A 57196-nucleotide genomic window follows, 5' to 3' on the forward strand; every position below is an offset into this window, starting at 1 on the left:
CACGTAGTCGCGGTTCAATTCGCCCATCACCGCGGCGCGGGTCAGACGAACATAGGACGGCAACGAAACCACGGCGATGGCAATGATGGTGTTAATCAGACCAGGGCCGAGGATGGCGACAATCGCCACAGCCAGCAGCAGCGACGGCAGGGCCAGCATGATGTCCATCAGGCGCATGATGGTCGGGCCGAGCAGTTTCGGGAAGAAGCCGGCGAACAGACCCAAAAGGATGCCCGGAATCAGCGACATCACCACCGACGACAAGCCGATCAGCAGGGACAGGCGCGAACCGTTGATCAGTCGCGACAGCAGGTCGCGACCCAGTTCATCGGTGCCGAGCAGGAACTGGATCTGCCCGCCTTCCAGCCAGGAGGGCGGGGTCAGCAGGAAGTCGCGGTATTGCTCGCTCGGGTTATGCGGGGCAACCCACGGCGCGAAAATTGCGCAGAAAATCACCAGCAGCATGAACATCAGGCCGGCGACGGCACCTTTGTTCTTGGAAAACGCTTGCCAGAATTCTTTGTAAGGGGACGGGTACAGCAGGCTTTGATCGACTGTTACCGCTTGATTTGTAGTTGAAGCTGGAGTGGTCATGGTCATGATGATCTCAGCGCTGGTGACGAATGCGTGGGTTGGCAAAGCCGTAGAGGATGTCCACTACGAAGTTGACCAGAATCACCAGGCAGGCGATTAACAGGATGCCGTTCTGCACCACGGGATAGTCCCGTGCGCCAATGGCTTCGATCAGCCATTTGCCGATGCCGGGCCAGGAGAAGATGGTTTCGGTCAGGACCGCACCGGCCAGCAATGTGCCGACTTGCAGGCCGACCACGGTCAGTACCGGAATCAGCGCGTTGCGCAGGCCGTGCACGAACACCACGCGCGAAGGCGACAGGCCTTTGGCGCGGGCGGTACGGATGTAGTCTTCGCGCAGCACTTCGAGCATCGAAGAACGGGTCATCCGCGCAATCACCGCCAGCGGGATGGTGCCGAGCACGATGGCCGGCAGGATCAGGTGATGCAGGGCGTCGAAGAACGCACCGACGTCATCGGCCAGCAGCGTGTCGATGAGCATGAAGCCGGTCCGCGGCTCGATGTCGTAGAGCAGGTCGATCCGCCCGGACACCGGGGTCCAGCCCAGGGATACCGAGAAGAACATGATCAGGATCAGGCCCCACCAGAAGATCGGCATCGAATATCCCGCCAGGGAGATGCCCATCACCCCATGGTCGAACAGGGATCCTCGCTTGAGTGCCGCGATCACCCCGGCCAACAGGCCCAGGATGCCGGCGAACAACAGGGCGGCCATGGACAGTTCCAGGGTCGCCGGGAAGAGGGAGGTGAACTCGGTCCATACGCTTTCACGGGTACGCAGGGATTCACCAAGGTCGCCGTGGGCCAACTTGCCGATGTAATCCAGGTATTGGGCATACAGGGGTTTGTTCAGACCTAGGCGTTCCATTGCCTGAGCGTGCATTTCGGGGTCGACCCGACGTTCGCCCATCATTACTTCCACGGGGTCGCCAGGAATCATGCGAATCAACGCGAAAGTCAGCAAGGTGATGCCGAAGAATGTGGGGATCAATAACCCCAATCGGCGGGCAATAAAACTAAACATCTTGTGGTGTACCTCATCAGCCGGTTAGGCGTGCCCGGCATTCCTGGGTCAGGAATGCCGGTAGTTTCTTATCTACTTCACCTGGGTGGTGGCGAAGTTATTAGTGGTGAGGGGGCTAATGTGGTAGCCCTCTACGTTGTTGCGCATTGCGGTGAACATTCTAGTGTGAGCGATGCTGATCCATGGCTGGTCCTGGTTAAAAATAACCTGAGCCTGTTCGTACAGTGCTGCACGCTCGGCCGGGTCGGTTTTTTCGCGGGCCTGGTCGATTAGGGTCTGGAACTTTTCATTGCACCAGCGCGCGTAGTTTTCGCCGTTCTTCGCGGCTTCGCAACTGAGCATAGGCGTCAGGAAGTTATCCGGGTCGCCGTTATCGCCCGCCCATCCGGCGGATACCATATCGTGCTCGCCGTTTTTCGCGCGTTTGAGCATTTCGCCCCATTCCATCACGCGGATATCGATCTTGATCCCCACCTTGGCCAGGTCGGCCTGCATCATCTGCGCGCCGAGCATTGGGTTCGGGTTGGTCGCACCCCCACCGTTGCGGGTGAACAGGGTGAATACCGTGCCTTCCGGTACGCCGGCTTCCTTGAGCAGGGCGCGGGCCTTGTCGAGGTCGCGGGCCGGGTTTTTCAAGGTGTGGTTGTAACCCAGCAGCGTGTCCGGGAACGGGTTCACCGCAGCGGTCGCATTGCCTTTGCCAAACAGCGCGTTGACGGCCGCTTCCTTGTCGAAGGCGATGTCGATGGCTTTGCGCACGCGCACGTCACTCAGGTATTTGTGCGTGGTGTTGATGGCGATATACGCGACGGTCATCGCGTTCAGCTCATCGACCTTCAGCTTGTCGTCTTTCTTGATGCTCGGAATGTCATCCGGTTTCGGGTACAGCGCGATCTGGCATTCGTTGGCCTTGAGCTTCTGCAGGCGCACGTTGTTGTCGGTGGCGATCGCCAGGATCAACGCGTCAGCCGGCGCCTTGCCACGGAAGTAGTCCGGGTTGGCCTTGAAACGGACCTGGGCGTCTTTGTTGTAACGCTGGAAGATGAACGGGCCGGTACCGACAGGCTTGTTGTTCAGGTCGCCGGTCTTGTTGGCCTTGAGCAGCTGATCGGCATACTCGGCGGAGTAGATCGAGGAGAAGGCCATGGCGATGTCAGCCAGGAACGGCGCTTCGCGGCGGGTCAGGGTGAATTTGACGGTGTTGTCGTCAACTTTCTCGACGCTTTTCAGCAGTTCCTTGAAGCCCATGCTTTCAAAGTACGGGAAGCCCACGCTCGACAGTTTGTGCCATGGGTGGTTCGGGTCTAGCTGACGCTGGAAGCTCCAGACCACATCGTCGGCGTTCATGTCGCGCGTCGGTTTGAAGTATTCGGTGGTGTGGAACTTGACGCCTTTGCGCAGGTGGAACGTGTAGGTCAGACCGTCTTCGCTGATGTCCCAGGAGTCGGCCAGTGCCGGAATCACTTCAGTGGTGCCGGGCTTGAAGTCCGCCAGACGATTGAAGATGGTTTCGGCCACCGCATCGGCTGTGACTGCAGTCGTGTACTGGACCATATCGAAGCCTTCCGGACTGGCTTCGGTGCAGACCACCAAGGGTTTGGCCGAGACGCCAACAGCGACACTGAGCAACGCGGCTGCAATGGCCGCACGTAGGGGAAGCATTTTCATCAAGAACCCTCTGCAATCGGTTAAAGGACAAAAGCCGAACGGCCGATTCGTCACTGAATCAGCCGTTCGGCAGGTGTATTACAGAATGTTGAACGGGATGGTGGTCACGAGACGGAACTCGTTGAGGCTGCCATCCGCCTGGTTATCGCTGGCGCGGTGAGCGGTGTAGGTCGCGCGGATAGCGGTGGCCTTGAGCGGGCCACTTTGTACGGCGTACGAAGTACCGATGCCGTACTCATAGTGGTTTTCGCCGTCCATCGCCTGCACGCCGTCGTAACCGCCGCCGGCATAGTGAGTACCGTCGATGCCCCAGCCACGAGCTTGGTAGATGTTGAACTTCAGACCTGGAATGCCGTATTCAGCCATGTTCAGACCGTAGGCGATCTGGAACGATTTTTCGTTCGGGCCGTTGAAGTCCGACAGCAGGGAGTTGGCCAGGTAGATGCCGTTGGTTTCGTGCAGGTAGTCGAAGTACTCGTTACCGTTCACTTCCTGGTAGGAGAAGGTCAGGCTGTGGGCCTGGTGAGTCAGGCCCAACGACAGGGAGTAGGTGTCGTTGTCGATTTCGCCCAGCAGCTTTTTGCCTTCGTCGACGGTTTTGTAGTAGTTCAGGCCGGTGGTCAGGCTCAGGACCGAGCTGTCACCCAGAACGTGGGTGGCGCCGAAGTAGTACTGGTTCCACAGGTCTTCGGCCTGGGTGCCCCACAGGCTGGTGGTCAGGCTGGCGAACGGCGTGTAAGTGATACCGGCGGTATTGACGTGATCGGCTTCAGCGGTACCGTCGCCGTATTCGGAACGGAACTTGCGCTGGCTCTGTTCGGTACGCGGTGAGTTACGGTCAAAGGTGGCGATGTCGAAAGTCAGGTTTTCCAACTCTTCGCTGTGCAGACTGACACCCTCGAAGCTCGAAGGCAGTGGACGGTTACCGATGACATCCACTTGCGGGCTGCTGAAGTTCTGGCGACCGGCAGTCAGTGTGGTGTTGGAGAAACGTGCCTTGACGTTGGCCAGGCCCAGTTTGCTCCACTGATCAACAGCGTCACCGCCACTTTCGGTCAGCGTACGGTTGTTGCCACGGCCGCCCCGACCTGGCTCGGGAGCACCACCGTTACCGGATGCGAGGTCTTTGCGATCGCGGTCCAGAGCAATGGCATTGTATGCCGCCACTTCGGTGCTGAAACCGACAGTGCCCTCGGTGAAGCCCGAGTTGTACTTGATGATCGTGCCTTGAACCCAGTTGATGCGACGGTCAGTCGTACGAGTCTCACCATTTTTACGATAGTTGAGCGTCGCGCCCCGCTTGAACGACTCATTCGCATACCAGTTACGCGTGGAACCGGTGATCGATTGGCCTTCAACAAAGCCGGTGGCTTCGCTTTGGGCGCTTTTCTCTTTCACGGTAACCGGGGTGAAAGCCTGGCTTTGGGTTTCTGCGTAAGCCGTGGCGGTTACGCTGCTGATGGCCAGGGCCAATAACGCGGTGCTGCTCAGTTTCATGGGTGAAGCTCCTTACTTTCTTTTTTTAATGCCGGTCTTTTTTGGTGATCCGGCTATTTGGTTTAGAACTCATACAAGGCTTCGCAAACGTTTGCTGTAGGCCTTATCGGCGAATTAAGGCAATACGCTTGCGTGAGGGCGCAATGCGCCCCCAGCGTTCTGGCTAATCGGTTATTGGTCGATACTGACGCCCGAGAACACGTTACGACCGAATGGACTCACCTTGAATCCTTCGATTTTGGCGCTCAACGGCTGGTTAACCGTCGAATGGGCGATAGGCGTGATCGGCACTTGCTGCTTGAGGTAGTGCTGCGCCTGTTTGTAGAGCACGGTGCGCTGGTCGCGGTCGGTGACGACCTTGGCCTGCTTGATGAACTTGTCATAAGCCGGATCGCACCACATGGAGTAGTTGTTGCCGCCAATGGCGTCGCAGCTGTAAAGCGTGCCGAGCCAGTTGTCCGGGTCCCCATTGTCCCCGGTCCAGCCAATCAGGCTGACGTCGTGTTCGCCATTCTTGGTGCGCTTGATGTACTCGCCCCATTCATAGCTGACGATCTTCACTTTGAGGCCGATTTTTGCCCAGTCAGCCTGGAGCATCTCGGCCATCAACTTGGCGTTCGGGTTGTAAGGGCGCTGCACGGGCATCGCCCACAAGGTGATTTCGGTGCCTTCTTTCACGCCGGCAGCCTTGAGCAATTCCTTGGCTTTTTCCGGGTTGTAGGCGACGTCTTTGATGGTGTCGTCGTAAGACCACTGGGTCGGCGGCATGGCGTTGACCGCCAGCTGACCGGCGCCTTGGTAAACGGCGTTGAGAATGCCTTGCTTGTTCACCGCCATGTCCAGCGCCTGACGCACTTCGAGCTGGTCGAACGGTTTGTGCCGAACGTTGTAGGCGATGTAGCCAAGGTTGAAACCCGGTTTCTCAATGAGCTTGAGTGCCGGATCGTTCTTCAACGCGGGTACGTCGGCGGGGCGCGGGCTCAAGGTGATCTGGCACTCATTGGCCTTGAGTTTCTGAACGCGCACCGAAGCGTCGGTGTTGATCGAGAAGATCAGGTTGTCGAGCTTGACCCGGCTCGGGTCCCAGTACTGCTTGTTACCGGTGTAACGGATGTTGGAGTCTTTCTGATAGCTCTTGAACGCGAACGGGCCAGTGCCGATCGGCTTCTGGTTGATGTCGCTCGGCTTGCCTTCTGCCAGCAACTTGTCGGCGTATTCGGCGGACAGGATGGCGGCGAAGCTCATGGCGATGTTCTGGATGAACGCGGCGTCGACGCTGTTGAGCGTCATGACCACGGTCAGCGGCCCGGTCTTTTCTACCTTGGCGATGTTCTTGTTCAGGCTCATCCCGTTGAAATACGGGAACTCGGTCGGATAAGCCTTACGGAAAGGTTGCTGCGGATCGAGCATGCGATTGAACGTGAACAGCACGTCATCGGCGTTGAAATCACGGGTCGGCGTGAAGTATTTGGTCGTGTGAAATTTCACCCCTTCGCGCAGGTGAAAGGTGTACTTGAGGCCGTCCTCGGAAATATCCCAGCTTGTTGCCAGGCCCGGTACGACGTTGGTCGCGCCTTTTTCAAACTCTGCCAATCGGTTGTACAACGGCTCGGCGGCATCGTTGTCGGTCGATGTCGTGTACTGCGCAGTGTCGAAGCCAGCGGGGCTGCCCTCGGAGCAGAACACCAGGCTGTTGTTGGCGGCCTGGCTGATGGAAGTGGCGGCCAACAGGCCGGTGCCCAGCAATGCGGATAAAACCAAGGTATGGCGCATGACGCTCCCTTTTCTTGTTCTCTAAGTGTGTTCAATGAGCCGCCGTCCCGTCCGCGGACGTGGAGGCATCACTGAGTTCAAACCATGACGTGCAGCAAAACCGAGAGCCCACGCATGCACTGGTCAGATCCCGACGGTATGAGCCGTGGGTCTGGCAGTAAATGCGTAGAGTCCGAAAGACTTGTGGGAAAAGGCAACGCATCCGACGCCCCGGCGGTCATCCGCGACGGAATTGGATGTAGGCGGTTTCCTACTTTCTCGGCAGATAAAGCAACGGCGACGTTAAACACGTCGCCGTTGCAAAACCTTATTTGCTGACGCTGACGCCGTAGAAGGAGTTCAAGCCAAACGGGCTGATCTTGAAGTCCTGCACGTTGTCGCGCATGGGTTGGAACACCGTCGAGTGAGCGATAGGTGTCATTGGAACAGCGTCTTTGAGGACGTGTTGCGCCTGTTGGTACAGTTCGGTGCGCTTGCCCTGGTCGGTTGTGCGCTTGGCTTCTTTGACGAGACCGTCGAACTTCTTGTCGCACCACTTGGAGAAGTTGTTGCCGCTCAGCGAGTCGCAGCCGAACAGGACGTTGAGCCAGTTGTCCGGATCACCATTGTCACCGCTCCAGCCAATGATCATCGCCTGGTTTTCACCACCCTTGGAGCGCTTGATGTACTCGCCCCATTCGTAGCTGGTGATCTTGACGTTCAGGCCGATCTTCTTCCAGTCGGACTGCAGCATCTCAGCCATCAGTTTGGCGTTCGGGTTGTACGGACGCTGTACCGGCATCGCCCACAGGACGATCTCGGTACCTTCCTTGACGCCGGCTTCCTTGAGCAGCTCCTTGGCTTTCTCAGGGTTGAACGGCGCATCCTTGATCGTGGTGTCGTAAGACCACTGGGTTGGCGGCATTGCGTTGACGGCCAGTTGGCCAGCGCCCTGGTACACCGACTTGATGATCTCTGGCTTGTTGACGGCCATGTCCAGTGCTTGACGGACTTTAAGGTTGGCCAGCGGGTTTGGCTCGTTGCTGCCCTTGACCTTGTCCATCACGTTGTAGGCGATGTAGCCCAAGTTGAAACCAGCCTGATCAGGCATCTTCAGGGTTTTGTCGGCCTTGAGCGCTGCCAGGTCGGCCGGGCGCGGGAACAGAGTGACTTGGCACTCGTTCTTTTTCAGCTTCTGAATACGCACCGACGGGTCGGTGGTGATTGCGAAGATCAGGTTGTCGATCTTGACGTCTTCAGGCTTCCAGTAGTCCTTGTTCCCGGTGTAGCGGATGTTGGAGTCTTTCTGGTAGCTCTTGAACACGAACGGGCCAGTGCCGACCGGCTTCTGGTTGATGTCGGCGGCTTTGCCTTCTTTCAGCAGCTGGGCCGCGTACTCGGCGGACTGCACCGACGCGAAGCTCATGGCCATGTTCTGGATGAACGCGGCATCAACTTCCTTGAGGGTGAACTTGACGGTGTGGTCGTCGACTTTATCGATCTTGGTGATGTTAGTGTCCATCGCCATGTCGGTGAAGTACGGGAATTCGGTTGGGTACGCCTTACGGAACGGATCATCCTTGTTAATCATGCGATTAAAGGTGAACAGCACGTCGTCGGCGTTGAACTCACGAGTTGGCTTGAAGTACGGCGTGGTGTGGAACTTGACGCCTTCACGCAGGTGGAAGGTGTAAGTCAGGCCATCGTCGGAGATGTCCCACTTGGTCGCCAGACCAGGAATCACGGCGGTGCCGCCGCGCTCGAACTGGGTCAAGCGGTTGAACATGGTTTCTGCAGAGGCGTCGAAGTCGGTTCCGGTGGTGTACTGACCAGGATCAAAACCGGCCGGGCTCCCTTCGGAGCAAAACACCAGGTTAGTCGCCGCTTGGGCGAAAGGTGCGGAGGCTAACAAGCCTGCGCCGACTAAAAACGGAATGACCGCGTGTTTAAGCATGTTGGCCTCATGATTTGTTGTCATTTTTGGAATTAGAGGACGACCTCGTGAGTCGTGCCTGCGGATACTTATGCAGGGGCCATACCCATTGCAAGATCCTGAGCGACCACAAGCGTTAAACGGTGGCACGAACGTACCTTAATGTCGCATATGTATAAATTCATGCGCATTTGACCGTTTGCGTAGGGTTTTTTCGGTGCATAGGGCGCACCTGCGCGGGGCGATTTGGACGTCATGCGCACCCGATTGGAGCGCGGTGTTACTTATTTATACCCCTCATTGAGGGGCGTACGGGCGTGAATGAGATTGAGTTCCGCTTTGGTGGGTAGGTGTTTGTTGTTTAAAGGGTTGTTGTGTCTGTGGGGGCAGATTGTTTCGTTACTGTTTGTCCTTGGACATCTGGGGGGATGCTTTGGATTCGGGATTGGGTGGGTGCCGCCCGTGCGTGGTGGTAGTACCCGAGGGTGCAACCGTTTGCTGGGTGCGGTAGCGCTTTTGGCTTTTTCAAAGTGTTGAACGTCTTGTAAATGAGCATTGTTGACGGATGCGCAGTGGTCCGGAAGGGAGCCTGAAGTCGACTCATTACTGTCAGGTGTACCCTGTCCCATTGTGGGAGCGGGCTTGCTCGCGAAGGCGGCCTGGTAGCCGACCTGTTTCTCTCAGGTGTACATATCCATTCCTGCGGTAACGGCGGCTGGCGGTTTCGCCCTTACGGCGAGGCACTTTTTTCAAACGCCAAAAAAGTACCCAAAAAGGCTCGCCCCAAACGTCCGGCCCCTCGCTAAGGCTCGGCGTACCTTCGCTCCGGTATCCATCCGGGGACACTGCCCTCCGGTCTGCTTCGCGACGACCTACATGCAGCGTGTTCGACTTCGTCGAACGGCGCTGCGCGCCACTCCCCGGATGAACACCTCCACTCAGCCTCCCGACGGGGCGGGTGAATCAAGATCAAAAGCTGCAGGCGAGCTAACGCTCGGCCTGTTGAGTGGTGAGAATCAAAAGCTGTACGCCGAATCCTTGTAGGAGCGAGGCTTGCCCGCGAAGGCGGCCTGACAGCCGACCAATCTCTTGCAGGTGTACACCGAACCCTGTGGGAGCTGGCTTGCCAGCGAAGGCGGCCTGACAGCGGACCAATCTCTTACTGTTACCTGCAATTGATCGTTCCCGCGCTCCCGCGTGGGAATGCCGCCCGGGACGCTCCGCGTTCCATTTTTGTGTTGAACGATGTGTAAAAAACACAGCGATTTCCCACGCATTTTTCAGGTTGCCGGGTAGGAAGCAGTGTCTCTAATCTCGTTCCTGTCGCTGCTAAATCAGCGGCCAGGAGTGGAAACCTGAATCAGTAGGGCGAAGGCCCTCACGACCATAACGGCAAGTGATGGCTCCAATTAAGATTAGGAGCTGCAAATGGACAACGATAATTCCGATTCGAATTTCAATAAAACCAACCCAAGCGCCGACGCCTTGCGCGATGAAGAACTACTCAAAGACAGCGAGGCCATAAAACGCGCCCTCGATTACTACCTCGATCCCCCCGATCAATACGCCCCCAAACCCCGCCATCCCAGCACCATGTTCATGATTGCCCCGGACATGGATACCGAAAGTCTCCTGGCCCAAGCCTGCGAGTCCTTAGCGTCCGCGAGTGTCATGACCAGTGATTTCGCGGCGAACCTGATCGGCCCGCAGCGCAATACGGTGTTGGCGATTCAGCAGATCATCATGCTGGCGGAGTTGGCGGTGAATCGGGCGTTGGATAACGTTGATCCGCAGAGCTAGAGCGGATTCAGTCTGGTTGACCGCGTTATCGTTCTTCGCGAGCAAGCCCGCTCCCACAGGTGATTTGTGCTGGCACCGGAATGTGTGAACGACCATGAATCCTGTAGGAGCGGGCTTGCTCGCGAAGGCGATGGATCAACCACCACAACAGTCAGACAGGTTCACAACGAGAAATAAAAAACGGCGATCACTTAAGTGACCGCCGTTCCTGTGTCCGGGTTATCGAATCAAGGCATCAACACTTCAATCGCGCCATCCGCCGTCATGCCGACCTGGCTCGTGCCCGCCTCAACCTCTGGCGTCACTGGCGCGCCGTCCATGCCGGCCGCTTTCATCATCATTGGCCCGCGCAGATAAGGTTGTGGATAACCGCTGCTGTTCAGGTTCAGGCTGACGATTTTGTAACCCTTGCCACCCAACGCGTCGGTCGCCAGTTGCGCGCGGGCCTTGAACGCGGTGACGGCTTCTTTAAGCAGTGCGTCTTCGCTGGCCTTGCGGGTTGGTGTGGCGATGGCGAAGTCCATGCCGCCCATTTTCAGGTCGGTCAGCAGTTCGCCAGTCAACTTCGACAGCGCGGCGAAGTCGGAGCTTTCCAGGCGCAGTTCGGCGCGTTCACGCCAGCCGGTGATTTTCTGGCCTTTGGTGTCGTAGATCGGGTAGCTGTTGCGGCTGCCTTGGCGCAGGGTGACTTCCTTGACCTGTTTGGCCTGGGCCAGCGCTGTGTTCATGGTGGTGCTGACGTCGGCCGCGAGTTTGGCCGGGTCGGCGTTTTGTTCTTCGGTGTAGAGCGTCACGATCATCAGGTCGCGGGCCACTTCCTGGCTGACTTCGGCGCGCAGGGCGATCTGGTTGTAATGAAGCTCGTCGGCGGCCAGGGCCGGGAGGCTGGCGACGGTGCCAACGCTTAAGGCAAGAAGGGCGGCGCTGCGGCGGAAACTGTGCATGAAAACTCCTTGGACGGTGCGCAGGGGTTAAGGTCCGAGCCTGCGTGAAACCATCAGACTCTAGCTTTAATGATCCGGTTCGCACAGTTACAACTTCTATACAGATGTCGGTGATCCAGTGGTGAGGGGATTTATCCCCGTTGGGTGGCGAAGCCGCCCCGAAAGCGGCACCTCGGTGCGTCAGATATACCGCGTGTGTCGTATTGACGACTGCTTCGCAGCCGAACGGGGATAAATCCCCTCGCCACAGGGGGACTGGGAGCTTTCCTGCCATGTGGCGGTTTGCCGCACTTTTGCCTGTCAGCCCCCGTGCTTGGTTATACTCCGTGCGATCCGCCTGGAGCGCTCATCAGGAGAGCTCATGCTCGCCCCCGTTCAAATCACTTCCGCCACTCGCCAGAATCTCTGGCGGCTGACATTCATCCGCACCTTGGTGCTCGCCGCTCAGGCCGGTTCCGTAGGCCTGGCCTACTGGTTCGACCTGTTGCCGTTGCCGTGGGTGCAACTGGCGATGACCCTCGGCTGCTCGACGCTGTTGTGCGCGTTCACGGCCGTTCGCCTGCGCACTTCGTGGCCGGTGACCGAGCTGGAATATGCCCTGCAACTGGCCTGCGATCTATTTATCCACAGCGCCTTGCTGTATTTCTCCGGCGGCTCGACCAACCCCTTCGTCTCCTATTACCTGGTGCCGCTGACCATCGCCGCCGTGACCTTGCCGTGGCGCTATTCGGTGATTCTGTCCGGTATTGCGCTGGCGCTTTATACCTTGTTGCTGGCGCAGTTCTATCCGCTGGAAACCTTCCCCATCGCCCGGGAAAACCTGCAGATCTACGGCATGTGGCTGAGTTTTGCCCTCGCCGCCGCCGTCATCACCTTCTTCGCCGCGCGCATGGCCGAAGAGCTGCGCCGTCAGGAAGAACTGCGCGCCATTCGTCGTGAAGAAGGCCTGCGCGACCAGCAATTGCTGGCCGTTGCGACCCAGGCCGCTGGCGCCGCCCATGAGCTGGGCACGCCGTTGGCGACCATGAGCGTGCTGCTCAAGGAAATGCGTCAGGACCATCCCGACCCGCTGTTGCAGGACGATTTGAGCGTGTTGCAGGATCAGGTCAAACTCTGCAAAGAGACCTTGCAGCAACTGGTACGCGCCGCTGAGGCCAATCGTCGTTTGGCAGTGGAGATGCAGGACGTCACCGACTGGCTAGACGAAGCATTGAACCGCTGGCACCTCATGCGCCCGGAAGCCAGTTACCGCTTCCAGCGCCTGGGCCAGGGCACCGTGCCGCGCATGGCGCCGCCGCCAGATCTGACGCAGGCGCTGCTGAATTTGCTGAACAACGCCGCCGATGCCTGTCCCGAAGGGTTGCAGGTGACGCTGGACTGGAATGCCGAAGACCTGACCATCAGCATTCGCGACCACGGCGCCGGTGTGCCGCTGGCCATTGCCGAACAGATCGGCAAACCGTTTTTTACCACCAAGGGCAAAGGTTTCGGCCTGGGCCTGTTTTTGAGCAAGGCCAGCGTGACACGCGCCGGCGGCTCAGTGAAACTCTACAGTCATGAGGAAGGCGGCACGCTCACCGAGCTGCGCCTGCCCCGTGTCGCCCGAGGAGACGAACATGAGTGACGAGATCCAAGTTGAAGGCGAAGAACTGCCGCATTTGCTGCTGGTAGACGACGATGCAACCTTTACCCGCGTGATGGCTCGCGCCATGGCCCGCCGTGGTTTTCGCGTCAGCACCGCCGGCTCTGCCGAAGAAGGGCTGGTCATCGCTCAGGCTGATATCCCGGACTACGCCGCACTGGACCTGAAAATGGACGGCGACTCGGGCCTGGTGTTGCTGCCCAAACTGCTCGAACTCGACCCGGAAATGCGCGTGGTGATCCTCACCGGTTATTCGAGCATCGCCACCGCCGTCGAGGCGATCAAACGCGGCGCCTGCAACTACCTGTGCAAACCGGCAGACGCCGACGACGTGTTGGCCGCGCTGCTCTCCGAGCACGCCGACCTCGACACCCTGGTACCGGAAAACCCGATGTCGGTGGACCGCCTGCAGTGGGAACACATCCAGCGCGTGCTCACCGAGCACGAAGGCAACATCTCCGCCACTGCCCGCGCCCTGGGCATGCACCGCCGGACCCTGCAGCGCAAACTGCAGAAGCGCCCGGTGCGCCGCTGAACGGTTGCTGAACGATTATCGCCAGCCCTCGCGATAACCCGAACCGATCATCTATGATCGGTTCGTGTGTGTTCTTTTCTTTATTGAGCCTTTTCCATGAATCAGAACGCTGAGTATTCCGCGGTCAACGATGCTGTGCGCGGGCAGTTTTTTCGAAAAGTCTGGGCGATGATCACGCCTTACTGGCGCAGCGAGGAGAAGGTCAAGGCCTGGACGTTGCTGATCGCGGTGATTGCGTTATCGTTGATCAGCGTGGGCATCTCGGTGTGGTTCAACACCTGGTACAAGGATTTTTACAACGCGCTGCAGCAAAAAGACGAAGCGGCGTTCTGGCGGCTGATTCTGTATTTCTGCGGGATTGCGGCGGTGGCGATTGTCGGTGCCGTGTACCGGCTCTACCTGACCCAGATGCTGACCATTCGCTGGCGTGCCTGGCTCACGGAAAAGCATTTCGCCCGCTGGCTCGGCAACAAGAATTACTACCAGCTGGAGCAGGGCGGTTACACCGATAACCCGGACCAGCGGATTTCCGAAGACCTCAACAATTTCACCTCCAATACCCTGGAGTTGGGCATCGGTTTGCTGCGCAATATTGTCAGCCTGGTGTCGTTCTCGATCATTCTGTGGGGCGTGTCGGGCAGTATCGAAGTGCTTGGTTTTACCATACCCGGCTACATGTTCTGGTGTGTGCTGGTGTATGCCGTGATCGGCAGCTGGCTGACGCATTTGATCGGTCGCCGCTTGATCGGCCTCAACAACAAACAACAACGCTTCGAAGCCGACCTGCGTTTCTCCATGGTGCGGATTCGCGAAAATGCCGAGAGCATTGCGCTGTACAACGGCGAGCCCAATGAAAACCGTCGCTTGAGCAACCGCTTCGGGATGGTCTGGCACAATTTCTGGGACATCATGAAGGTGTCCAAGCGTCTGACGTTCTTTACCGCCGGTTACCAACAGGCAGCCATTATCTTTCCGTTCATCGTCGCTTCGCCGCGTTACTTGTCCGGCAAGATCGAACTCGGCGAGCTGATGCAAATCAGTTCGGCGTTCGGCAATGTGCAGGAGAGTTTCAGCTGGTTTATCAGTGCGTACCAGAACCTCGCGTCGTGGCGCGCCACTTGCGATCGTCTGCTGAGTTTCCGTCAGGCCATGACCGACAACGAAGAGCGTGCGCCGGCGATCGATGTGCAGAATTCGGGCTCGGCACTGAAGGTGCACAACCTGGGCCTCGATCTGGCTGACGGTCGTCATTTGCTGACCAACGCCGACATGACCTTGGAGGAGGGCGAGCGCGTAATGATCAGCGGCCGTTCCGGCAGTGGCAAGTCCACGTTGTTTCGGGCGATGGGGCATCTGTGGCCGACGGGCCACGGCAGCATTCGTCTGCCGACGGCGCGCTATCTGTTCCTGCCGCAGAAACCGTATCTGCCGATTGGCACGTTGCGCGAGGCCTTGAGTTATCCACAGGCCGGCGAGACGTATCCGCACGAGCGTTATGTGCAGGTGCTGGAAACTTGCCGCTTGCCGCACCTCGTTGCGCGGCTCGACGAAGCCAATCACTGGCAGCGCATGCTGTCGCCGGGTGAACAACAACGGCTGGCCTTCGCCCGTGCGCTGCTTTATGCACCGCAGTGGCTCTATATGGATGAAGCAACGTCGGCGATGGATGAAGAGGATGAGGCGTCGCTGTATCAGGCGTTGATCGATGAGATTCCGGGGCTGAGCATTGTCAGCGTCGGGCATCGCAGCAGTCTGAAGCGTTTCCACCCACGGCATGTGCGCATTGAAAATGGCCATCTGGTGGACCAGACCGTGATCGCATAAACACCTCCGCCCCATCTGTGGGGCGGATTCTGTGGTGAGGGGATTTATCCCCGTTGGATGGCGCAGCCATCCCAAGCCAGCAGCCTTGGTACATCCGGTACATCGAGTGCAGAGGTTTTGCGACGGCTGCGCCGCCGAACGGGGATAAATCCCCTCGCCACAGGTCGCGCCTGCCGGGGCGGGGTGATCGTACAACCGCGTTGAGCTATGATGCGGTTTCAGCCGCAATTTTCGAGACAGACGTTCACCATGGAAAACCCGATCGACGCACCACGCCTCCCTCGCAAGCGCCGCAGCCTCGCACAGGAATTGGTGACGGTGCTGTCCGAGCAGATCCGCGACGGTCACCTCAAGCGCGGCGACAAATTGCCCACCGAGTCGGCGATCATGGATGCCCATGGCGTCAGCCGCACCGTGGTGCGCGAGGCGATTTCCCGTTTGCAGGCGGCTGGCCAGGTGGAAACCCGCCACGGCATCGGCACCTTCGTGCTCGACACTCCAAGTCCAAGCGGCTTTCGCATCGACCCGGCGACCGTGGTCACCCTGCGTGACGTATTGGCAATTCTGGAATTGCGCATCAGCCTCGAAGTGGAATCCGCCGGCCTCGCCGCCCAACGCCGCAGCCCGGAACAGCTGGCCTTGATGCGCGCAGCACTGGACGCCTTGAATGAAAGTGCCGCCCACGCCAGCGATGCCGTAGCGTCGGATTTCCAGTTTCACCTGCAAATCGCCCTGTCGACAGGCAACCGCTACTTCACCGACATCATGACCCACCTGGGCACCAGCATCATTCCGCGCACACGGCTGAACTCCGCGCGCCTGGCCCATGACGACCAGCAGCACTACATGAGTCGTCTGAGCCGTGAGCACGAAGAGATTTACGACGCGATCGCGCGCCAGGATTCGGATGCCGCGCGGGCGGCGATGCGTTTGCATCTGACCAATAGCCGCGAGCGGCTGCGCCATGCGCATGAAGAGGCTGAGGCGCAGCGGGGGTAGGTTTCCAGGCTGGAGGATGGTTGCCTGACAGATAGCCATCGCTAGCAGGCTAGCTCCCACAGGGGATCTCCAGTGAACCCACTATGGGTGTTCACCTTTGATTAAATGTGGGAGCTAGCCTGCTAGCGATTGGGCCGGCAGCTTTAATGCTAAATTATCAGCCAGAGCGCAGAATCGAACGATCCACCCGCACGGCCAATTCAGCCACCCCGGGCTTGGCATCAAACGTCACATCCCCACGCTCATCTACCATCGCCCGAGCAATCGGCACGCCCTTGGACAACAACTCCAACGGCGCCCCCTCCAGCGATTGCCCCGAAGCCAGTTCCAGTTTCAATTTGATAGTCATCATCGATCTCCTTATCAAGCGACATTGCCAGTGGGTTTGTAGTCCTTGAGCAGCAGGTAAGTGCTCCATCCCCACCAGTCATCGACGGTGGCGGTGTCGTTCAGGTTGTTGACGTCCTTGCGCCGCAGCACTTTGTTGCCTTCAACCCGGAACAGCGGTGAAAAGTTGTTCGCCAGGTTCAGCACGGCTTGCAGATCCGGCGTCTTTTGCAAGGCGCCGAAGTTGCCGGGCGCCGAGGCGGTGCCGCTGAGATACGCCGCAAACACTTCGTCCGCCGACACTTGTACCGCCTGATTCACCTGGACGCGATTGGTGCTGGATAGGGCGTCGAAGTAACGTTTGTCGCCATACGCGCGCCATTGATCGCCATTGCCATTGCGCACATTGAGGCCGAACTTGCTGTCTTCGTCGTGCATGAAGCGGGTAATCAGCGAGCCCAGATCACTTGGCGTCACCACCGCGGCGAGTTGTTTACGCGGCACGCGCAAATGGCCGGCGGAAAACAGGTCGGTCAGGTAGTGATCGGCAAACGCATTCATCGCGTAGGCCAGCTCCAGCTGCGTTTCATCACCGCTTGCGTGAGCCTTCACTGCTTGTTGCAGCGCTGCGGCATGCCCGGCGATGTACGCCAGCAGCGCCCACTCGGCAAAGTGATCGGCATTGTTGGCGGCCAGTTTCAGATAGCGACCCAGTGGAAACAGCGCCGAGACGAAACTGCCGCCGCCGGTGATTCTGTTCCACTCTTCGGACAACGTATCTCCGAGGGCGTCATACGCCTCATGAGGCTGTTTGCCGTCCTTGATCGCCTGTTTAACGGCGGTGATTTCCTTCTGCATGACGCCGAGGATCAACTTGGCTTCGGCATTGGATGCCGACAGCACCGCCAGCAAATTGAACGCGTTGGTAAAGCGCTGGACGCGGTCGGCAGGCGTGGCGCCTTCGCTGACCGGTTGATCGGGGATGCCATAGAAATCACCGCCCAGGGCGACGATCTGACCGTAAGTCAGCGCCAATCCATTCGGTAAATGCAGTTCTACCTGCGAGGCCGGGACAGCCGGCGCGTCCTTGATGAAACGCAGCAGGGTGCTGTCGCCAATGGCAGTGTGTTCGCCGCCCTCGAACTTCAGCTGAGGCTTGCCTTTCAAGGCTTTGCCGGTCGGGATGTTAGGTGTTTTAGGTGCGTCGTTATGTTCGCCTAGCTGCAGAATCAGCGAACTGTTGGCGGTGACGGCGATGCCGTCTTCGGTAAAAAGATCATCCAGATTCGCGATGATCTGTTCGGGTTTTTCCTGCGGTTGAGTGTGTAGACCTGACATTTCTGGCTCCTTGATATGTCGTCGGTATGAATCCAAATAAACTGTATGTATATACAGTTGTTCAGAGCATAGAAGAGAAATTTCCCACGTCAAGAAAATCCCTTTCCGACACAAATTCCAGGCCTAGCGATGAAATGCAGTTGACGGTTATTATTTAAGTTGTACGATGACCTACAACTCGGCCACAGGCTGAATGCTTTTCTCACACAAACGTCGCTACCCAGGGTGTTCGAATAATGAATCCACAAGAACTGAAGTCCATCCTCTCTTCCGGCCTGCTGTCTTTCCCGGTCACCGATTTCAATGCCCAGGGCGATTTCCATCGCGCTGGTTACATCAAGCGTCTCGAATGGTTGGCCCCATACGGCGCCACGGCGTTGTTCGCCGCGGGCGGCACCGGTGAGTTCTTCTCTCTGGCGGCCAGCGAATATTCGGAAATCATCAAGACCGCCGTCGACACTTGCGAAACCAGCGTGCCGATTCTGGCCGGCGTGGGTGGTTCGACCCGTCAAGCCATCGAGTACGCACAGGAAGCCGAGCGTCTGGGCGCCAAGGGCCTGTTGCTGCTGCCGCACTACCTGACCGAAGCCAGCCAGGACGGCGTTGCCGCCCACGTTGAAGCCGTGTGCAAATCGGTGAAAATTGGCGTGGTGGTTTACAACCGCAACGTCTGCCGCCTGACCGCTCTGTTGCTGGAACGTCTGGCTGAGCGCTGCCCGAACCTGATTGGCTACAAGGATGGCCTGGGCGATATCGAGTTGATGGTGTCGATCCGTCGCCGCCTCGGTGATCGTTTCAGCTACTTGGGTGGTTTGCCGACCGCCGAAGTTTACGCCGCTGCTTATAAGGCGCTGGGCGTGCCGGTCTACTCGTCGGCGGTGTTCAACTTCATCCCGAAAACCGCGATGGATTTCTACCACGCCATTGCCCGCGAAGATCACGCCACCGTCGGCAAGATCATCGACGACTTCTTCCTGCCGTACCTGGACATCCGTAACCGCAAAGCCGGTTACGCGGTGAGCATCGTCAAGGCCGGGGCAAAAATTGCCGGCTATGACGCAGGTCCTGTGCGTGCGCCGCTGACCGATCTGACCGGCGAAGAGTACGAGATGCTCGCCGCGCTGATCGACAAGCAAGGTGCGCAGTAACACCCGACATAACCAAGGCCGCTGAGCAATCAGCGGCTTTTTGCGTGAGGAGATCTCCTAGTGGCAGATACAAAGCGTTTCGATAACTACATCAACGGTGAATGGGTCGCGGGCAGTGATTACTGCGCCAACATCAACCCGTCAGAACTGACCGATACCATCGGCGACTACGCCAAGGCTGACCTCGCTCAAGTCCAGGCCGCCATCGACGCCGCGCGCGCCGCGTTCCCGGCCTGGTCCACTTCGGGCATTCAGGCTCGTCACGATTCGCTGGATAAAGTCGGCAGCGAAATCCTCGCCCGCCGCGAAGAACTCGGCAACTTGCTGGCCCGGGAAGAGGGCAAGACCCTGCCCGAAGCCATCGGCGAAGTGACCCGCGCCGGCAACATCTTCAAGTTCTTCGCCGGTGAATGCCTGCGCCTCTCCGGCGACTACTTGCCGTCGGTGCGCCCGGGTGTGAACGTCGAAGTCACCCGCGAAGCATTGGGCGTCGTTGGCCTGATCACGCCGTGGAACTTCCCGATCGCGATCCCTTCGTGGAAAATCGCCCCGGCCCTGGCCTATGGCAACTGCGTGGTGCTGAAACCGGCCGATCTGGTGCCGGGTTGCGCCTGGGCGCTGGCCGAAATCATCTCCCGCGCAGGCTTCCCGGCCGGCGTGTTCAACCTGGTGATGGGCAGCGGTCGTGTGGTGGGCGATGCGTTGGTGCAGAGCCCGAAAGTCGACGGCATCAGCTTCACCGGTTCGGTCGGTGTCGGTCGTCAGATCGCGGTCAGCTGCGTCTCGCGCCAGGCCAAGGTTCAGCTGGAAATGGGCGGCAAGAACCCGCAGATCATTCTCGACGACGCCGACCTGAAACAAGCGGTCGAGCTCTCGGTACAAAGCGCGTTCTACTCCACCGGCCAGCGTTGCACGGCGTCGAGCCGCTTCATCGTCACCGCCGGGATTCACGACAAATTCGTTGAAGCCATGGCTGAGCGCATGAAGTCGATCAAGGTCGGCCACGCGTTGAAAACCGGCACCGACATCGGTCCGGTCGTCTCGCAAGCCCAGCTTGAACAGGATTTGAAGTACATCGACATCGGCCAGTCCGAAGGTGCACGTCTGGTCAGCGGCGGCGGCTTGGTGACGTGCGACACCGAAGGCTACTACCTCGCGCCAACGCTGTTTGCCGACAGTGAAGCGGCGATGCGCATCAGCCGTGAAGAGATCTTTGGTCCGGTGGCCAACATCGTTCGCGTTGCCGATTACGACGCTGCGCTAGCCATGGCCAACGACACCGAATTCGGTCTGTCGGCGGGCATCGCCACCACGTCGCTGAAGTACGCCAACCACTTCAAGCGCCACTCCCAGGCCGGGATGGTGATGGTCAACCTGCCGACGGCGGGCGTGGATTACCACGTTCCATTCGGTGGGCGTAAAGGTTCATCCTATGGTTCCCGCGAGCAAGGTCGCTACGCGCAAGAGTTCTACACGGTCGTGAAGACCAGCTACATCGGTTCCTGATACACGCAATACCTGTGGGAGCTGGCCTGCCAGCGATGGCATCACCTTGGTGTGACTGACATACCGAGGTGCCCGCATCGCTGGCAGGCCAGCTCCCACAAAAACTACATCGTTATTACCCGCATAAAAATAATCAGTGGGAGTACATCTACATGCAAGCGACCAAGCCGACTCACGTCCGCTATTTGATTCTGCTCATGCTTTTCCTGGTGACCACGATCAACTACGCCGACCGGGCCACTATCGCCATCGCGGGCTCCAGCCTGCAAAAAGACCTCGGCATCGACGCGGTTACCCTCGGCTATATCTTCTCTGCATTCGGTTGGGCCTACGTGGCCGGGCAAATTCCCGGTGGCTGGCTGCTGGACCGTTTCGGTTCGAAAAAAATCTACGCATTGAGCATCTTCACCTGGTCGCTGTTCACCGTGCTGCAGGGCTATGTCGGCGAGTTCGGCATGTCCACGGCAGTGGTTGCGCTGTTCATGCTGCGCTTCCTGGTAGGCCTGGCCGAAGCGCCATCCTTCCCTGGTAACGCACGCATCGTGGCGGCCTGGTTCCCGACGGCTGAACGCGGTACGGCCTCGGCGATCTTCAACTCGGCGCAATACTTCGCCACCGTGTTGTTTGCACCGCTGATGGGCTGGATCGTCTACAGCTTCGGCTGGCAGCACGTGTTCATCGTCATGGGCGTGATCGGCATCATCTTCTCGGGGATCTGGCTGAAGGTGATCTACAGCCCGCGCCAGCACCCGATGATCAACGACGCCGAGTTCAAACACATCGCCGACAACGGCGGCATGGTCGACATGGACCAGGACAAAGGCAAAGGCAAAAAAGGTGACGGTCCGAAGTGGGACTACATCCGCCAGCTGCTGACCAACCGCATGATGCTCGGCGTGTATCTGGGCCAGTACTGCATCAACGGCATCACTTACTTCTTCCTCACCTGGTTCCCGGTGTACCTGGTGCAGGAGCGCGGCATGACCATCCTCAAGGCCGGTTTCATTGCCTCGTTGCCGGCGATCTGCGGGTTTATCGGTGGTGTACTCGGCGGGGTGATTTCCGATTACCTGCTGCGCAAAGGGCACTCCCTGACCTTCGCCCGCAAGGCGCCGATCATTGCCGGCCTGCTGGTCTCCAGCAGCATCGTGGCCTGCAATTATGTTGATGTTGAGTGGATGGTTGTCGGCTTCATGGCCCTGGCATTCTTCGGCAAAGGTGTGGGTGCGCTGGGTTGGGCCGTGGTGTCCGACACCTCGCCAAAACAGATCGCCGGTCTCAGCGGCGGCTTGTTCAACACCTTCGGCAACATCGCTTCGATCACCACCCCGATCGTCATCGGTTACATCATCAGCTCCACCGGTTCGTTCAAATGGGCGCTGGTGTTTGTCGGTTGCAACGCACTGGTCGCAGTGTTCAGCTATCTGGTGATCGTTGGCCCGATCAAGCGTGTGGTGCTTAAAGAGCCGCCAGTCAGCGGCCCTGAAACCAACAACAAATTGTCTCAAGCGCATTCCTGAGGAGCGGCGTCATGCAGTTGATTGAACATTCCGACTCGCCGCGCTACATCCGCCTGCACGAGCGGGACAACGTGGTGATCGTGGTCAATGACCAAGGCGTACCGGCCGGCACCGAGTTTCCCGATAGCCTGGTGACGGTGGACTTCGTGCCGCAGAGCCACAAAGTCACCCTGGAAGACATTCCCGAGGGCGGCCAGGTGATTCGTTACGGCCAGACCATCGGCTACGCGTTGCAGCCGATTCCGCGCGGCAGTTGGGTCAAGGAAGATCAACTGCGCATGCCTACCGCGCCACCGCTGGACAGCCTGCCGCTGTCCACCGAAGTGCCGGCGGCGCAGGCACCGCTGGAAGGCTTCACGTTCGAGGGTTATCGCAACGCCGACGGCACCGTCGGCACGCGCAACATTCTGGGGATTACCACGACCGTTCAGTGTGTCACTGGCGTGCTGGACCATGCGGTCAAGCGCATCAAGGACGAGTTGTTGCCGCTTTATCCGAATGTCGATGACGTGGTGGCTCTGACCCATAGCTACGGCTGCGGCGTGGCCATTACCGCCACCGACGCGTACATCCCGATCCGCACCGTGCGCAACCTGGCGCGCAACCCGAACCTGGGAGGTGAAGCCTTGGTCATCAGCCTGGGCTGCGAGAAATTGCAGGCCGGGCAGGTGATGCACGAGAACGACAGCTCGGTGGATCTGAGCGATCCGTGGCTGTACCGCTTGCAGGATTCCAGTCACGGTTTCACCGAGATGATCGAGCAGATCATGGCGCTGGCCGAGACCCGTTTGAAGAAGCTCGACCAGCGTCGCCGGGAAACCGTGCCGGCGTCCGAGCTGATTCTGGGCATGCAGTGCGGCGGCAGCGATGCGTTTTCTGGCATCACTGCCAACCCGGCGCTGGGCTACGCTTCGGACCTGTTGCTGCGGGCTGGCGCGACGGTGATGTTTTCCGAAGTCACCGAAGTGCGCGATGCGATTTATCTGCTGACTTCTCGCGCGGAGACTGAGGAAGTTGCTCAGGAACTGGTGCGGGAAATGGACTGGTACGACCGTTACCTGGCCAAGGGCGAAGCGGACCGCAGCGCCAACACGACGCCGGGCAACAAGAAGGGCGGGTTGTCGAACATTGTCGAGAAGTCGTTGGGCTCAATCGTCAAATCCGGCAGCAGCGCGATCAACGGGGTGCTTGGCCCTGGTGAGCGGTTCAAGCGCAAAGGGCTGATTTTCTGCGCGACCCCGGCCAGTGATTTTGTCTGCGGGACGTTGCAGTTGGCGGCGGGGATGAACCTGCATGTGTTCACCACCGGGCGTGGTACGCCATATGGTTTGGCGATGGCGCCCGTGGTGAAGGTGTCGACCCGGACCGAACTGGCGCAGCGCTGGCCGGACCTGATCGACATCGATGCCGGGCGGATTGCCACCGGGCGCGCTTCGATAGAAGACCTCGGCTGGGAGTTGTTCCACTACTACCTTGACGTGGCCAGCGGCAAGAAACAGACGTGGGCGGAGCAGCATAAGCTGCATAACGACATCACCCTGTTTAACCCGGCGCCGATCACCTGATCCTGTGGCGAGGGAGCTTGCTCCCGCTGGGGCGCGAAGCGTCCCCCAAAATGGGCCTGCTGCGCAGTCCAGCGGGAGCAAGCTCCCTCGCCACAGGTTACTCATCGCCTGCTCGACCAGACGCCAACGTCGTGGGTGGCTTATCATTAGCCCCCTAACGACGCTCACCCAAGGTTCCCCCCGGCATGCTGGCTATCTTCCTCGAAACCCTGAACATCACCGCGCCGGTGTTTGCCATGCTGTTTCTGGGGGTGGTGCTCAAGCGCATCGGATGGATCAACGACAACTTCATTCATACCGCGTCGGCCCTGGTGTTCAACGTCACCATGCCGGCGTTGCTGTTCCTGGGCATCCTGCATGCCGACTTGCACGCCGCGCTGCAACCGGCGCTGCTGATCTACTTCTCGCTCGCCACCCTGGCGTCTTTCGCCATCGCCTGGGGCTGGGCGATCTTGAAGTGCCCGCGGGAAGACCGGGGGATTTATACCCAGGGCGCGTTTCGCGGCAACAACGGTGTCATCGGCCTTGCGTTGGCGGCGAGCATGTACGGCGATTACGGGATTTCCCTCGGGGCGATTCTCGCGGCGCTGGTGATCCTGTTTTACAACACACTCTCGACCATCGTGCTGGCGGTATACAGCCCGGTGATCAAATCCGATCCGTGGAGCATCTGCAAAAGCGTGATGGTCAACCCACTGATCATCAGCGTGTTTGCGGCAGCGCCGTTTGCTTATTTCCAGATTGGCTTACCGGGCTGGCTGGAAACCTCCGGCCAATACCTGGCGCAAACCACTCTGCCGTTGGCACTGATCTGCATCGGCGGCACGCTGTCGCTGGCGGCATTGCGCAAAAGCGGCAACATGGCGCTCAGCTCAAGCCTGGTGAAGATGATTGGCTTGCCGGTGCTGGCGACGTTGGGGGCGTGGCTTTGGGGGTTTCGCGGGGCGGAGTTGGGAATTCTGTTTCTGTACTTTGGCAGCCCGACCGCAGCGGCCAGTTTTGTCATGGCCCGTCAGGCCGATGGCAATCACGAACTGGCGGCGGCGATCATCGTCATCACCACGTTGATGGCGGCGGTGACCACCAACATCGGGATCTTTTTGTTGCAGTGGGGTGGGTGGATCTAGCTTCGGGATTTGTGGTGTTCTTCAGGGCCTCATCGCGGGCAAGCCCGCTCCCACAGGGTTCCGTTTTGTTGCACACATTGCATGTACACCAACGTCCACTGTGGGAGCGGGCTTGCCCGCGATAGCGATCTCACTGTCACTGCAAAAGCCAGGTTATTACTCCGGCTTCTGATAGGTATCGATCACTTCCTGCGCCGCGCGAAACGCATCGATCGCTGCCGGCACACCGGCATACACCGCGCAATGCAGCAGCGCCTCACGAATCTCTTCCACCGTGCAGCCGTTGTTCAGCGCCCCGCGCACGTGACCTTTCAATTCCTGCGGGCACTTCAACGCCGTCAGCGCGGCGAGGGTGATCAGGCTGCGGGTCTTCAGCGGCAGACCCTCGCGATTCCACACGCTGCCCCACGCGTGTTCATTGACGAAATCCTGCAGCGGCTGGGTGAACTCGGTGGCATTGCCCAGTGCGCGGTCGACGAACGCATCGCCCATCACTTGGCGGCGGACTTCAACGCCAGGTTTCTTATTGTCGGTCACGGCATTTCCCTCTTGTGGTGTTGGCGACGCCAGGCGCGCAGCGACGTGAACAGCAGATAGGCCACCAGCGCCGGCAGGACGTAAAACAGCATCAGGTGTTCAAGCTTGCCAGCCAGTGGCATGCCGGTGGTAAACGACACCACGTGCAGACCGTAAGCCAGATACAAACCCAAAAACAGCAGACCTTCGGCGCGGGTCACCCGGTAGCCGGTGTAGAACAGCGGCAGGCACAGCACCGCGACACCGAGCATCACCGGCAAGTCGAAATCCAGGGCATTGGGCGAAACCGAGAGTGGCGAGGGCGCGACGAGCGCGGTCAGGCCGAGCACGCCCAGGAGGTTGAACAGGTTGCTGCCAATCACGTTGCCCACGGCAATGTCCCGTTGACCGCGCAACGCGGCGATCAATGAGGTGGCCAGCTCCGGCAGGGACGTGCTGATGGCGACGATGGTCAGGCCGATGACCCGCTCCGACAGCCCCAGATCGGTCGCAACCGCTACGGCGGCGCCAAGCAACAAGTGGCCGGCGTAGACCAGCATCGCCAGTCCTGCGACGGTCATCAGCACGCTGCTGAACCACGGTGCCCGGGGTGTTCCGTCATGGGAGGGCGGACGGGCGGAATGGCGCGACTGGTGCAGCAGCAAGCCCAGATACAGCGCCAGGGCGGCCAGCAGAATCATGCCGTCTACGCGGGTCAGCTCTTCATTCCACGCCAGTAAAAACACCAGCAGGCTGGCGCCGATCATCAGCGGAATATCCAGGCGCACCAGTTGCCGCGATACCCGTAGCGGAATGATCAGTGCCGAAAGCCCAAGGGTGACGAGGATGTTGAAGATGCTGCTGCCGATCACGCTGCCGACGGCGATGTCAGCGTTTTGCGCCAGGGTGGCTTGCAGGCTCACCGCCATTTGCGGCGCGCTGCTGCCCAGGGCGACGATGGTCAGGCCGATGATCAGCGGGCGCACCTGCAAGCGCGCGGCAAGCCGGACGGCGCCGCGCACCATCAGCTCGGCGCCAGCGATCAGCAACAGCAGGCCACCGAGCAATTCAATCACGCTGATCAGGGGTAAATCGGCAAGTCCGAAAATGGTCGGGGCTCCGTCTGTTAATCGTCGAGGGCTTGCACGCGAACCCGTGCGGTGCCGCTACGGAGCATACCCAGTTGTTCGGCGGCCTCGTGTGAAAGATCAATCAGGCGCCCACGGGTATGCGGCCCACGGTCGTTGATACGCACCACGCAGGACTTGTCGTTATTCAGATTGGTGACCTTCACCCGCGTGCCGAACGGCAACTGGCGATGGGCGGCGGTCAGGGAGTTCTTGTTGAAACGTTCGCCACTGGCGGTGCGTTTACCTTGGTGTTTGGCGCCGTAATACGAAGCTACGCCGGTCTTGTCGTAGCCATGTGGATCGACGATGTCGTTGCTGGCGCAACCGGCCAGCAGAGAGAGCAGGGCGCAGGCACTGAGCAGACGCTTCATTCAAAGGCTTCCAAAAACAAAAGTGGGAGCGAGCTTGCTCGCGAATGCATTCTGACAATCAACTTTGTGTTGAGTGCCGGACCACTATCGCGAGCAAGCTCGCTCCCACAGGGAATAGAGCCAGTGTTTAGAGCTGGCTCCATTCCGGTCAGCCTTCGAGCTTGCTTTTCAGCAGTTCGTTGACCTGTTGCGGGTTGGCCTTGCCTTTGGAGGCTTTCATGGCCTGGCCGACGAAGAAGCCGAACATCTTGCCGCGTTTGGCTTCGTCTGCCGCGCGGTATTGCTCGACCTGCTCGGCATTGGCCGCGAGCATTTCGTCCAGCACCGCCGAGATCGCGCCGCTGTCGGTCACTTGCTTGAGGCCGCGCTTGTCGATGATCTCGTCCGCGCTGCCTTCGCCGTTGGCCATCGCTTCAAACACCACCTTGGCAATTTTGCCGGAGATGGTGTTGTCCTTGATGCGCAGCAGCATGCCGCCCAGTTGCTCGGCCGAGACCGGCGACTGGTCGATTTCCACGCCTTGCTTGTTCAGCAGGCTGCCCAGTTCCACCATCACCCAGTTGGCCGCCAGCTTGGCGTCGCCGCTGATGCTTACGACTTTTTCGAAGTAATCGGCTTGCTCGCGGCTGGTGGCCAGGACGCTGGCGTCATACACCGACAGGCCGAATTGTTCCTGGAAACGCTCGCGTTTCTGCGGTGGCAATTCCGGCAGCGTGGCGCGCACCTCGTCCAGGAACGAGTTCTCGATGACCACCGGCAGCAGGTCCGGATCAGGGAAGTAACGGTAGTCGTTGGCTTCCTCTTTGCTGCGCATCGGACGGGTTTCGTCCTTGTTCGGATCGTACAGGCGAGTCTGCTGGATCACTTTGCCGCCGTCTTCGATCAGCTCGATCTGACGACGCACTTCGCTGTTGATCGCCTTCTCGATGAAGCGGAACGAGTTGACGTTCTTGATCTCGCAGCGCGTACCGAACTCAACCTGGCCTTTCGGGCGGATCGACACGTTGCAGTCGCAACGCAGCGAACCTTCGGCCATGTTGCCGTCGCAAATGCCCAGGTAACGCACCAGCGCGTGGATGGTCTTGACGTAGGCGACGGCTTCCTTGGCGCTGCGCATGTCCGGCTCGGAAACGATTTCCAGCAGCGGCGTGCCGGCACGGTTCAAGTCGATGCCGGTGGCACCGTTGAACTCTTCGTGCAGGCTTTTGCCGGCGTCTTCTTCCAGGTGCGCACGGGTGACGCCGACACGTTTGATCGTGCCGTCTTCCATGGCGATGTCCAGGTGGCCCTTGCCGACGATCGGCAATTCCATCTGGCTGATCTGGTAGCCCTTCGGCAGGTCCGGGTAGAAATAGTTTTTACGGGCGAACACGTTGTGCTGGCCGATTTCGGCATCGATGGCCAGGCCGAACATCACCGCCATGCGCACCGCTTCCTGGTTCAGCACCGGCAGTACGCCGGGCATGCCGAGGTCAACCAGGCTGGCCTGGGTGTTCGGCTCGGAACCGAAAGTGGTGGAACTACCGGAAAAGATTTTCGACCGGGTGGTGAGCTGGGTATGAATCTCCAGCCCGATCACGACTTCCCATTGCATGTGTTTCTCCTCAGAAGCCGGTTGGGGTGCGGGTGTGCCAGTCAGTGTTCAGCTGATACTGATGGGCAACGTTCAACAGGCGACCTTCCTGGAAATACGGGGCGAGCAGTTGCACGCCGACCGGCAGGCCATCGACAAAACCGGCGGGCATGGACAAGCCCGGCAAGCCCGCGAGGTTGGCGGTGATGGTGTAGACGTCTTCCAGGTACGCAGCGACCGGGTCGCTGTTCTTGGCGCCGAGTTTCCAGGCCGGGTTCGGCGTGGTTGGGCCGAGGATGATGTCGACTTCATTAAAGGCTGCCATGAAGTCGTTCTTGATCAAGCGACGGATCTTCTGCGCCTTCAGGTAGTAGGCGTCGTAGTAACCGGCCGACAGCGCATAGGCGCCGACCATGATCCGGCGTTGCACTTCCGGGCCGAAACCTTCGCCGCGGGAACGCTTGTACAGGTCTTCCAGGTTTTTCGGGTCTTCGCAGCGGTGGCCGAAACGCACGCCGTCGAAACGCGACAGGTTGGAAGAGGCTTCTGCCGGGGCGATCACGTAGTACGCCGGGATCGCGTGCTGCATGTTCGGCAGGCTGATTTCCTTGATCACGGCGCCAAGCTTTTCCAGCTCCTTGACGCTGTTGTGGATCAGCTCGGCAATGCGCGGGTCGAGACCGGCGCTGAAATATTCCTTTGGCACGCCGATGCGCAGACCCTTCAGCGAACCGTTGAGGCTGGCGCTGTAATCAGGCACTGGCTCGTCGATGCTGGTGGAGTCTTGCGGGTCGAAACCGGCCATGCCTTGCAGCAGGATTGCGCAGTCTTCGGCAGTGCGAGCCAGAGGGCCGCCCTGATCGAGGCTGGACGCGTAAGCGATCATGCCCCAGCGCGAAACGCGACCGTACGTCGGTTTCAGGCCGGTGAGGTTGGTCAGTGCAGCGGGCTGACGGATCGAGCCGCCGGTGTCGGTGCCGGTGGCCGCAGGCAACAGACGAGCGGCAACGGCTGCGGCCGAACCGCCGGACGAACCACCCGGAACGTGTTCCAGATTCCACGGGTTTTTCACCGGGCCGTAGTAGCTCGACTCGTTGGCCGAACCCATGGCGAACTCGTCCATGTTGGTTTTGCCCAGGGTCACGGCGCCGGCAGCGGCCAGCTTGGCGACCACGGTGGCGTCGTACGGTGCTTTAAAGTTGTCGAGCATCTTCGAACCGCAGCTGGTGCGGATGCCTTGGGTGCAGAACAGGTCTTTGTGGGCGATCGGCGCGCCGAGCAGGGCGCCGCTCTCACCGTTGGCGCGGCGTGCGTCGGCGGCTTTCGCCTGCTGGAGCGCCAGGTCTTCGGTGAGGCTGATGAAGCTGTTGAGCTGAGGATCGAGCTGGGCGATACGCGCCAGCAGGGTTTTGGTCAGCTCTTCGGAAGAAAACTTTTTATCGGCGAGTCCGCGGGCGATCTCGGCCAGAGTCAATTGATGCATTGCAGGCTCTTTCCCTTTAGTCGATGACTTTCGGAACCAGGTACAGGCCGTTTTCGACCGCTGGTGCGATGGACTGGTAGGCCTCGCGATGATTGGTCTCGGTCACGACGTCTGCACGCAGGCGCTGGCTGGCTTCCAGTGGGTGGGCGAGCGGCTCGATACCGTCGGTATTGACCGCCTGCATTTCGTCGACCAGCCCGAGAATGCTGTTCAGGGCTGAAGTAATGTGTGGAAGATCGGCATCATTGAGGCCAAGGCAGGCCAGATGAGCGATTTTTTCCACGTCGGAGCGTTCAAGCGCCATGGGAATCTCCAGTGGAAAACAGAACGGACGGCGTCCGTGTGTTAGATTGTCGGAACACTACCGCATTTCTACGGTCATAAGGCCGCGATTGTGGGGGTTGGTGCACAGAAAAGCGGCCAATTTAACATATTGGCGCCTTGCCCAAAATCCCTGTCGTTGTTAGAGTTTGCCGCACTTTTTTACCCACGCGTTGCCTAGGGTCCCTTTCCCATGTTCAAGAAACTGCGTGGCATGTTTTCCAGCGATCTTTCCATTGACCTGGGCACTGCCAACACCCTTATTTACGTGCGCGAGCGCGGTATCGTCCTGAATGAGCCATCGGTTGTGGCTATTCGGACACACGGTAACCAGAAAAGTGTCGTTGCTGTCGGCACCGAGGCGAAGCGCATGCTCGGCCGTACGCCGGGCAACATTGCTGCCATTCGTCCGATGAAGGATGGCGTAATCGCCGACTTCAGCGTCTGCGAAAAGATGCTGCAATACTTTATCAACAAGGTTCACGAAAACAGCTTCCTGCAGCCAAGCCCTCGTGTGCTGATCTGCGTTCCGTGCAAATCCACCCAGGTTGAGCGTCGCGCCATCCGTGAGTCGGCCCTGGGTGCCGGTGCTCGCGAAGTGTTCCTGATCGAAGAGCCAATGGCTGCTGCGATCGGTGCCGGCCTGCCGGTTGAAGAAGCACGCGGTTCGATGGTCGTCGATATCGGTGGCGGTACCACTGAAATCGCCCTGATCTCCCTCAATGGTGTGGTTTACGCCGAATCCGTACGGGTTGGCGGCGACCGCTTCGACGAAGCGATCATCACCTACGTGCGTCGCAACTACGGCAGCCTGATCGGCGAATCCACCGCCGAGCGCATCAAGCAGGAAATCGGTACGGCCTACCCGGGCGGCGAAGTACGTGAAGTCGACGTTCGTGGCCGTAACCTGGCCGAAGGTGTTCCACGTGCCTTCACCCTGAACTCCAATGAAGTGCTGGAAGCTCTGCAAGAGTCCCTGGCCACCATCGTTCAGGCTGTGAAAAGTGCGCTGGAGCAATCGCCTCCGGAACTGGCTTCCGATATCGCCGAGCGTGGCCTGGTGCTGACCGGTGGTGGCGCCTTGCTGCGTGACCTCGACAAGTTGCTGGCCCAGGAAACAGGTCTGCCGGTGATCGTTGCCGAAGACCCGCTGACCTGCGTTGCTCGCGGCGGTGGCCGTGCACTGGAAATGATGGATAAACACACCATGGACCTGCTGTCGAGCGAGTGATCTCGCCGGTTGCATCTATGCTGTTGAGCGCGCAGGCGGCCCTTTGCAGTGCCGCCTGTTGGCGTTTATCTTCTGTCAGTCTGCATCCAGGCCGGTCTGCCGTATGAATAAACAAAACATTTGCCTGGGAGGAGCGGCTTATTAAACCGCTTTTCACCAAAGGGCCTTCACTGGGCGTGCGCTTGTTGGTGCTGGTCGTGCTATCGGTCGCGCTGATGGTGGTCGATGCCCGCTTCACACTGCTCAAGCCAGTGCGTAGCCAGATGTCGCTGGTGCTGATGCAGTCTTACTGGATCACCGACCTGCCGCAGCGGTTATGGCAGGGTGTGGCCAGTCAATTCGGCAGTCGTACCGAGCTTGTCGCCGAAAACGAAAAACTCAAGACCGAAAACCTGCTGTTGCAGGGCCGCATGCAAAAGCTTGCCGCCCTCACCGAGCAGAACGTTCGGCTGCGCGAGCTGCTCAATTCCTCTGCGCTGGTCAACGAGAAGGTCGAAGTGGCCGAGCTGATCGGCATGGACCCCAACCCCTTCACCCACCGCATCATCATCAATAAAGGTGAGCGCGACGGTGTGGTCCTCGGTCAGCCGGTGCTCGATGCCCGCGGCCTGATGGGCCAGGTGGTCGAGTTAATGCCGTACACCTCCCGCGTGCTGTTGCTGACCGACACCACCCACAGCATTCCGGTGCAGGTGAACCGTAACGGGCTGCGGGCGATTGCCAGCGGCACCGGCAACCCGGAACGCCTGGAACTGCGTCATGTTGCCGACACAGCTGACATTAAAGAAGGTGATCTGCTGGTCAGTTCCGGCCTCGGTCAGCGCTTCCCGGCCGGTTACCCGGTGGCGACAGTCAAGGAAGTGATCCACGATTCCGGTCAGCCGTTTGCCATCGTTCGTGCCGTGCCGACCGCCGCGTTGAACCGCAGCCGTTACTTGCTGTTGGTGTTCACCGACGGCCGCACCGCCGAAGAGCGCGCCAACGATGCTGCCCAGGCGCAGGAAGCGCTGGACCAGCACGGTGGTGGGCCGATCATTCCGGCGACCGTACCAAAACCAGTGCCTGCGAACGTGGTGGTACCCGCCGCAGCCGCTGCGCCTGTTGCCGCTCCGGCGACACCGGCACCGGCACCGGCGGCAACCCCGGTCAAACCTGCGCATCCCGCAGCTGCCAAGCCGCCCGCATCGCAACCTGCCGCAACCAAACCGCCAGCCACTCAACCGGCTGCGGTGAAGCCTGCCGCCAAACCGCCTGTCTCTGCGCCGGCTTCCACTGGGGGACGAGAATAATGGTCGGTGCTACCGCATCCCGAAATGGCTGGATGATCTGGCTGACGTTTGCCATTGGCCTGCTGCTCAGCGTTTCGCCGCTGCCGCAATTCATGGAAATCCTCCGCCCGCTCTGGCTGGCCTTGCTGCTGGCGTTCTGGGCGCTGTATTTGCCGCAGAAAGTCGGCATGGTCACGGCCTGGTGCCTGGGTCTGGCCGAAGACGTGCTGTACGGCACGTTGCTGGGTCAGAACGCGTTGATCCTGTGCCTGATCACCTTTCTGGTGCTGTCGCTGCAACAGCGCCTGCGCATGTTCCCAATGTGGCAACAGAGCCTGGTGATCCTGGTGATCTTCGGCCTCGCGCAGCTTGTTCAACTATGGCTGAGTGCCCTGACCGGCAACCGTCAGCCAACCCTGGCACTGGTGCTGCCGGCCTTGGTCAGCGCATTGCTCTGGCCATGGATCAGCTACGGTTTGCGCGGGTTGCGTCGTCGCTACAAAATTAATTAATTAATTAATTCGGTCAGGCATTGGCCCGCACCTCGACAGGGAGATGTCTTGATGAAGCTTTACCTCGCCTCAGGCTCGCCGCGTCGGCGTGAACTGCTCACGCAGATCGGCGTGCCGTTCTCCGCCATCAGCGCGGACATCGATGAAACCCCTTTAAAAGATGAATCCCCGTCGGCCTATGTCGAGCGCCTGGCGCGCGGCAAAGCCGAGGCCGGGCGCGGCGCGGTCGTGTCCGACCAGGATTTTTGCGTGCTGGGCGCTGACACCGCTGTCGTGCTCAACGGGAAAATTCTCGGCAAACCGGTGGACGAAGCTGACGCGTGCGCCATGCTTATGATGTTGGCCGGTCAGGAACACGAAGTATTGACCGCCATTGCGGTGCTCGACGGTGAGCGTTGTGAGTCGCGGGTGGTGCGCAGTCTGGTGCGTTTTCGCAACATCGATCGCGATGAAGCGGCGGCCTACTGGGCCAGTGGCGAACCCCGGGACAAGGCTGGTGGCTATGGCATTCAAGGACTGGGCGCGGTGTTTGTCGCCCAGCTGATTGGAAGCTACTCGGCGGTGGTCGGACTGCCGCTGTGCGAAACCGCTGAGCTGCTCGGCCATTTCGGCATACCCTGTTGGCAAACCCTTAACGCGCGCTGAGCGTCGTACTGACAAGATGCGGCCATTATCGTGAACATGCCTGAACGAGACCCTGCCATGAGTGAAGAGATCCTGATCAACATCACGCCGATGGAATCGCGCGTGGCGGTGGTCGAAAACGGTGTCCTGCAAGAGGTCCACGTCGAGCGCACGCAAAAGCGCGGGATCGTCGGCAACATCTATAAAGGCAAGGTCGTGCGGGTATTGCCGGGCATGCAGGCGGCCTTCGTCGACATCGGCCTGGACCGCGCCGCGTTCATTCACGCCTCGGAAATTTCCTTGCGGGAAGGCCCGGCGGTGGAGAGCATCAGCGCGCTGGTTCACGAAGGCCAGAGCCTGGTCGTCCAGGTGACCAAGGACCCGATCGGCTCCAAAGGCGCACGCCTGACCACCCAGCTGTCGATCCCGTCGCGCTATCTGGTGTACATGCCGCGCACAGCCCACGTCGGCATTTCGCTGAAAATCGAAGACGAAGCCGAGCGCGAACGTCTCAAGCAGGTCGTCACCGATTGCGTGGCCAAAGAAGGCATAAAAGAGGCGGGCGGTTTTATCCTGCGTACAGCCGCCGAAGGGGCCGGCGCCGATGAAATTCTCATGGATATCCGCTACCTGCGCCGTCTTTGGGACCAGATCAACGAACAGATCAAAACCATCGGTGCACCGAGCGTCATCTACGAAGACCTCGGCCTGGCGTTGCGCACCTTGCGCGACCTGGTGAGCCCGAAGATCGAGAAGATCCGCATCGATTCCCGGGAAACCTTCCAGAAAACCACGCAGTTCGTCGCCGAACTGATGCCGGAAATTGCCGATCGTCTTGAGCATTACCCGGGCGAGCGGCCGATTTTTGACTTGTACGGCGTCGAAGACGAGATCCAGAAAGCCCTCGAGCGCAAAGTGCCGCTCAAGTCCGGCGGTTATCTGGTGGTCGATCCGGCGGAAGCCATGAGCACCATCGACGTCAATACTGGTGCATTCGTCGGCCATCGCAACCTCGAAGAAACCATCTTCAAGACCAACCTCGAAGCCGCGACCGCCATCGCCCGCCAGCTGCGCCTGCGCAACCTCGGCGGGATCATCATCATCGACTTCATCGACATGGAAGACGAAGAGCACCAGCGCCAGGTGCTGCGTACCCTCGAGAAACAGCTGGAACGCGATCACGCCAAGACCAACATCATCGGCATCACCGAGTTGGGCCTGGTGCAGATGACCCGCAAGCGCACCCGCGAAAGTCTCGAACAGGTGCTGTGCGAACCGTGCAGCAGCTGTCAGGGTCGCGGCAAGCTGAAGACCCCGGAAACGGTCTGCTACGAAATTTTCCGCGAAATCCTCCGCGAGGCGCGAGCCTATCAAGCGGAAGGCTATCGTGTATTGGCGAATCAGAAAGTCGTCGACCGTTTGCTCGATGAGGAGTCGGGTAATGTCGCCGAACTGGAAGGATTTATCGGACGCACCATTCGGTTCCAGGTGGAAACCATGTATTCCCAGGAACAATACGACGTGGTGCTGCTCTGAATCGCTGTGTTTCACCCTTACTAGAACGGCTGGCCTCAGCTTTTTGCAGTATTTTCGCTATGGGAGCCAACTGACATGGAACGTCTGACACGCATTTTGGCCGCACTGACCCGCTGGGGTCTTGGCCTGTGCGCGTTGGTTCTGGTGTTGATGGCGTTGTACGTCAGCCTCGGCCGGGAGCTGACGCCCCTGGTGGCCGAATACCGTGCCGACGTCGAAACCAAAGCCAGCGCCGCCTTGGGCATGCCGTTGCAAATCGGCAAGCTGGAAGGTAACTGGAGCGGTTTCGCGCCGATTTTGCTGGCGCATGACGTGACGGTGGGCGAGGGCGCCAACGCCCTGCACCTGGATCAGGTGCGAGCCGTACCGGACCTTTGGGAAAGCCTGCTGGCTCGCGACGTTCGCATCGCCCATCTGGAACTCAATGGCCTGAAGATCAGCCTCAAGGAAGGCGCGGACGGTCACTGGGCACTGGAAGGGTTGCCGGTACAACAGGACCAGCCGCTGGATCCGGAGCAACTGCTCAATCGTATGCAAATGGTCCAGCAACTGTCGGTGATCGACAGCCAGGTGACCTTGCAGCCTCTGGACCACCCGCCGCTGACCCTGACCTACGTCGGCCTGAATCTGAAAACCGGCGTCTCCCGCCAGCGCCTCGATGCCCGTCTGACCCTGCCCGACGGTCAGCCGGTGGCCATGAGTGTGCGCACCCGTCTGCGCGCCAGCCAGTGGAAGGACGGCGAGGCCGAGGCCTACCTGAGCCTGCCGCAGAGCGACTGGTCGAAATGGCTGCCCGAGCGCGTGACCCGGCAGTGGAATTTCTCCGAGCTCAAGGCCGGTGGCGAGCTCTGGGTGAACTGGGGCAAGGGTGCGCTGCAAAGCGGCGCCATTCGCCTGAACGCGCCGCAACTCAAGGGCGCCTACGCTGAGCGCAAGCCGATCCAGATCAACAATCTGGCGCTCAACGGTTATTTCCAGCGCAGCAGCGAAGGCATGCTGGTGACCCTGGATTCCCTGGCGATGAACTTTGGCGAGACCCGTTGGGAATCGCACCTGCAACTTCGACAGACCGCCGCCACCGACAAGTCGGAAGAACTCTGGCACCTGCAAGCCGACCGCCTCGACCTCACCCCGCTGACCCCATTGATAAACGCCCTGGGGCCGCTGCCCGAAGGCGTTGCCACGGCGGTCGAGCGACTCAAGGTGACCGGTGGGCTGCGCAACGTGCTGATCGATCTGCGCCCCAATGCCACCGATGACAGCAAGTTCAGCTTTGCCGCCAACCTCGATCAGGTTGGCTTCGACGCCTATCACGGCGCGCCAGCAGCACGAAATGTCAGCGGCAGCATCAGCGGTGACCTCGGCCAGGGGGAACTGCGGATGGACAGCAAGGATTTTGTCCTGCACCTGGACCCGATTTTCGCCAAGCCATGGCAATACATTCAGGCCAACGCCCGGCTGACCTGGAAGCTCGACAAAGAAAGTTTCACCCTGATCGCGCCGTACCTGAAGGTGCTGGGCGAAGAGGGCAAGATTGCCGGTGACTTCCTGATCCGCCTGCATTTCGACCACACCCAGGAAGACTACATGGACCTGCGGGTTGGCCTGGTCGATGGCGACGGTCGCTACACCGCCAAGTACCTGCCGACCATGCTCAGCCCTGCGCTGGACGAATGGCTGCGCACGGCGATTCTCAAAGGCGCGGTAGACCAGGGTTTCTTCCAGTATCAAGGTTCGCTGAACCATGGCGCCGCCGAGACGGCACGCAGCATCAGCCTGTTCTTCAAGGTGCACGATGCCGAACTGGCCTTCCAGCCGGGTTGGCCGCATGTCAGCAAGGTCAGCGGTGATGTGTTCGTTGAAGACAGCGGCGTGCGGATCCTGGCCAGCAAGGGTCAGTTGCTCGACACGCAGGTTCGCGACATTTACGTGAATATTCCCCATGCGCCGGAGGGCCAAAGTGTTCACCTGTTCCTCGACGGTGGGTTCTCCGGCGGGTTGGGCGATGGCCTGAAGATACTTCAGGAAGCGCCGATCGGCACCGCTGAAACCTTTGCCGGATGGGAAGGCGAGGGTGATCTGCAAGGCAAGCTGAAGCTGGACATTCCGCTGGTCAAAGGCGAGCAGCCGAAGATTCTCGTCGACTTCAAGACCGCCAAGGCGCGTTTGAAGCTGGCCGAGCCTTCCCTGGAACTGACGCAGCTCAAGGGTGATTTCCGCTTCGACAGCACCAAGGGCTTGAGCGGACAGAACATCACCGCGCGGGCCTTCGACAAACCGGTCACTGCGCAGATTTTTGCCGATGGCAGCGCGGGTAATCTCAAGACCCGTGTCACCGCTTCCGGTCAGGTCGAGGTCAAGAAGCTCACTGACTGGCTGAGCGTCACCCAGCCATTGCCGGTGTCCGGTTTGATCCCGTATCAGTTGCAACTGAGCCTGGATGGCGCCGACAGCCAGTTGATGGTCAATTCCAGCCTCAAAGGCGTGGCGATCGATTTGCCAGCACCGTTCGGCATGACCGCCGATGTCGGCCGTGACACCACGTTCCGCATGACTTTACAGGGAGCGGAACGCCGCTATTGGGTCAACTATGGTGAGCTGGCAGACTTCACGTTTGCGGCGCCGAGCGGCAATTTTGCCGACGGTCGTGGCGAATTGTTCCTGGGCGGTGGCAGTGCCGTGCTGCCCGGCGCCAAAGGGCTGCGAGTGCGCGGCGTGCTATCGGAGCTGGATGTCGGCCCGTGGAAGGATCTGTTGGACAAGTACGCCGGCCAGGATCCGGGCGGCAATGCCAAGCAGTTGCTCAGCAGTGCGGACTTCAAGGTTGGCAAGCTCAGCGGTATCGGCACGACGCTCGATCAGGCGTCGGTGCAGTTGAACCGCAAGGCCGCGGCGTGGGCCTTGCAACTCGACAGTCAGCAGGTCAAGGGCAGCGCGAGCATCCCTGATGCGAAAGGCGCGCCGATTGCGATCAATCTGCAAACCGTGCGATTGCCGGCACCAGACCCGACAGTGCTGGCCGACGAAAACTCGCCGGATCCACTGGCCTCGGTGGACCCGACCAAGATTCCGGCGCTGGATATCACTATCAATCAGCTGTTTCAGGGCCAGGACCTCGTTGGCGCCTGGTACCTGAAAGTCCGTCCGACCGCCAGGGGCATTGCGCTCAATACGCTGGATCTGGGCCTCAAGGGCATTTTGTTGCAGGGCACTGGCGGCTGGGAGGGCATCCCCGGCAGCTCCAGCAGTTGGTACAAAGGGCGGATCAGCGGCAAGAATCTCGCTGACGTGCTCAAAGGCTGGGGCTTTGCGCCGAGCGTCACCAGCGAAGAGTTTCACATGGATGTCGACGGTCGCTGGCCGGGTTCACCGGCGTGGCTGGCCACCAAACGTTTCTCCGGCACCCTCGATGCTTCTTTGAATAAAGGCCAGTTCGTTGAGGTCGAGGGCAGCGCCCAGGCCCTGCGAGTCTTCGGCCTGCTCAACTTCAACTCCATTGGTCGCCGTCTGCGCCTGGACTTCTCCGACCTGTTTGGCAAAGGCTTGAGTTATGACCGGGTCAAAGGTCTGCTGGTTGCGACCAACGGGGTTTATGTGACGAAGGAGCCGATCCTGCTGACCGGCCCGTCGAGCAACATTGAACTGAACGGGACCCTGAACCTGGTAGGTGACCAGATTGACGCCAAGCTGCTGGTGACCTTGCCGGTGACCAACAACCTGCCAATTGCCGCATTGATCGTCGGCGCCCCGGCCATCGGCGGTGCGCTGTTCCTGATCGACAAGCTGATCGGTGACCGCGTGGCACGTTTCGCCAGCGTCAAATACACGGTCAAAGGCCCTTGGAAAGAGCCGAAAATCACCTTCGACAAGCCTTTTTGAGTTCTTTTTTGAAAAGGCACTCCCCCAGCCTATGGAGTAGCATGGCGGCCTGTCCTTATAAAAAGCGACCCAGGAGCGCGCCATGACTTTTGCGGTGATTCAAATGGTCAGCCAGAGCGATGTGCTGGCCAACCTGGCCCAGGCCCGGCGTCTGCTCGAGCAGGCGGCGGCCGGTGGCGCGAAGCTGGCAGTGCTCCCGGAAAACTTCGCCGCCATGGGCCGTCGCGACATTGCCGACATCGGCCGCGCCGAGGCGTTGGGTGAAGGTCCGATCCTGCCATGGTTGAAACAGACCGCCCGCGACCTCAAGTTATGGATAGTGGCCGGCACGTTGCCGTTGCCACCAGTGGACTATCCGACGTCCAAAGCCCATGCCTGCTCGTTGCTGGTCAATGATCAGGGCGAGACGGTGGCGCGCTACGACAAGCTGCACCTGTTCGACGTGGACGTGGCGGACAATCGCGGACGTTATCGCGAATCCGATGACTATGCTTATGGCAGTGGGGTTGTGGTGGCGGACACGCCCGTCGGCCGGGTCGGCCTGACGGTGTGTTACGACCTGCGCTTCCCGGAGTTGTATAGCGAACTGCGCGCTGCGGGCGCGCAATTGATTACCGCGCCGTCGGCATTTACCGCGGTGACCGGCGCGGCGCATTGGGATGTGCTGATTCGTGCGCGGGCCATCGAGACGCAGTGTTATGTGCTCGCGGCCGCCCAAGGCGGAACGCACCCGGGGCCGCGGGAAACCTGGGGGCATGCGGCGATCGTCGACCCTTGGGGACGCGTGCTGGCCCAGCAGGATCAAGGCGAGGCCGTGCTGCTGGCCGAACGCGATAGCAGCGAACAGGCGTCCATCAGGGCGCGGATGCCGGTGTCCAGTCACCGGCGCTTTTTCTCGCAGGGCGCGCAGCGACCTGCCCGGAACGACGAATTTAAGGCGTAAACATATGAGCGAGTTGTTGTCCTCCGTCAGTGAACACCTCCTGGCGCCCGGTGGCGTAACGATCGAGAGCCTGCAAGGTGTGCTCGGCGATCTGGCCGGCCCGGGCATCGATGCCGCTGACCTGTATTTCCAGGGGCAGATTTCCGAGTCCTGGGCGCTGGAAGACGGGATCGTCAAGGAAGGCAGCTTCAACCTCGACCAAGGTGTGGGCGTGCGTGCGCAATCGGGTGAAAAAACCGGTTTCGCCTACAGCAATGCCATCACCCTTGAAGCCCTCGGCGCAGCGGCCCGTGCGGCGCGGTCGATCTCCCGCGCCGGGCAGAACGGCTCGGTGCAGGCCTTCACTACCGCGGACGTCGCCCAGTTATACGGGCCGGATAACCCGCTGGAAGTGATGACCCGTGCGGAAAAAGTCGAACTGCTCAAGCGCATCGACGTCGCGACTCGCGCCCTTGACCCGCGTATCCAGCAAGTCACCGTGAGCATGGCCGGTGTCTGGGAACGGATTCTTGTCGCTTCGACCGATGGCAGCCTGGCCGCTGATGTGCGGCCATTGGTGCGCTTCAACGTCAGCGTGATCGTCGAGCAAAACGGTCGCCGCGAGCGCGGTGGTCATGGCGGTGGCGGTCGTACCGATTACCGTTACTTCCTCGCCGAAGACCGCGCCATGAGCTACGCACGTGAAGCACTGCGTCAGGCGTTGGTGAACCTGGAAGCTATTCCCGCGCCGGCCGGTACGTTGCCGGTGGTGTTGGGTTCGGGCTGGTCCGGCGTGCTGTTGCACGAAGCGGTCGGCCATGGTCTGGAAGGTGACTTCAACCGCAAGGGCAGCTCCGCTTACAGCGGACGCATGGGCGAGATGGTTGCGTCCAAGCTGTGCACCATTGTCGATGACGGTACGTTGGCCGGGCGTCGCGGTTCCCTGAGCGTCGACGACGAAGGTACTCCGACCGAATGCACCACGCTGATCGAAAACGGCGTACTCAAAGGCTACATGCAGGACAAGCTCAACGCGCGCCTGATGGGCGTGGCCCGCACCGGCAACGGTCGTCGTGAATCCTACGCGCACTTGCCGATGCCACGGATGACCAACACCTACATGCTGGCGGGTGAAAGCGACCCGGCGGAAATCATCGCCTCGGTGAAGCGCGGCATCTATTGCGCCAACCTCGGCGGCGGGCAGGTGGACATCACCAGCGGCAAATTCGTGTTCTCCACCAGCGAGGCATACTTGATCGAAGACGGCAAAATCACCGCCCCGGTCAAAGGCGCGACGTTGATCGGCAACGGCCCGGAAGCCATGAGCAAGGTGTCGATGGTCGGTAACGACCTGGCGCTGGACAGCGGAGTGGGGACGTGTGGCAAGGATGGGCAGTCGGTGCCGGTGGGTGTCGGCCAGCCAACGCTGAAAATCGATGCGATCACTGTGGGTGGCACAGGATCGTAAAAGGATGGAGCTTCGGGTGAGCCGCTTTGGCGACTCACCCGACTCGGGACTTAACGCAGACCGCGTTGAGTCTCGTCCAGCTCACGGATGTACTTGAAGATTTTACGGCTCGATGCCGGTGGCTTGTTAGTCGCCAGTTCGTGCTGGGCCTGACGGATCAGGGAGCGCAACTGCTGACGATCAGCCTCCGGGTAGTCGAGCACGAACTTCTCCAGGACCGCATCGTCGCCCGCGATCAAGCGATCGCGCCAGCGTTCCAGGCCATGGAAACGTTCGTTGTACTGCCGGGTGGAGGCATCGAGTTGATCGAGCAACGTCAGAATGGCGTCAGTGTCCTGATCGCGCATCAGTTTGCCGATGAACATGAGGTGCCGTTTACGCGCGATATTCGCGGTGTGCTTGGGCGCATCGGCCAGTGCCCGGCGCATAGCGTCGGTCAACGGCAGTTTTGCCAGCAAGTCAGGCTTGAGCGTTGTAAGGCGCTCGCCGAGGTCAACCAGAGCATGAAGCTCGCGTTTAACCTGGGATTTGCTTTTTTCTCCCGTATCGAGGGAGTCGTCGTAAGAATCAACCATGGTGGCCGTCCGCAAAGAAACGCCGCCATGATAACCAGTCGGGGGCCGCTTGTCCGGCCCGGTCGCTCGAAGGCCCCAGCCGAAAGCAGAATTTGAGTGGAGAACAGCATGAGTGCAGTTGAAAGCGTCGGCCCACAAGCGTTGCCGGCACTGCAAGAACAAGTCGAGCAGATCATCGCTGAAGCCAAGCGTCAGGGTGCCAGTGCCTGTGAAGTGGCCGTGTCCCTGGAGCAGGGCCTGTCCACCTCGGTGCGCCAGCGTGAAGTCGAAACCGTCGAGTTCAACCGCGACCAGGGCTTTGGCATCACTTTGTATGTCGGTCAGCGCAAAGGCTCGGCCAGCACCTCGGCCAGTGGTCCTGAGGCGATTCGTGAAACCGTCGCCGCCGCACTGGCCATCGCCAAGCACACTTCCGAAGACGAAGCTTCAGGCCTGGCAGATGCCGCGCTGATGGCCAGGGATCTGCAGGATTTCGACCTGTTCCATGAATGGGACATTACCCCGGAGCAAGCCATCGAGCAGGCGCTGACCTGTGAAGCCGCGGCATTTGCTGCCGACAGCCGGATCAAGAACGCCGACGGCACTACCCTCAGTACCCATCAAGGCTGCCGCGTCTATGGCAACAGTCACGGTTTCATCGGCGGTTATGCGTCGACCCGTCACAGCCTCAGCTGCGTGATGATCGCCGAGGCTGATGGCCAGATGCAGCGCGATTACTGGTACGACGTAAACCGTCAGGGCAACTTGCTGGCCGACCCGGTAAGCATCGGCCAACGCGCCGCGCAACGTGCCGCGAGTCGATTGGGCGCGCGTCCGGTGCCGACCTGCGAAGTGCCGGTGCTGTTTTCTGCGGAGCTGGCCGGTGGTTTGTTCGGCAGCTTCCTTTCGGCGATTTCCGGCGGCAGTCTGTATCGCAAGTCGTCGTTCCTTGAAGGCACCTTGGGTCAGAAGCTGTTCCCGGAATGGCTGACCATCGATGAGCGTCCGCACTTGATGCGTGCCATGGGCAGTTCGGCGTTCGACGGTGATGGCCTGGCGACCTACGCCAAACCGTTCGTCGAAAAGGGCGAGTTGGTGTCCTACATCCTCGGCACCTATTCCGGCCGCAAGCTGGGTATGCCGAGCACCGCCAACGCAGGGGGCGTGCACAACCTGTTCGTCACCCATGGTGATGAAGATCAGGCGGCCTTGCTGCGCCGCATGGGGCGCGGTTTGCTGGTCACCGAGCTGATGGGCCAGGGCCTGAACATGGTCACCGGCGATTACTCCCGTGGTGCGGCGGGTTACTGGGTCGAGAACGGCGAAATCCAGTTCGCGGTCCAGGAGGTCACCATCGCCGGTAACATGCGCGACATGTTCAAGCAGATCGTTGCCGTGGGTAATGACCTGGAGCTGCGCAGCAACATTCGCACCGGTTCGGTGTTGATCGAGCGGATGACCGTCGCAGGCAGCTAACGCTGGCCGCTACACAAAAAGGCGCGCCACCCCATTGGGTGGCGCGCCTTTTTTTATGCCTTTGCACTGGCCCCTGTGGGAGCGGGCTTGCTCGCGAAGGCGGTGTATCAGTCAACAAAGATGCTGAATATGGTGGCCCCTTCGCGAGCAAGCCCGCTCCCACATGGAGTTTGTCGTGTGCTTTCGGGGTTGTGTTGGTTCTCATTATTATCTAATAATAAATCTCATTACCGAATGGGCCCGGATCATGAGTTTTGCCTTGCACGAGCAGCCTTACCTCGAAAGCTGGCGCTGGATGAGTCGCCAGATCCGTTGCGCGATGGACCCCGACGAACCGCGCCTGATCGAACATTACCTGGCTGAAGGCCGGTATCTGGCGTGTTGCACGGCAACCTCACCCTGGACCATCGCCGAAACCTCGTTTCGTTTGCTGCTCGACACCGCCGCCGATGTCGCGCTCCCTTGGCACTGGCGGACTTACTGCCTGGACCAGGCCTGGCGCCCATTGCGCGATCTGGAACGCCTCTCTCTGTGCAAATGCCGCCTCAAGCGCTGGCAAAGCTACACCTGGCAACTGGCGATCTGCGAGTTGCAGCCCTCGATTCCTCTCATAGAACTGGTGCAAGGATTTAGTGATGACCAAGACCCGTATTGAGCGCGACAGCATGGGCGAGCTTCAAGTCCCGGTGGACGCCCTCTATGGCGCGCAGACCCAGCGTGCGGTGGATAACTTCCCGATCAGCGGCAAGCCGATGCCGGTGCAGTTCATCCGCGCTCTGATCCTGGCCAAGGCTGCCGCCGCCCAGGCCAACGTCGAACTCAAGCAGATCAGCGAGTCCCAGGGCAAAGCCATCGTCGATGCATCACTGGGGTTGCTTCAGGGCGACTTCATGCAGCACTTTCCGGTGGATATCTTCCAGACCGGTTCCGGCACCAGTTCCAACATGAACGCCAACGAAGTGATCGCCACCCTGGCCAGCCGTCTGCTCGGTGAGCCAGTGAACCCTAACGATCACGTGAATTGCGGCCAAAGCAGCAACGACATCATCCCGACCACCCTCCATGTCAGCGCTGCACTCGCGTTGCATGAACAACTGCTGCCGGCGCTGGTGCGGCTGGTGCAGGTCATCGAGCGCAAGGCTGAAGAGGTTCATCACCACGTCAAAACCGGTCGCACGCACCTGATGGACGCGATGCCGGTGCGCATGAGCCAGGTGCTGAATGGCTGGGCGCAGCAGCTCAAGGCCAACATCGGCCATTTGCAGGACTTGCTGCCGAGCCTGCAATCCCTGGCCCAGGGCGGCACGGCGGTAGGCACCGGGATCAATGCACATCCGCAATTCGCCGCGCGTTTCAGCCAACAGCTGAGCGAACTGACTCACGTTCAATTCACGCCGGGCAAGGATCTGTTTGCCCTGATCGGCTCCCAGGACACTGCGGTGGCGGTCTCCGGCCAACTCAAAGCGACAGCGGTTTCCTTGATGAAAATCGCCAACGACCTGCGCTGGATGAACTCCGGTCCGCTGGCGGGCCTCGGCGAAATCGAACTCGAAGCCTTGCAACCGGGTTCCTCGATCATGCCGGGCAAGGTCAACCCGGTGATCCCGGAGGCCACCGCCATGGTCGCCGCCCAGGTAATCGGCAATGACACGGTGATCACCATCGCCGGTCAATCGGGCAATTTCGAGCTGAACGTGATGCTGCCGATCATCGCCCAGAACCTGCTGAGCAGCATCGAATTGCTGGCCAACTCCAGCCATCTGCTGGGGGAGAAGGCCATCGCCACTTTCAAGGTCAACGAGGCGCGGATCAAAGAGGCGCTGTCGCGCAACCCGATTCTGGTGACCGCACTCAACCCGATCATCGGTTACCAAAAAGCCGCTGAAATCGCCAAGAAGGCCTATCAGCAGGGCCGTCCGGTGATCGATGTCGCCCTGGAGCACACCGACCTGACGCGCAGCCAACTGGAAGAATTGCTCAACCCAGAGAAGCTCACCGCAGGCGGCGTGTAATCACCGCTACCGCTTTGGAGGCTCACCATGGAGCACTGGAAACGCACGATCGAAAGGGCTAATCGCCATTTCATGCTGGGTGAACTCGTCGATGCCCGCGAGGCTTACTTGCAGGCTTTGGCCCTGGCCCAGGTGTTATTCGAGCGCTGGGCGGATGCCGACGAAGCGGTGGCGGCCTGCGTGATTTCCCACCACAACCTGGCCGACTTGCACTTGCGTCTTAACCAGCCGGAGGAGAGCGCCGAATATTTGTGCGCGATCCATCAGCGGTTGTTGCAGACCCTGCAGGACCCGCGCCTGGCCCCGGCCCTGCGTGAAGCCGCGCTGCGCCAAAGCAGCAAAACCTATGTCGAGCTGCTGAATTTCATCAGCGAGCATGGCGAATACCCGCGCACGCACCGTTTGCTGCGCACCGATACCGCATCGTCTGCGCCTCTACATCATGGAGTCCATTGAAATGGCTTTTACCTTGCCTGCCCTGCCTTACGCCTACGATGCCCTGGAACCGCATATTGATGCGCAGACCATGGAGATCCACTACACCAAGCACCACCAGACCTACATCAATAATCTCAACGCCGCTGTCGAGGGCACCGAATTTGCCGAATGGTCGGTGGAAAAACTGGTCGCCAGCGTCCAGCAGTTGCCGGAAAAACTCCGTGCGGCGGTGATCAATCAGGGCGGCGGCCACGCCAACCATTCGCTGTTCTGGGAAGTGATGGCGCCTCACGGCGGCGGCAAACCCGACGGTGCGCTGGCCAAGGCGATTGATGAGCAACTGGGTGGCCTGGACCGTTTCAAGGAAGCCTTCACCAAAGCTGCGCTGACCCGCTTTGGCAGTGGCTGGGCCTGGCTGAGTGTCACACCGCAAAAGGCCCTGATTGTGGAAAGCAGCGGTAACCAGGACAGCCCGTTGATGAATGGCAATACGCCAATCCTCGGCCTGGATGTCTGGGAGCACGCCTATTACCTGCAATATCAGAACCGCCGTCCGGAATACATCAATGCGTTCTACAACGTCATCAATTGGCCTGAAGTCGCTGCGCGGTATCAGGCTGCGCTGGTTTAAGTCCTCTATCAAAACAATCCAAGGCTGACTATGGGCACTGAAACACTGGCGATCGGCAGCGGACGAATGTTTCGCTACGCGTTGGGATCGCTGTTGCTGCTGGCGGGCATGTCGTTGTTGGTCGCCCATGGACTGGCGTGGCTGGACCTCGAGCCAAGATTGCTGCGCGCACTGCAGGGCGGGGCGATTTGCGCCTTGGGCACTGCGTTGGGTGCAGTGCCGGTGCTGGTGATTCGGCGGATGCCGCAGTCGGTCAGCGATACGCTGCTCGGTTTCGGTGCCGGGGTGATGCTCGCGGCGACGGCGTTTTCGCTGATTGTCCCGGGGATCTCCGCCGCTGAAAGCCTGGGGCTGACACCCTGGGCGGCCAGCGGACTGATCAGCTTCGGCATCATGCTCGGCGCGTTCGGGCTGTTTCTGGTGGATCGAAAGGTCTCGGGCGCCTCACCGGAAATGCTCGTCGGAACCCTGGAACGGCCGGTCATCCCGCCGCGGATTTGGTTGTTTGTGTTTGCCATCATTGCCCACAACATTCCTGAAGGCATGGCGGTCGGGGTCTCGGCCGGTGGAGGAATGCCGGATGCCGACAGCCTGGCCATGGGCATCGCGTTGCAGGATGTACCGGAAGGGCTGGTGATCGCGCTGGTGCTGGCAGGCGCGGGGATGTCGCGGGTCAAGGCGTTCCTGATCGGTGCGGCATCAGGGTTGGTCGAGCCGGTCTTCGCGCTGTTGTGCGCCTGGCTGGTGAGCCTGGCCGAATTGCTGTTGCCATTGGGATTGGCGCTGGCGGCGGGGGCGATGTTGCTGGTGGTCACCCATGAAGTCATCCCCGAATCGCGGCGCAATGGTCACGACAAGCTGGCGAGCCTTGGGTTGTTGATCGGGTTTTGTTTGATGATGGTGATGGATACGGCGTTGGCCTGAAAAGGCATTGATGCCTGTGTGGCGAGGGGATTTATCCCCGTTGGGTCGCGAAGCGACCCCCAGCGTCGGTGCAGCAGACTAAGTTGCCTGCTTTACGACTGCTTCGCAGCCGAACGGGGATAAATCCCCTCGCCACAGGTGCCCGCTCAAAAAGGCGGGGTTACTCGCCTTCGTCGAAGAAGTTGTTGATCAATGCGACCAGCGCATCCATCGCTTCCTGCTCTTGCTCGCCTTCCGTACTCAGATGGATTTTGGTGCCCTTGCCGGCGGCGAGCATCATCATGGCCATGATGCTTTTGCCATCGACCGTGGATTCTGGTGTGCGACCGACTCTGATCTTGCATTCCGGATACTGACCAGCAACGCCAACGAATTTAGCCGAAGCGCGGGCATGCAGGCCCAGCTTGTTGATGATTTCTATGTCCCGAGCAGGCATCGCGATGTGAATCCTTTAGCTGAGGTCGCGGTGGCGAACCTGGACGTTCTTCAGGGATTGTTGCAGGACCTGGCCCAGACGTTCGGTCAGGTAGACGGAGCGGTGATGCCCGCCGGTGCAGCCAATGGCAATGGTGACATAAGCCCGGTTGCTGGCGGCAAAGCGCGGCAACCACTTGAGCAGGTATGTGGAAATGTCCTGGAACATCTCTTCGACGTCCGGTTGTGCCGCCAGGTAGTCGGCCACCGGTTGATCAAGTCCGGACTGCTCACGCAATTCCGGTTTCCAGTAAGGGTTGGGCAGGCAGCGCACGTCGAACACCAGGTCGGCGTCGACCGGCATGCCACGCTTGAACCCGAAAGACTCCACCAGGAACGCAGTGCCGGCTTCCGGCTGGTTCAGCAGGCGCAACTTGATGGTATCGCGCAGCTGATAAAGGTTCAGGTTGGTGGTGTTGACCTTGAGGTCGGCCAGGTCGGCGATAGGGCCCAGCAACAGGGTCTCGTCTTGAATCGCCTCGGCCAGCGAGCGATTGGCGTTGCTCAGAGGATGGCGACGACGGGTTTCCGAGAAGCGTTTGAGCAACGTTTCTTCGTCAGCGTCCAGATACAGCACATCGCATTTGATATGCCGACTGCGGACTTCTTCCAACAGTTCCGGAAACCGTGACAGGTGACTCGGCAGGTTGCGCGCATCGATGGAGACGGCAACCAGCGGCTGTGCCAGTTCAGTATGAATCAGCGCGCGCTCGGCCAGTTCCGGCAGTAATCCGGCGGGAAGGTTGTCGATGCAGTAGTAGCCGTTGTCCTCGAGAACATCGAGGGCGGTACTTTTACCTGAGCCGGAACGGCCACTGACGATGATCAGGCGCATGATCAGTGACCGTTCTGCTCGTCCAGGACAACCTGATACAAGGCTGCGTTGCTCGGGGCACTGCGCAGTTTTTCGCGCACTTCCTTGCGATCGAGCATGCTGGCGATCTGGCGCAGAAGTTCCAGGTGGGCATCGGTAGCGGCTTGCGGGACCAGCAGAACGAACAGCAGGTCAACCGGGGCGCCGTCGATGGCGTCGAAATCGATGGGGGCGTCGAGGTGCATCAGTGCGCTGACAGGCGACGTACAACCTTTCAGACGACAGTGGGGAATGGCGATGCCGTTACCAAAACCGGTCGAACCGAGTTTTTCACGGGCAATCAGAGCCTCGAAGACATCTTGCATCTCCAGATCCGGGACTTCTTTATGGATAAGGTTGGCAATTTGCTCGAGGGCTTTCTTTTTGCTGCCGCCCGGCACGTTCACGAGGGAACGGCCGGGGGTCAGGATGCTTTCAAGTCGGATCATGGGTAGGGAGTGTTAACGACCGGTCGCGCCCTGGAGGAGGCTTTGGGTCTTTTCCTTATGCTTTTTGAGTTGTTTATCCAGCTTGTCGGTCAGCGCGTCGATCGCCGCATACATATCGGTATGCTCCGCGTTGGCGACCACTTCATTGCCGGGAATATGCAGCGTGGCTTCGATTTTCTGCTTGAGCTTTTCGACCGTCATCGTGACCTGCACGTTGGTGATCTTGTCGAAATGCCTCTCTAATCGTTGGAGTTTTTCGCCGATGTAGGTGCGAAGAGGTTCGGTCACTTCCAGTTGGTGTCCACTGATGTTGACTTGCATACAGCTTCTCCTTCGTTGCCAGTGCATAAAGCGGCAGGCAGAAATGCCTGCCACTGGAACGCTGTGGCGTGGCTCTACATCAACCGCTTGCGTTCGCTCGAAGGCGCGATCCCGAGGGATTCGCGGTACTTGGCGACGGTGCGGCGAGCCACCTGAATGCCTTGTGCCTCCAGTAAACCAGCGATCTTGCTGTCACTCAACGGCTTTTTCTGATTTTCCGCAGCAACCAGTTTTTTGATGATCGCGCGGATCGCTGTGGACGAGCATTCACCGCCTTCGGAGGTGCTGACGTGGCTCGAGAAAAAGTATTTCAGTTCATATATGCCCCGAGGGGTATGCATGAATTTCTGTGTGGTCACCCGGGAAATCGTCGATTCGTGCATGCCTACCGCTTCGGCGATGTCATGCAGGACCAGCGGTTTCATCGCTTCGTCGCCGTACTCCAGGAAGCCGCGCTGATGCTCGACGATCTGGGTGGCTACTTTCATAAGAGTTTCGTTGCGGCTTTGCAGGCTTTTGATGAACCAGCGGGCTTCTTGCAGCTGATTGCGCATGAAGGTGTTGTCGGCACTGGTGTCGGCGCGGCGTACAAAACCGGCGTATTGAGCGTTGACCCGCAACCGTGGCACCGATTCCTGGTTCAGCTCGACCAGCCAGCGCTCGTTGTCCTTGCGCACGATCACGTCAGGGACAACGTACTCGGCTTCACTCGACTCGATCTGCGAGCCCGGACGCGGGTTGAGGCTCTGCACCAGTTCGATCACCTGGCGCAGTTCATCTTCCTTGAGCTTCATGCGGCGCATCAGCTGGCTGTAGTCGCGGCTGCCGAGCAGGTCGATGTAGTCGGTGACCAGGCGCTTGGCTTCAGCCAGCCAAGGCGTCTTGGCGGGCAGCTGGCGCAGTTGCAGCAGCAGGCATTCACCCAGGTTGCGGGCGCCGATGCCGGCCGGCTCGAATTGCTGGATGCGGTGCAGGACGGCTTCGATTTCGTCCAGTTCAATGTCCAGTTCCGGATCGAAGGCTTCGAGAATTTCCTCGAGGGTTTCGTCCAGGTAACCCTGATTGTTGATGCAGTCGATCAGGGTCACGGCGATCAGGCGATCGGTGTCGGACATCGGTGCCAGGTTCAGTTGCCACAACAAATGGCTTTGCAGGCTTTCGCCGGCCGATGTGCGGGTGGTGAAATCCCACTCGTCGTCATCGCTGCTGGGCAGGCTGCTGGCGCTGGTCTGGTAGACGTCTTCCCACGCGGTATCGACAGGCAGTTCGTTGGGAATGCGCTCGTTCCAGTCACCTTCCTCGAGGTTATCCACCGTCGGGGCGGTTTCCTGGTAGGAGGGTTCCGAAACATCGGCGTTGGGGAGCTGTTCGGCTTTGTCGGCCAATGGGTCGGCGTTATCGAAGTCGTCGCCTTCTTCCTGGCGTTCGAGCATCGGATTGGACTCCAGGGCCTCCTGGATTTCCTGTTGCAGGTCCAGGGTCGACAATTGGAGCAGGCGGATGGCCTGTTGCAGCTGCGGTGTCATCGTCAGCTGCTGGCCCATTCTCAAGACTAGCGATGGTTTCATGGCAGGGGCTTAACACCTTATTCGCCGGCGCACATGCGCCATCCACTACAGGGCGCCGGAGCGCCAAACATAAGCAAATTATATGCCCGAAACTGCAGCGTTTGCCTAGAGCGCTGTAACAATAAAAAAGTATTGATTTTTTATCGAGACGAGCGCTCGGACAACCAGCCAGACACGTCAGCGCTTACAGGCGGAACTCGTGGCCCAGATACACTTCTTTGACCAGTTCGTTGGCCAGGATGGTGGCGGAGTCACCTTCGGCGATCAGCTGGCCATCGTTTACGATGTAGGCAGTTTCGCAGATATCCAGGGTCTCACGGACGTTGTGGTCAGTGATCAGCACGCCAATGCCTTTGGCCTTGAGGTGGTAGATGATCTGTTTGATGTCGCCCACCGAGATCGGGTCCACACCGGCGAAAGGTTCATCGAGCAGGATGAATTTCGGGTTGGTGGCCAGTGCCCGGGCGATTTCCACGCGGCGGCGCTCACCACCGGACAGGCTCATGCCGAGGTTGTCGCGGATGTGGCTGATGTGGAATTCCTGCAGCAGGCTTTCCAGCTCCTTGCGACGATCGGCCTTGTCGAGTTCCTTGCGGGTCTCGAGGATGGCCATGATGTTGTCCGCAACCGAGAGTTTGCGGAAGATCGACGCTTCTTGCGGAAGATAGCCGATACCGGCCTTTGCACGACCGTGCATCGGCTGGTGGCTGACGTCCAGGTCGTCGATCAGTACGCGACCCTGATCGGCCTGCACAAGGCCAACGATCATGTAGAAGCAGGTGGTCTTGCCGGCGCCGTTAGGGCCCAGCAGGCCGACGATCTGACCGCTGTCGATGGACAGGCTGACGTCACGCACGACCTGGCGGCTCTTGTAGCTCTTGGCCAGATGCTGAGCTTTCAGAGTTGCCATTACGGGGCCTTTTGCTCTTCGGTTTTCTTTTTCGGCTGGATCACCATGTCAATGCGCGGACGCGACTCGGTGACCTTGCTGCCCGTAGCACGCCCGGCGCTCGCAAGCTTTTTCTGGGTGTCGTAGACGATTTTCTCGCCTTGGGTGGTGTTGTTGTCCTTGTCGATGACTTTCGCTTTATCGATCAGCACGACGCGGTTTTGCGAGGCGTGGTACTGGATGGTCACCCCCCAGCCTTGCACAGGCTTGGTGTCGCCAGCCGTCTGCATCTGCTCAAAGTAGGCAAGGTTGCCCACCGATGTCACCACGTCAATGTCGCCAGTCGAGGTGCGAGTGATGGTCACGGTATTGCCGGTGACCTTCATCGAGCCCTGAGTAATGATCACGTCACCCTTATAGGTGGCAACGCCATTCTTGTCGTCCAGTTGGGCGTCGTCGGCCTGAATGCGGATAGGCTGCTCTTGATCGTTCGGCAGAGCCCAGGCGCTCACGCTTCCCAGTGCTGCGCCCAGACTGAGCAAAATAGGGAGAGTTTTAACGAGCCTCATACTGTCCTCTTACGTTCGATAGCAGGTGTATCCTGCTTTCTTTCAAGTACGCTTTCATTCCGTTGCCTGTCGATACACCGCCAGCGCCGTCGATTCTAACGGGTTGATCGGTCTGCGCATATTGCTCCTTGGGGAACACAGTCATACGGGTGGTGGTAATCAGGGTTTTGCGGTTTTTCTCGTCGAAACGCGTGATGCGGACCGAGTCGATCAGCTCGACCTGAGTGCCGTCCGGGTTGACTTCGCCGTGCTCACTCTGGACGTGCCAGGGAAACTCGGTACCACGAAACATGTTCAGGTCAGGGTTGGTCAGCAACGTCACCTCGCTCACTTTCAGGTGTTCGACCTTGTCGGACGTCATTTCATACTGCAATTTGCCGTCCGGCAGGTACTGCACGCTGTGGGCGTTCAGGGCGTAATAGTCGATCGCGCTTTCATCGACCTTGACCACGGGTTTGTCGAGGAAGCGTTCGGGGCTGATGTTCCAGTAGCCGACCGCGGCGAACAGCGCCGCGATGCAACCGAACAACAGGATGTTACGAATCTTTTTGCTCAGCATAGTGGGCTCACAGGTACGCGGCGTTGGCCGCATCGAGGCGGCCCTGGGCGCGCAGGATCAATTCACAGAATTCGCGTGCGGCACCCTCGCCACCACGGGCCAGGGTGATGCCGTGGGCGTGTTCGCGCACGAAGCTGGCGGCGTTTGCTACGGCCATGCCCAGGCCCACGCGACGAATCACCGGCAGGTCCGGCAAATCGTCGCCCAGATAGGCGACCTGTTCATAGCTTAGGTTGAGTTGAGCCAGAAGCTCGTCGAGCACCACCAGTTTGTCTTCGCGCCCCTGGTAAACGTGTGGAATGCCGAGGTTTTTCGCTCGACGTTCGACCACCGGGGTCTTGCGGCCGCTGATGATAGCGGTCTGCACGCCGGCTGCCATCAACATCTTGATGCCTTGGCCGTCGAGGGTGTTGAACGTCTTGAATTCACTGCCGTCTTCGAGGAAGTACAGGCGCCCGTCGGTCAGCACGCCATCGACATCGAATACCGCGAGTTTGATCTGTTTGCCGCGTTGCAGCAGGTCCGTGCTCATTACATTACTCCCGCACGCAGCAAGTCGTGCATGTTCAAGGCGCCGACCGGACGGTCTTCGCTGTCGACCACGACCAGTGCGTTAATCTTGTGGTCTTCCATGATTTTCAGGGCTTCGGCGGCGAGCATCTCGGCGCGAGCGGTCTTGCCGTGCGCAGTCATGACCTGATCGATGGTGGCGCTGTGGATGTCGATGCTGCGGTCCAGCGTACGGCGCAAGTCACCATCAGTGAAGATTCCTGCCAGTTTGCCATTGGCTTCGAGGATTACGGTCATGCCCAGGCCCTTGCGGGTCATTTCCATCAGCGCGTCCTTGAGCAGCGTGCCGCGCTGAACCTGTGGTAGCTCTTGGCCGGCGTGCATGACGTTTTCGACTTTCAGCAGCAGGCGTCGGCCCAGCGCGCCGCCCGGGTGGGAAAAGGCGAAATCTTCAGCGGTAAAGCCCCGGGCTTCCAGCAGCGCAACAGCCAGGGCGTCGCCCATGACCAGCGCGGCGGTGGTCGAAGAGGTCGGCGCCAGGTTCAGCGGGCAGGCTTCGTGCTCGACGTGAACGTTGAGATTGACCTCGGCAGCCTTGGCCAGCGCCGAGTCCGGATTGCCGGTCACGCTGATCAATTTGATGCCCAGACGCTTGATCAGGGGCAGCAGGGTGACGATTTCATTGGTGGAACCGGAGTTCGACAGGGCCAGGATGATGTCGTCGCGCGTGATCATGCCCATGTCGCCGTGGCTGGCTTCGGCCGGGTGCACGAAAAACGCCGTGGTGCCGGTGCTGGCCAGGGTGGCGGCGATCTTGTTGCCGATGTGCCCCGATTTGCCCATGCCGACCACGACCACGCGGCCTTTGCTCTCCAGAATCATCTCGCAAGCGCGTACGAAATCTGCGTCGATATGGGGCAGCAAGCCTTGTACGGCTTCCAGTTCGAGGCGGATGGTGCGTTGTGCAGATTGAATCAGGTCGCTGGATTGGCTCATGTCAGAAATCGTATAGCCTGATGAAAAGGCGGCGATTATAGCGGTAATGATCAAAACCCTCACGCAAGTTCGTCATGCTTTGTCATTCCCTGTTACCGAATCCTCTCTGGGCGAGGCTTTTTGCCTGTCATGTTGCTGAACATGGGCCGGCTTGGGCCTTGGGCGCTTGGCCTTTGCAGTGATATAGTTCGCCGCCAGTTCGGCCTGCCCGGGGAGGTATGTGCTTTCGTCAGGAAGCCAGGCGTCCGAGTGTGAGGCTGCATCGCAAGGAGTTTAGATGAGTGCCGATAACGCCTACGCGGTCGAGCTGAAGGGACTGTCCTTCAAGCGCGGTGCGCGCAGCATTTTCAATAACGTCGATATCCGTATCCCACGCGGCAAGGTCACCGGCATCATGGGGCCTTCCGGGTGTGGCAAGACCACGCTGTTGCGTCTGATGGGCGCACAGCTGCGTCCTACCAAGGGCGAAGTCTGGGTCAATGGCCAGAACCTGCCGAAGCTGTCGCGCAGCGATCTGTTCGATGCGCGCAAGCACATGGGCGTGCTGTTCCAGAGCGGCGCGCTGTTTACCGACCTCGATGTGTTCGAGAACGTCGCCTTTCCGCTGCGCGTTCATACCGAGCTGCCGGAAGAAATGATCCGTGACATCGTCCTGCTCAAATTGCAGGCCGTGGGGCTGCGTGGCGCCATCGACCTGATGCCCGACGAGCTGTCCGGTGGCATGAAGCGCCGTGTCGCGCTGGCGCGGGCGATTGCCCTCGATCCGCAGATCCTCATGTACGACGAACCCTTCGTCGGCCAGGACCCTATCGCCATGGGCGTGTTGGTGCGCCTGATCCGCTTGCTCAACGATGCGCTGGGCATCACCAGCATCGTGGTTTCCCACGATCTGGCCGAGACCGCCAGCATTGCCGACTACATCTATGTGGTGGGCGAGGGGCAAGTCCTGGGGCAGGGCACTCCCGAAGAGCTGATGAACTCTCAGGAACCACGGATTCGTCAATTCATGACCGGCGAACCCGACGGTCCGGTTGCATACCACTTTCCAGCGACGGATTACCGCGCAGATCTCCTGGGGAAGCGTTGATGCGCAAGATTTCACTATTAGAACGCGTGCGTCGATTCGGCCACGGCGGCATCGATGTGTTGTCGGTGTTCGGGCGTTCGGCGATTTTCCTGTTTCATGCCTTGCTCGGCCGCGGCGGTATCGGCGGCGGTTTTGGCCTGCTGATCAAGCAACTGCATTCCGTGGGCGTGATGTCCCTGGTGATCATTGTGGTCTCCGGGGTGTTCATTGGCATGGTGCTGGCGCTGCAGGGCTTCAACATTCTGTCCAGCTACGGTTCTGAGCAGGCGGTCGGGCAGATGGTTGCGCTGACGCTGTTGCGTGAACTCGGTCCTGTGGTCACGGCATTGCTGTTCGCCGGGCGCGCGGGTTCGGCGTTGACCGCCGAAATCGGCAACATGAAATCCACCGAACAGTTGTCCAGTCTGGAAATGATTGGTGTCGACCCACTCAAGTACATCATTGCCCCGCGCTTGTGGGCCGGCTTCATTTCCCTGCCGGTGCTGGCGATGATTTTCAGCGTGGTGGGTATCTGGGGCGGTTCGTGGGTGGCTGTCGACTGGCTGGGTGTCTATGAAGGTTCCTACTGGTCCAACATGCAGAACAGCGTGACTTTCACCGATGATGTGCTCAACGGCATTATCAAGAGCATCGTCTTCGCCTTTGTCGTGACCTGGATCGCCGTATTCCAAGGCTATGACTGCGAGCCCACTTCCGAGGGGATCAGTCGTGCCACTACCAAGACCGTGGTGTATGCCTCTTTGGCTGTACTCGGCCTGGACTTTATTTTGACCGCCTTGATGTTTGGAGATTTCTGATGCAAAACCGCACCCTGGAAATCGGTGTCGGCCTTTTCTTGCTGGCTGGCATTCTGGCTTTGCTGTTGCTAGCGTTGCGGGTCAGTGGCCTGTCCCCGAGCGCCACCACCGATACTTATAAACTTTATGCGTATTTCGACAATATCGCCGGTTTGACGGTCAGAGCTAAAGTGACCATGGCCGGTGTGACCATCGGCAAGGTCACGGCGATCGATCTGGACCGCGACAGTTTCACCGGTCGGGTGACCATGCAACTGGAAAAGCGCGTAGATAACCTGCCGGCTGACTCCACTGCATCTATCCTGACGGCTGGCCTGTTGGGCGAGAAATACATCGGTATCAGCGTGGGCGGGGAAGAAGCCCTGCTCAAGGATGGTGGAACCATCCACGACACGCAGTCGTCGCTGGTGCTCGAGGACCTGATCGGTAAATTCCTGCTCAATACCGTTAGCAAAGACGCCAAATGAGGAGCTTTTGAATGATCTCTACCTTGCGACGTAGCCTGTTGATTT

General features: G+C 59.7%; 54 protein-coding genes (2 of these 54 cut by a window edge). 28 read left to right on the plus strand and 26 right to left on the minus strand.

Features of this window, described 5'->3' with window-relative positions; all coding sequences use genetic code 11:
* From ACA060_RS04030 to ACA060_RS04055, 6 genes are all read right to left on the minus strand, one after another.
* A protein-coding gene (locus ACA060_RS04030; RefSeq protein WP_371922044.1) for an ABC transporter permease subunit crosses the window boundary here: on the minus strand, positions 1-600 show its 5' portion. It extends 330 nt beyond the left edge of the window; the window shows 600 of its 930 coding nt (coding positions 1-600); its start codon is at positions 598-600; its stop codon lies beyond the left edge, outside the window.
* Between the two features lie 7 nt (positions 601-607).
* Positions 608-1618, minus strand: coding sequence for an ABC transporter permease subunit (locus tag ACA060_RS04035; RefSeq protein ID WP_075947650.1), 1011 nt, complete (start codon positions 1616-1618; stop codon positions 608-610).
* A gap of 72 nt (positions 1619-1690) precedes the next feature.
* The gene (locus ACA060_RS04040) at positions 1691-3286 is read right to left on the minus strand and encodes an ABC transporter substrate-binding protein (protein ID WP_497315567.1); all 1596 of its coding nucleotides are present in this window, start codon (positions 3284-3286) and stop codon (positions 1691-1693) included.
* Between the two features lie 78 nt (positions 3287-3364).
* Positions 3365-4783: an OprD family porin gene (locus ACA060_RS04045; RefSeq protein WP_109627941.1), complete on the minus strand. Its 1419-nt coding sequence runs from the start codon at positions 4781-4783 to the stop codon at positions 3365-3367.
* Positions 4784-4954: 171 nt separating this feature from the next.
* Positions 4955-6556 (minus strand): ABC transporter substrate-binding protein, encoded by a 1602-nt coding sequence (locus ACA060_RS04050; RefSeq protein ID WP_497315569.1) that lies wholly within the window; start codon positions 6554-6556, stop codon positions 4955-4957.
* A gap of 307 nt (positions 6557-6863) precedes the next feature.
* Positions 6864-8489, minus strand: a complete 1626-nt coding sequence (locus tag ACA060_RS04055; RefSeq protein WP_497315571.1) for an ABC transporter substrate-binding protein — start codon at positions 8487-8489, stop codon at positions 6864-6866.
* 1407 nt (positions 8490-9896) lie between these two features.
* Here ACA060_RS04055 and ACA060_RS04060 point away from each other — a divergent pair.
* Positions 9897-10268 (plus strand): DUF6124 family protein, encoded by a 372-nt coding sequence (locus ACA060_RS04060; protein WP_497315573.1) that lies wholly within the window; start codon positions 9897-9899, stop codon positions 10266-10268.
* Between the two features lie 227 nt (positions 10269-10495).
* Here the strand turns inward: ACA060_RS04060 and ACA060_RS04065 are convergent, their stop codons facing one another.
* Positions 10496-11212 (minus strand): SIMPL domain-containing protein, encoded by a 717-nt coding sequence (locus tag ACA060_RS04065; protein ID WP_497315575.1) that lies wholly within the window; start codon positions 11210-11212, stop codon positions 10496-10498.
* 361 nt (positions 11213-11573) lie between these two features.
* On the opposite strand from ACA060_RS04065, the gene ACA060_RS04070 reads away from it, so the two are divergent.
* The 4 genes from ACA060_RS04070 to ACA060_RS04085 all read left to right on the plus strand — a co-directional run bounded on the left by ACA060_RS04070 (position 11574) and on the right by ACA060_RS04085 (position 16212).
* Positions 11574-12836: an ATP-binding protein gene (locus ACA060_RS04070; protein ID WP_109627954.1), complete on the plus strand. Its 1263-nt coding sequence runs from the start codon at positions 11574-11576 to the stop codon at positions 12834-12836.
* Positions 12829-13389 carry a response regulator transcription factor gene (locus ACA060_RS04075; protein WP_109627955.1) on the plus strand — a complete coding sequence of 187 codons (561 nt, stop codon included), beginning with the start codon at positions 12829-12831 and terminating at the stop codon, positions 13387-13389. Before ACA060_RS04070 ends, ACA060_RS04075 begins: the two co-directional genes overlap by 8 nt.
* A 96-nt stretch (positions 13390-13485) precedes the next feature.
* Complete coding sequence (locus tag ACA060_RS04080) at positions 13486-15213, plus strand: ABC transporter ATP-binding protein/permease (RefSeq protein WP_497315577.1); 1728 nt, start codon at positions 13486-13488, stop codon at positions 15211-15213.
* Between the two features lie 249 nt (positions 15214-15462).
* Entirely contained in the window at positions 15463-16212 is a 750-nt protein-coding gene (locus ACA060_RS04085) for a FadR/GntR family transcriptional regulator (RefSeq protein ID WP_031318393.1), read from the plus strand.
* A gap of 157 nt (positions 16213-16369) precedes the next feature.
* On the opposite strand, the gene ACA060_RS04090 is transcribed toward ACA060_RS04085, so the two are convergent.
* Both ACA060_RS04090 and ACA060_RS04095 read right to left on the minus strand, forming a co-directional pair.
* A complete protein-coding gene (locus ACA060_RS04090) occupies positions 16370-16561 on the minus strand; it encodes a hypothetical protein (RefSeq protein ID WP_109627958.1) in 192 nt (63 codons plus the stop codon).
* A gap of 14 nt (positions 16562-16575) precedes the next feature.
* Complete coding sequence (locus ACA060_RS04095) at positions 16576-17877, minus strand: phospholipase (protein WP_497315579.1); 1302 nt, start codon at positions 17875-17877, stop codon at positions 16576-16578.
* A gap of 236 nt (positions 17878-18113) precedes the next feature.
* Between ACA060_RS04095 and kdgD the strand changes: the two genes are divergently transcribed.
* The 5 genes from kdgD to ACA060_RS04120 all read left to right on the plus strand — a co-directional run bounded on the left by kdgD (position 18114) and on the right by ACA060_RS04120 (position 24743).
* On the plus strand, positions 18114-19025 hold the full coding sequence (kdgD, locus tag ACA060_RS04100; RefSeq protein WP_497315581.1) for a 5-dehydro-4-deoxyglucarate dehydratase: 912 nt from the start codon (positions 18114-18116) through the stop codon (positions 19023-19025).
* A gap of 60 nt (positions 19026-19085) precedes the next feature.
* Positions 19086-20531: an aldehyde dehydrogenase family protein gene (locus tag ACA060_RS04105; RefSeq protein ID WP_497315583.1), complete on the plus strand. Its 1446-nt coding sequence runs from the start codon at positions 19086-19088 to the stop codon at positions 20529-20531.
* A 152-nt stretch (positions 20532-20683) separates the two neighbouring features.
* Entirely contained in the window at positions 20684-22051 is a 1368-nt protein-coding gene (locus tag ACA060_RS04110; RefSeq protein WP_010463380.1) for an MFS transporter, read from the plus strand.
* Positions 22052-22062: 11 nt separating this feature from the next.
* Positions 22063-23616 (plus strand): galactarate dehydratase, encoded by a 1554-nt coding sequence (gene garD / locus ACA060_RS04115; protein ID WP_497315585.1) that lies wholly within the window; start codon positions 22063-22065, stop codon positions 23614-23616.
* Between the two features lie 185 nt (positions 23617-23801).
* Positions 23802-24743 (plus strand): AEC family transporter, encoded by a 942-nt coding sequence (locus ACA060_RS04120; protein WP_497315587.1) that lies wholly within the window; start codon positions 23802-23804, stop codon positions 24741-24743.
* Positions 24744-24899: 156 nt separating this feature from the next.
* On the opposite strand, the gene ACA060_RS04125 is transcribed toward ACA060_RS04120, so the two are convergent.
* The 6 genes from ACA060_RS04125 to gatC form a co-directional block, all read right to left on the minus strand.
* A complete protein-coding gene (locus tag ACA060_RS04125) occupies positions 24900-25235 on the minus strand; it encodes a carboxymuconolactone decarboxylase family protein (protein WP_371922076.1) in 336 nt (111 codons plus the stop codon).
* A 41-nt stretch (positions 25236-25276) separates the two neighbouring features.
* Positions 25277-26335, minus strand: coding sequence for a calcium/sodium antiporter (locus ACA060_RS04130; RefSeq protein ID WP_497315588.1), 1059 nt, complete (start codon positions 26333-26335; stop codon positions 25277-25279).
* A gap of 50 nt (positions 26336-26385) precedes the next feature.
* A complete protein-coding gene (locus tag ACA060_RS04135) occupies positions 26386-26760 on the minus strand; it encodes a septal ring lytic transglycosylase RlpA family protein (RefSeq protein WP_497315589.1) in 375 nt (124 codons plus the stop codon).
* A gap of 148 nt (positions 26761-26908) precedes the next feature.
* Complete coding sequence (gatB, locus tag ACA060_RS04140; protein WP_109627968.1) at positions 26909-28354, minus strand: Asp-tRNA(Asn)/Glu-tRNA(Gln) amidotransferase subunit GatB; 1446 nt, start codon at positions 28352-28354, stop codon at positions 26909-26911.
* 10 nt (positions 28355-28364) lie between these two features.
* Positions 28365-29816 carry an Asp-tRNA(Asn)/Glu-tRNA(Gln) amidotransferase subunit GatA gene (gatA, locus tag ACA060_RS04145; protein ID WP_497315591.1) on the minus strand — a complete coding sequence of 484 codons (1452 nt, stop codon included), beginning with the start codon at positions 29814-29816 and terminating at the stop codon, positions 28365-28367.
* Positions 29817-29832: 16 nt separating this feature from the next.
* Positions 29833-30120: an Asp-tRNA(Asn)/Glu-tRNA(Gln) amidotransferase subunit GatC gene (gene gatC, locus ACA060_RS04150; protein WP_007901429.1), complete on the minus strand. Its 288-nt coding sequence runs from the start codon at positions 30118-30120 to the stop codon at positions 29833-29835.
* 210 nt (positions 30121-30330) lie between these two features.
* Here gatC and mreB point away from each other — a divergent pair, with 210 nt between their 5' ends.
* The 8 genes from mreB to tldD all read left to right on the plus strand — a co-directional run bounded on the left by mreB (position 30331) and on the right by tldD (position 41577).
* A complete protein-coding gene (mreB, locus tag ACA060_RS04155; RefSeq protein ID WP_002555108.1) occupies positions 30331-31368 on the plus strand; it encodes a rod shape-determining protein MreB in 1038 nt (345 codons plus the stop codon).
* A gap of 140 nt (positions 31369-31508) precedes the next feature.
* Positions 31509-32657, plus strand: a complete 1149-nt coding sequence (gene mreC / locus ACA060_RS04160; RefSeq protein ID WP_109627970.1) for a rod shape-determining protein MreC — start codon at positions 31509-31511, stop codon at positions 32655-32657.
* Positions 32657-33148: a rod shape-determining protein MreD gene (mreD, locus tag ACA060_RS04165; protein ID WP_109627971.1), complete on the plus strand. Its 492-nt coding sequence runs from the start codon at positions 32657-32659 to the stop codon at positions 33146-33148. Before mreC ends, mreD begins: the two co-directional genes overlap by 1 nt.
* A 48-nt stretch (positions 33149-33196) precedes the next feature.
* Positions 33197-33793, plus strand: a complete 597-nt coding sequence (locus ACA060_RS04170; protein ID WP_497315593.1) for a Maf family protein — start codon at positions 33197-33199, stop codon at positions 33791-33793.
* A gap of 57 nt (positions 33794-33850) precedes the next feature.
* Positions 33851-35308, plus strand: a complete 1458-nt coding sequence (gene rng, locus ACA060_RS04175; protein WP_010463355.1) for a ribonuclease G — start codon at positions 33851-33853, stop codon at positions 35306-35308.
* 75 nt (positions 35309-35383) lie between these two features.
* Positions 35384-39187 (plus strand): YhdP family protein, encoded by a 3804-nt coding sequence (locus ACA060_RS04180; RefSeq protein ID WP_497315595.1) that lies wholly within the window; start codon positions 35384-35386, stop codon positions 39185-39187.
* Between the two features lie 82 nt (positions 39188-39269).
* The gene (locus ACA060_RS04185) at positions 39270-40130 is read left to right on the plus strand and encodes a carbon-nitrogen hydrolase family protein (protein WP_497315597.1); all 861 of its coding nucleotides are present in this window, start codon (positions 39270-39272) and stop codon (positions 40128-40130) included.
* A gap of 4 nt (positions 40131-40134) precedes the next feature.
* Positions 40135-41577, plus strand: coding sequence for a metalloprotease TldD (gene tldD, locus ACA060_RS04190; RefSeq protein WP_109627975.1), 1443 nt, complete (start codon positions 40135-40137; stop codon positions 41575-41577).
* 50 nt (positions 41578-41627) lie between these two features.
* Here tldD and yjgA read toward each other — a convergent pair whose 3' ends face one another.
* Positions 41628-42152 (minus strand): ribosome biogenesis factor YjgA, encoded by a 525-nt coding sequence (gene yjgA / locus ACA060_RS04195; protein ID WP_007901505.1) that lies wholly within the window; start codon positions 42150-42152, stop codon positions 41628-41630.
* Between the two features lie 108 nt (positions 42153-42260).
* On the opposite strand from yjgA, the gene pmbA reads away from it, so the two are divergent.
* From pmbA to ACA060_RS04225, 6 genes are all read left to right on the plus strand, one after another.
* The gene (gene pmbA / locus ACA060_RS04200) at positions 42261-43607 is read left to right on the plus strand and encodes a metalloprotease PmbA (protein ID WP_010463346.1); all 1347 of its coding nucleotides are present in this window, start codon (positions 42261-42263) and stop codon (positions 43605-43607) included.
* Between the two features lie 247 nt (positions 43608-43854).
* Complete coding sequence (locus ACA060_RS04205; RefSeq protein WP_497315600.1) at positions 43855-44262, plus strand: FagA protein; 408 nt, start codon at positions 43855-43857, stop codon at positions 44260-44262.
* Complete coding sequence (locus ACA060_RS04210; protein ID WP_109627977.1) at positions 44243-45619, plus strand: class II fumarate hydratase; 1377 nt, start codon at positions 44243-44245, stop codon at positions 45617-45619. The genes ACA060_RS04205 and ACA060_RS04210 overlap by 20 nt, the downstream gene beginning before the upstream one ends.
* A 27-nt stretch (positions 45620-45646) precedes the next feature.
* Positions 45647-46075, plus strand: coding sequence for a DUF2753 family protein (locus tag ACA060_RS04215; protein WP_497315602.1), 429 nt, complete (start codon positions 45647-45649; stop codon positions 46073-46075).
* A gap of 1 nt (position 46076) precedes the next feature.
* A complete protein-coding gene (locus tag ACA060_RS04220) occupies positions 46077-46688 on the plus strand; it encodes a superoxide dismutase (protein WP_497315604.1) in 612 nt (203 codons plus the stop codon).
* Between the two features lie 30 nt (positions 46689-46718).
* The gene (locus ACA060_RS04225) at positions 46719-47612 is read left to right on the plus strand and encodes a ZIP family metal transporter (RefSeq protein WP_497315606.1); all 894 of its coding nucleotides are present in this window, start codon (positions 46719-46721) and stop codon (positions 47610-47612) included.
* A gap of 160 nt (positions 47613-47772) precedes the next feature.
* Here the strand turns inward: ACA060_RS04225 and ACA060_RS04230 are convergent, their stop codons facing one another.
* The 10 genes from ACA060_RS04230 to ACA060_RS04275 all read right to left on the minus strand — a co-directional run bounded on the left by ACA060_RS04230 (position 47773) and on the right by ACA060_RS04275 (position 54800).
* On the minus strand, positions 47773-48048 hold the full coding sequence (locus ACA060_RS04230; protein WP_109627981.1) for an HPr family phosphocarrier protein: 276 nt from the start codon (positions 48046-48048) through the stop codon (positions 47773-47775).
* 15 nt (positions 48049-48063) lie between these two features.
* A complete protein-coding gene (gene rapZ, locus ACA060_RS04235) occupies positions 48064-48921 on the minus strand; it encodes an RNase adapter RapZ (RefSeq protein WP_109627982.1) in 858 nt (285 codons plus the stop codon).
* Between the two features lie 2 nt (positions 48922-48923).
* Positions 48924-49388, minus strand: coding sequence for a PTS IIA-like nitrogen regulatory protein PtsN (gene ptsN / locus ACA060_RS04240; protein WP_497315608.1), 465 nt, complete (start codon positions 49386-49388; stop codon positions 48924-48926).
* Positions 49389-49400: 12 nt separating this feature from the next.
* Positions 49401-49709, minus strand: coding sequence for a ribosome hibernation-promoting factor, HPF/YfiA family (gene hpf, locus ACA060_RS04245; protein ID WP_047537716.1), 309 nt, complete (start codon positions 49707-49709; stop codon positions 49401-49403).
* A 74-nt stretch (positions 49710-49783) separates the two neighbouring features.
* On the minus strand, positions 49784-51277 hold the full coding sequence (locus tag ACA060_RS04250) for an RNA polymerase factor sigma-54 (protein WP_109627984.1): 1494 nt from the start codon (positions 51275-51277) through the stop codon (positions 49784-49786).
* A gap of 184 nt (positions 51278-51461) precedes the next feature.
* Complete coding sequence (gene lptB, locus ACA060_RS04255; RefSeq protein WP_109627985.1) at positions 51462-52187, minus strand: LPS export ABC transporter ATP-binding protein; 726 nt, start codon at positions 52185-52187, stop codon at positions 51462-51464.
* Entirely contained in the window at positions 52187-52735 is a 549-nt protein-coding gene (gene lptA, locus ACA060_RS04260) for a lipopolysaccharide transport periplasmic protein LptA (protein ID WP_497315611.1), read from the minus strand. Before lptA ends, lptB begins: the two co-directional genes overlap by 1 nt.
* On the minus strand, positions 52722-53294 hold the full coding sequence (gene lptC / locus ACA060_RS04265) for an LPS export ABC transporter periplasmic protein LptC (protein ID WP_109627987.1): 573 nt from the start codon (positions 53292-53294) through the stop codon (positions 52722-52724). The genes lptA and lptC overlap by 14 nt, the downstream gene beginning before the upstream one ends.
* 7 nt (positions 53295-53301) lie before the next feature.
* The gene (locus ACA060_RS04270; RefSeq protein WP_109627988.1) at positions 53302-53826 is read right to left on the minus strand and encodes a KdsC family phosphatase; all 525 of its coding nucleotides are present in this window, start codon (positions 53824-53826) and stop codon (positions 53302-53304) included.
* Positions 53826-54800, minus strand: a complete 975-nt coding sequence (locus ACA060_RS04275) for a KpsF/GutQ family sugar-phosphate isomerase (RefSeq protein ID WP_109627989.1) — start codon at positions 54798-54800, stop codon at positions 53826-53828. Before ACA060_RS04275 ends, ACA060_RS04270 begins: the two co-directional genes overlap by 1 nt.
* Positions 54801-55077: 277 nt before the next feature.
* On the opposite strand from ACA060_RS04275, the gene ACA060_RS04280 reads away from it, so the two are divergent.
* The 4 genes in view from ACA060_RS04280 to ACA060_RS04295 are tightly spaced (at most 11 nt apart) and all read left to right on the plus strand, a layout consistent with a single transcriptional unit that may run on beyond the window.
* On the plus strand, positions 55078-55887 hold the full coding sequence (locus ACA060_RS04280; protein ID WP_109627990.1) for an ATP-binding cassette domain-containing protein: 810 nt from the start codon (positions 55078-55080) through the stop codon (positions 55885-55887).
* Positions 55887-56684: a lipid asymmetry maintenance ABC transporter permease subunit MlaE gene (mlaE, locus tag ACA060_RS04285; RefSeq protein WP_109627991.1), complete on the plus strand. Its 798-nt coding sequence runs from the start codon at positions 55887-55889 to the stop codon at positions 56682-56684. The genes ACA060_RS04280 and mlaE overlap by 1 nt, the downstream gene beginning before the upstream one ends.
* Positions 56684-57151, plus strand: coding sequence for an outer membrane lipid asymmetry maintenance protein MlaD (mlaD, locus tag ACA060_RS04290; RefSeq protein WP_109627992.1), 468 nt, complete (start codon positions 56684-56686; stop codon positions 57149-57151). The genes mlaE and mlaD overlap by 1 nt, the downstream gene beginning before the upstream one ends.
* 11 nt (positions 57152-57162) lie before the next feature.
* Positions 57163-57196 carry the beginning of an MlaC/ttg2D family ABC transporter substrate-binding protein gene (locus ACA060_RS04295; RefSeq protein ID WP_497315615.1) on the plus strand. The gene runs 620 nt beyond the window's last position, so the window shows 34 of its 654 coding nt (coding positions 1-34); it begins with the start codon at positions 57163-57165; the stop codon falls past the right edge of the window.

This window comes from Pseudomonas sp. LBUM1671 (assembly GCF_059695685.1).

Excerpts from the sequence above, each read along its gene's own strand:
- ACA060_RS04045 (WP_109627941.1), bottom strand. The coding sequence starts at position 4,783 with ATGAAACTGAGCAGCACCGCGTTATTGGCCCTGGCCATCAGCAGCGTA.
- ACA060_RS04090 (WP_109627958.1), bottom strand. The coding sequence starts at position 16,561 with ATGACTATCAAATTGAAACTGGAACTGGCTTCGGGGCAATCGCTGGAG.
- tldD (WP_109627975.1), top strand. The coding sequence starts at position 40,135 with ATGAGCGAGTTGTTGTCCTCCGTCAGTGAACACCTCCTGGCGCCCGGT.
- mreD (WP_109627971.1), top strand. The coding sequence starts at position 32,657 with ATGGTCGGTGCTACCGCATCCCGAAATGGCTGGATGATCTGGCTGACG.
- ACA060_RS04220 (WP_497315604.1), top strand. The coding sequence starts at position 46,077 with ATGGCTTTTACCTTGCCTGCCCTGCCTTACGCCTACGATGCCCTGGAA.
- ACA060_RS04060 (WP_497315573.1), top strand. The coding sequence starts at position 9,897 with ATGGACAACGATAATTCCGATTCGAATTTCAATAAAACCAACCCAAGC.
- ACA060_RS04185 (WP_497315597.1), top strand. The coding sequence starts at position 39,270 with ATGACTTTTGCGGTGATTCAAATGGTCAGCCAGAGCGATGTGCTGGCC.
- yjgA (WP_007901505.1), bottom strand. The coding sequence starts at position 42,152 with ATGGTTGATTCTTACGACGACTCCCTCGATACGGGAGAAAAAAGCAAA.
- ACA060_RS04205 (WP_497315600.1), top strand. The coding sequence starts at position 43,855 with ATGAGTTTTGCCTTGCACGAGCAGCCTTACCTCGAAAGCTGGCGCTGG.
- lptB (WP_109627985.1), bottom strand. The coding sequence starts at position 52,187 with ATGGCAACTCTGAAAGCTCAGCATCTGGCCAAGAGCTACAAGAGCCGC.
- kdgD (WP_497315581.1), top strand. The coding sequence starts at position 18,114 with ATGAATCCACAAGAACTGAAGTCCATCCTCTCTTCCGGCCTGCTGTCT.
- ACA060_RS04230 (WP_109627981.1), bottom strand. The coding sequence starts at position 48,048 with ATGCCTGCTCGGGACATAGAAATCATCAACAAGCTGGGCCTGCATGCC.
- ACA060_RS04270 (WP_109627988.1), bottom strand. The coding sequence starts at position 53,826 with ATGAGCACGGACCTGCTGCAACGCGGCAAACAGATCAAACTCGCGGTA.
- mreB (WP_002555108.1), top strand. The coding sequence starts at position 30,331 with ATGTTCAAGAAACTGCGTGGCATGTTTTCCAGCGATCTTTCCATTGAC.
- mlaE (WP_109627991.1), top strand. The coding sequence starts at position 55,887 with ATGCGCAAGATTTCACTATTAGAACGCGTGCGTCGATTCGGCCACGGC.
- ACA060_RS04050 (WP_497315569.1), bottom strand. The coding sequence starts at position 6,556 with ATGCGCCATACCTTGGTTTTATCCGCATTGCTGGGCACCGGCCTGTTG.
- ACA060_RS04055 (WP_497315571.1), bottom strand. The coding sequence starts at position 8,489 with ATGCTTAAACACGCGGTCATTCCGTTTTTAGTCGGCGCAGGCTTGTTA.
- ACA060_RS04180 (WP_497315595.1), top strand. The coding sequence starts at position 35,384 with ATGGAACGTCTGACACGCATTTTGGCCGCACTGACCCGCTGGGGTCTT.
- ACA060_RS04210 (WP_109627977.1), top strand. The coding sequence starts at position 44,243 with ATGACCAAGACCCGTATTGAGCGCGACAGCATGGGCGAGCTTCAAGTC.
- ACA060_RS04125 (WP_371922076.1), bottom strand. The coding sequence starts at position 25,235 with ATGGGCGATGCGTTCGTCGACCGCGCACTGGGCAATGCCACCGAGTTC.
- ptsN (WP_497315608.1), bottom strand. The coding sequence starts at position 49,388 with ATGATCCGACTTGAAAGCATCCTGACCCCCGGCCGTTCCCTCGTGAAC.
- mlaD (WP_109627992.1), top strand. The coding sequence starts at position 56,684 with ATGCAAAACCGCACCCTGGAAATCGGTGTCGGCCTTTTCTTGCTGGCT.
- ACA060_RS04225 (WP_497315606.1), top strand. The coding sequence starts at position 46,719 with ATGGGCACTGAAACACTGGCGATCGGCAGCGGACGAATGTTTCGCTAC.
- ACA060_RS04120 (WP_497315587.1), top strand. The coding sequence starts at position 23,802 with ATGCTGGCTATCTTCCTCGAAACCCTGAACATCACCGCGCCGGTGTTT.
- rapZ (WP_109627982.1), bottom strand. The coding sequence starts at position 48,921 with ATGCGCCTGATCATCGTCAGTGGCCGTTCCGGCTCAGGTAAAAGTACC.
- garD (WP_497315585.1), top strand. The coding sequence starts at position 22,063 with ATGCAGTTGATTGAACATTCCGACTCGCCGCGCTACATCCGCCTGCAC.
- ACA060_RS04040 (WP_497315567.1), bottom strand. The coding sequence starts at position 3,286 with ATGAAAATGCTTCCCCTACGTGCGGCCATTGCAGCCGCGTTGCTCAGT.
- rng (WP_010463355.1), top strand. The coding sequence starts at position 33,851 with ATGAGTGAAGAGATCCTGATCAACATCACGCCGATGGAATCGCGCGTG.
- ACA060_RS04080 (WP_497315577.1), top strand. The coding sequence starts at position 13,486 with ATGAATCAGAACGCTGAGTATTCCGCGGTCAACGATGCTGTGCGCGGG.
- ACA060_RS04110 (WP_010463380.1), top strand. The coding sequence starts at position 20,684 with ATGCAAGCGACCAAGCCGACTCACGTCCGCTATTTGATTCTGCTCATG.
- ACA060_RS04280 (WP_109627990.1), top strand. The coding sequence starts at position 55,078 with ATGAGTGCCGATAACGCCTACGCGGTCGAGCTGAAGGGACTGTCCTTC.
- pmbA (WP_010463346.1), top strand. The coding sequence starts at position 42,261 with ATGAGTGCAGTTGAAAGCGTCGGCCCACAAGCGTTGCCGGCACTGCAA.
- ACA060_RS04215 (WP_497315602.1), top strand. The coding sequence starts at position 45,647 with ATGGAGCACTGGAAACGCACGATCGAAAGGGCTAATCGCCATTTCATG.
- ACA060_RS04095 (WP_497315579.1), bottom strand. The coding sequence starts at position 17,877 with ATGTCAGGTCTACACACTCAACCGCAGGAAAAACCCGAACAGATCATC.
- ACA060_RS04135 (WP_497315589.1), bottom strand. The coding sequence starts at position 26,760 with ATGAAGCGTCTGCTCAGTGCCTGCGCCCTGCTCTCTCTGCTGGCCGGT.
- ACA060_RS04035 (WP_075947650.1), bottom strand. The coding sequence starts at position 1,618 with ATGTTTAGTTTTATTGCCCGCCGATTGGGGTTATTGATCCCCACATTC.
- ACA060_RS04065 (WP_497315575.1), bottom strand. The coding sequence starts at position 11,212 with ATGCACAGTTTCCGCCGCAGCGCCGCCCTTCTTGCCTTAAGCGTTGGC.
- ACA060_RS04275 (WP_109627989.1), bottom strand. The coding sequence starts at position 54,800 with ATGAGCCAATCCAGCGACCTGATTCAATCTGCACAACGCACCATCCGC.
- ACA060_RS04075 (WP_109627955.1), top strand. The coding sequence starts at position 12,829 with ATGAGTGACGAGATCCAAGTTGAAGGCGAAGAACTGCCGCATTTGCTG.
- lptA (WP_497315611.1), bottom strand. The coding sequence starts at position 52,735 with ATGAGGCTCGTTAAAACTCTCCCTATTTTGCTCAGTCTGGGCGCAGCA.
- lptC (WP_109627987.1), bottom strand. The coding sequence starts at position 53,294 with ATGCTGAGCAAAAAGATTCGTAACATCCTGTTGTTCGGTTGCATCGCG.
- gatA (WP_497315591.1), bottom strand. The coding sequence starts at position 29,816 with ATGCATCAATTGACTCTGGCCGAGATCGCCCGCGGACTCGCCGATAAA.
- ACA060_RS04250 (WP_109627984.1), bottom strand. The coding sequence starts at position 51,277 with ATGAAACCATCGCTAGTCTTGAGAATGGGCCAGCAGCTGACGATGACA.
- ACA060_RS04085 (WP_031318393.1), top strand. The coding sequence starts at position 15,463 with ATGGAAAACCCGATCGACGCACCACGCCTCCCTCGCAAGCGCCGCAGC.
- ACA060_RS04070 (WP_109627954.1), top strand. The coding sequence starts at position 11,574 with ATGCTCGCCCCCGTTCAAATCACTTCCGCCACTCGCCAGAATCTCTGG.
- hpf (WP_047537716.1), bottom strand. The coding sequence starts at position 49,709 with ATGCAAGTCAACATCAGTGGACACCAACTGGAAGTGACCGAACCTCTT.
- gatC (WP_007901429.1), bottom strand. The coding sequence starts at position 30,120 with ATGGCGCTTGAACGCTCCGACGTGGAAAAAATCGCTCATCTGGCCTGC.
- gatB (WP_109627968.1), bottom strand. The coding sequence starts at position 28,354 with ATGCAATGGGAAGTCGTGATCGGGCTGGAGATTCATACCCAGCTCACC.